This window comes from Mycobacterium sp. OAE908 (genome assembly GCF_017872775.1).
Classification (GTDB): domain Bacteria; phylum Actinomycetota; class Actinomycetes; order Mycobacteriales; family Mycobacteriaceae; genus Mycobacterium.
The window spans coordinates 2,214,645-2,270,810 of the sequence record NZ_JAGGJL010000001.1 but is presented as its reverse complement, the minus strand read 5'-3'; the positions used below and the strand labels follow the sequence as shown (position 1 = coordinate 2,270,810).

The following is a 56,166-nucleotide window of genomic DNA, read 5'->3' as shown; positions in this document are numbered from 1 at the left end:
AAACGCGCGGCGTCGATACGGGTCTTCATGTCGGCCAGCTTGAACGCAATCGCTTGGAAGTCACCGATTTTGCGGCCGAACTGCTCACGCTGCTGCGCGTAGTCCAGTGCGTACTCATATGCCGCCCGGGCGACACCGAGGGCCATTGCGCCGACGGCAGGCCGGGTGCGTTCAAAGGTCTTCATCGCCGCTTGGCCCGCGGCACTTTGACCTTCGCGGATGCGGGCGATTCGTTCGTCGAACTTCTCCTTGCCGCCGACGAGGAGACGGCCGGGCAGACGCACGTCCTCGAGGATCACCTCGGCCGTGTGCGAGGCGCGGATTCCGTGCTTCTTGAACTTCTGCCCTTGTTTGAAGCCGGGCGTGTTCGGCGGAATGATGAACGTGGCCTGCCCGCGGCTGCCCAGGTCGGGATGGACCGAAGCAACGACGATGTGCACGTTGGCGATTCCGCCGTTGGTGGCCCACGTCTTCACACCGTTGAGCACCCACTCGTCGTTGGCTTCGTCGTAGACGGCGCGGGTGAGGATGGCGCCGACGTCGGATCCGGCGGCGGGTTCTGAGGAACAGAACGACGCAAGCAGCGGATCCTCTGGCGTGCCGAACATCTGCGGCAGCCATTCACCCATTTGTTCTGGCGTGCCGTTGGCAGCAAGAGACGCCGCGGCCAGTCCGGTGCCGAGGATCGACAATGCAATGCCGGCGTCACCCCAGAACAACTCCTCGAACACCGTCAGCGTGCCGAGGCCTGTCGGTTCGGCGGCCTGAGTGGCGAACAACTCCATCGAGTAGAGGCCGACCTTGGCCGCCTCCTGGATGATCGGCCAAGGGGTTTCCTCACGCTCGTCCCACTCGGCCGCCGCCGGGCGCACGACCTCAGCCGCGAATTCGTGAACCCAGTCCCTGACCTGGATCACGTCCTCCGACAGTTCAAGAGAAAACGACACGGTTCACCCCGCCTTTCTATGATTCGGTGAACAAATGTACACCGATACTTACCGCTCGGTAAGGTATACCCGCTGTGGGTTGCCTCACTGCGACTCCGGGTAAGTCATCGAGGTGGCTGACGAAGGGTTCTCCCGCGAGTTACTCCAAGAGCTCCTGTCCACCTTCGGGCCGTGCGGCCAGGAAGACGCCGTCCGCGAGGTGTGCCGTCGCGAACTCGCGCCGCGGGTCGACGAGAACTGGGTTGACGAAGCAGGCAATCTGGTCGGCCTGGTCCGCGGCAGCGGCGGTGGACCGTCGACGCGAGTGCTGGCCCATATGGACGAGTTGTCGATGCTCGTCAAGCGCGTGGAATCCGACGGCACGCTGCACCTCACACAACTGGGGACGATGTATCCGGGCAACTTCGGCCTCGGTCCGGTCGCTGTGCTCGGCGACAACGAAACACTGTGCGGCGTCTTGACGCTCGGCTCGGAACACACGACCTCGGAAAGTCCGAGGATCTGGGAGACGAAGCCGGACCAGGGCGACAAAGCATTGGACTGGACACACGTCTACGTCTTCACGGGCCGCACACCCGACGAATTGTCCAGCGCGGGAATCCGGCCGGGAACCCGAGTCTGTGTGGACGGCAGCAAGCGCACACTCGTCGAATTCGGCGACTACCTCGGCTGCTACTTCATGGATGACCGTGCGCCCGTGGTCGCTCTGCTCGAGGCGGCCCGTCGATTGCAGGAAAGCGCGCGCAGGCCCGCCGGTGACGTCTACTTGGTGTTCACCACCAACGAGGAGATCGGCGGCATCGGCGGTTCGTATGCCAGTCGTACCCTGCCAGGTGACGTCACGCTGGCACTGGAGGTCGGCCCAGCGGAAGCGGAGTATGGCACCACCGTCGGCGGCGGACCGATTGTCGGCTACAGCGACGCACAGTGCGTCTACGACAAGAACATCGCAGACCAATTGATGAGTGTCGCAACGGAATTGGGCTTATCGCCGCAGCCGGCGGTGCTCGGCGCTTTCGAATCCGACGCGTCACACGCCAAGGCGAGCGGCCTGACACCGCGGGCTGGGCTGCTGTGTCTGCCGACGCTGAGCACGCATGGCTACGAAGTCATCCGCCGCGACGCGATCCCCGAAATGAGTGCGGTTCTCGTCGAGTTCCTGCTGCGCTAGACGTTGACGTTCAGAAATCGACCGGTTAAGTTCGTTTCACGTGGATCTCAACCTAGTTGATAATAGGCACAGTACCGACGGGAGTGACCGTATGAGGGCAATCCTGATGGTGCTCGGCGGACTCCTGCTCGGAATCATGGTGGTGATCGCCGGACTTGCCGTGGCCTGGCCCGCGCATGCTGATCCCGACACCGACTTCGCCAACGAACTCCACACGTACGGCATCTACGGGCAGAAGGACTACAACGCGTGGATCGGCAAGATCACCTGCAAGCGGCTCTATAACGGGCTCGACCAGGATGCCGACAAGTCAGCGAAATTCGTCTTCCTCCAACTGCCCAAGGGCAGCACCACCGAGCAGGCGTGGCAATTCCTGGGCGCCGCGATCAATACGTACTGCCCCGAACAGGCGCCGGTCCTGCAACGAGCAGCCGCAGAAGGGTGAACACCATGTACTTACGCGCAGGATTGGCGGCACTCGCGATGTGGGGAACCGTCCTCGCCACAGCGGGTTTCGCGTCGGCCGATGCCAGTGACGACTACCCGATCCCGAATCGGATCCTGAAGACCACCTGCACCGTCGACCAGTACATGGCCGCCGTCCGCGACGTCGAACCGGTCTACTACGAGCGCTACATGACCGACTACAAGAACCGGCCCGTCGACGTCCAAGACGCCGCCCGCGACCGCATCTACTGGTTCTTCTCCCTCGACTACGCCGCCCGCCGGCAGTACTCGGAGGACACCGCGACCAACGTCTACTACGAGCAGATGGCCACCCACTGGGGCAACTGGGCCAAGCTGTTCTTCAACAACAAGGGCGTCGCCGCACACGGCACCGACATCTGCATGAACTACCCGCCAACCGACCCATCAGTCTGGAACTGGTAACGATCCGGCGGCGCCCGCTTAGGGTCTGAGGCGTGGGTCGCCTCGATCGATTCTTCGAAATCTCCGCACGCAAGTCGACGGTCGCCGCGGAGGTGCGCGGCGGGGTGGTCACGTTCATTGCGATGGCATACATCATCGTGCTGAACCCGATCATCCTGTCGAGCACGCCCGACGTCACCGGCCACAAGCTGGAGTTCGCACAGGTCTCGGCGATGACGTCGCTCGCAGCGGGCGTGATGACGATCCTGTTCGGCGTTATCGCGCGACTGCCGTTCGCATTCGCCGCGGGACTGGGCATCAACTCGTTCCTGGCGACGACTGTGGTCGGCTCGCTGAGTTGGCCCGAGGCGATGGGCCTGGTGGTCATCGACGGCGTGATCATCGTGCTGCTTGCGGTGACCGGGCTGCGCAGAATGGTGTTCGACGCGGTGCCGATGCAGCTGAAGCTCGCGATCACCGCGGGCATCGGACTGTTCATCCTCTTCATCGGGCTGGTTGACGCCGGCTTCATCGGCTCGACCGGGAAGCCGTCACCGCCAGTCGGTCTGGGGCACGGCGGCATCGGTTCCATCACCACCGTTCCTGCCGTCGTGTTCGTGTTCACACTGCTGGTGACGGGTGTCCTCGTCGCGCGACGGGTACGTGGTGGCATCCTGATCGGGCTGGCGATCGGCACCGTCGTGGCGGTCGCCATCGAGGCAATCTGGCATCTGGGATCGTCGACCGAACATCCCGGCGGTTGGACACTTTCGGTGCCGACGCTGACGGGATCGCCGTTCGCGCTGCCCGACTTGTCCCTCGCAGGCGACGTCAGCCTCGGCAGCTTCGGGCGCATCGGTGTGCTCGCGGCCGTCATGCTGGTTTTCACGCTGGTGTTTGCGAACTTCTTCGATGCCATGGGGACGTTCACCGGACTGGCCCGCGAGGCCGGACTCGCCGACGCGCAGGGCACCTTCCCGCGGCTGCGAGCGGCGCTGATTGTCGAGGGTGCGGGCGCAGTCGTCGGCGGGGCGACCTCGTCGTCCTCGAACACCGTCTTCATCGAATCGGGCGCCGGTATCGAGGAAGGTGCGCGCACGGGGTTGGCGAATCTGGTGACGGGCGCGCTGTTTCTGGCTGCCATGTTCGTCTCGCCGCTGGCGTCGATCGTGCCGACGGAAGTGGCTGCGGCCGCCCTCGTCATCGTCGGCGTGATGATGATGTCGCAGTTGCGCTACATCGACATCACCGAGTTCTCAGTGGGATTGCCGGTGGTCCTCACGGTCGCGGTGATGCCGTTTTCGTACTCGATCGCCAACGGCATCGGTGTCGGCTTCATCGCGTGGGTCGTGCTGCGTTCGGCGGCCGGCAAGGTGCGTGAGATCAGCCCACTGCTGTGGATCGTGGCCGCGGGCTTCGTTCTCTACTTCGCGCGTAACTGGCTCGAGTCGCTCGTCGGCTTGTGATCAGCGGCCGCCGACTTCGGCGGGCAGTGGCGGCGGCAACGGCGTCGTCGAAGTCGTAGGTGGCGCGGCGGGCGGCGCAGGCGCTTCCGGGCGGTGCGCGTCCACCATCGGCTCCTCGCGAATCACCTTGCCGCCCATGCCAATAACGAGAGACTTCGCGGAGACGGTGTAGGTGATGCCGTTGTTGTTCGCTGTGAACCCATCGCCCGACTGTGAGGCCGAGAGGATCAACTTGGCACCGTCTCGCACCCGCACGCCGCGATACTCGAACTGACCATCAGGCGATTTGCAGATCGCAACGCGCGAAGTCTCGGTGCTCCCGAAGAGAACGACCGTCGCCGGAGAAGCGCACCGCGCGGCGGAGTCGACATAACCCCCAGGGTCAGTGCCGGGCGCGGCAGTCGCCGAAGGTGACCCGCACAGCAGCGCACACGCCGCCGCAGCGACGATCAGTCGAGTGTTGCGCGCCCGCGAAGAACCCATCGCCTCTCACGGCAGCATGCCGATCCGATGAACGCGAGCGTCGAGACCGAACCACAACACAATCGTTAGCTTCGGCGCTCCTTCTCGCGGTCGGCCAGTTCCTCCAACCGATCGGCCTGCGCAATGTTTTTTGCCGCGGTTTGGCGCTTGTCGTGAGCGTCCTTCAGTTTCGCATCGGCGGCTGCGGCGGCGTTTTGCTCAGCCGCTCGGGCAATCGCCACTTCCTCGCGTTTGGCCGCTTCGACAGCCCCTTCGCGCTGAGCGGCCGCTTCGTCGGCGCGCTTCGCTCCGGTGGTGATCCGGGTTTCAGCGTTCTTCACCGCATTGCGCTTGCGGTTCTGCGCATCGATGCGCGCGTTTTTGACGGCCGACTCTTTCTCTTCGCGGGCGTCTTCTCGTTCTTGAGCCGCCTTTTCGCGAGTAGCCCTTACATTCGAACCCGCTGCCCTGATGTTCTCGGATGCCGCCGCATCGAGTTGGGCCGCGCGGCGCAGCGCATCGCTGCGCTCGATCAACTCGGTGCCTCGCCGCTCGAATTCCGGGGCACGCAGTACGTTTCCGACGGTCACATCCAGCATCCCGAGCGAACGCTCAAAGAACAGTCGCGCCGGTGCGTCCGACTCCATCCGGCCGAACACCCCGTCGTCCACCAACTGAAGCGGCAACCGAGCCAGTCGGTACTGAAACTTCAAAATCGCCAACGGAAAATCCGTGATGCTCATCGGTCACTCACTCCTCATGTCGGCCTGCTGCCTCAGTCGGTCTGCTTCAGCTCGGGCTTTCGCGGATTCCCGCACCGCGGCCTGGTGGTCATCAAGTGCATCGGCCACCTCTTCATCTGCAGCGCGGACCGCTTCTCGCTCCTCTGCCTTGGCGTTCTCGACTTGGCGCGCGGCATCTCGTTCGGCATCGGCCTGTTGCTTGGCAAGGTCTACGTGCGCGGCCTGTTGCGTCGCCCGCTTCTGCGAAGCCTGCTCCGTGCGAATCTCCGCTTTCTCCGCTGCCGCCTCCGCGTTGATCGCGCCCTGTTCAGCGGCACTCTCGAGCTTGGCCTCGGCGGCCTCCTCCCGCGCCTTACTGGCCTCGGCGTCCGCGATCGCCTCCGCCTTGCTCGCCTCCCTGCGCTTCTGCGCCTCGGTCTGCTCGAGTTGTCCCTCGGCGGTCAAGGAATCGTTGCCGGTCACCGCACCGATGACTTCCTTCGCTTTACCTTTCACGGAGTCGATCAACCCTTGACGCGTCTGATCGGCTTTTCCGGAATCAGTCATCCCAGTCCCCTCGTTGTGTCGCTTGCCTCCCCTCATTCCACCGATCCGGCGCGTCGAAACATGATGCGGTCGACGCGACGTGCGCCTTCCCGACCCGGATAGTGTCGGGATATGAGCGGCGGAGAACAGCGCGCCGGGGTCGACCTGACGAACCTCGATCAGCCGCTGAGTCCGGATGCGGGGGCGACGAAGCGGGAACTGGTCGACTACCTGGATGCCGTGGCCGATCGGATGCTGCCTGGGTTGGCCGACCGGCCGCTCACTGTGATGCGGGTGCTTCGTGGGCAGTCGCCGTTCATGCAGAAGAACGCGCCGAAGTACACACCCGACTGGGTGAAGACCGTGCCGATCTGGGCCGAGGCCTCCAAACGAGAAGTGCGCTATCCGGTCTGCAACGACCGGCGCACGCTGCTGTGGCTTGCCAACCAGCGTGCCGTCGAATACCACCCGTCGTTGGGATTGGCTGACGACATCTACCGGCCCACCCACTTGGTGCTTGATCTGGATCCGCCCGTTGGCAACGACTTTCGCACGGTGGTGGCCGTCGCTCACCTGGTTCGCCAGGCACTCGCAGAAAGCGGCCTGGCCGGCGCGGTGAAGACCAGTGGCGCGAAAGGCCTGCACATCTTCGTGCCGATCGACGACCACGCACCGGTCGACGACGTGGCCGCGGCCACCCGCGCGCTGGCTGCCCGCGCCGAAGCGCTCGAGCCTTCCTTGGCCACAACGGCTTTCATCGTCGAGGACCGTGCGGGGAAGGTGTTCGTGGATTCGACTCGGTCCGGCGGAGCGACAATCGTCGCCGCCTATAGCCCTCGCCTGCGGGCGGGCACCCCCGTGTCTTTTCCGTTGAGCTGGGCAGACCTTGACCACGTCAACCCTGGAGATTTCACGGTCCATACCGCGGTTGACGCGCTGGCGGGCCGCGATCCATGGGCCGACACGATGCCCGCACCCCAGCGCCTACCCGCCGAACTCATCGAGCAGGGACGGACGATTCCCGTCGCCCGGGTGGCGGCCATGCACGAGGGAAAGCGCCGCGCCCGCGCCGCGAGGAGGCTTGATGGCAGTCAGTGAACCGACCACGGTGTCGTCCGTTCTGGACGGGCTTCCGGTCACCCGGTGGCATTGGCGCCTGGTGGTGATCGTCGGTCTCGGGTCGTTCTTCGATCTGTACGAGGTGTTCCTCGGCGGCGTGCTCGCGCCGGTGTTGGCCACCGAGTTCAAGCTGGGCACCACCGGCAAGGCGCTGGTGATCGCAGCGGGGTTCGCAGGCATGTTCGTGGGCGCCAACGTGCTTTCCATAGTGGCGGACCGGCTCGGTCGCCGCCGGGTGTTCATCCTCAATCTGCTTGTCTACTCGCTGTTTTCATTGGCGGCGGCGTTCTCGCCCAACGTGGAGACATTCCTGGTGCTGCGCTTCATCGCCGGTATCGGGCTGGGCGCCGAGCTTGTGCTCGTCGATACCTATCTGGCCGAGTTCGTCCCTGCCCGGGTCCGTGGCCGGATGACGGCGTGGGCGTACACGATCGGATTTCTCGGGGTGCCGCTGGCGGCGTTGCTTGGTGGAAAGCTCGTCGCGCATCATCAACTGCTCGGCATCGACGGTTGGCGATGGCTGCTGGTGTTCGGCGGCCTCGGTGCGGTGTTCGTGTTGGCGATCCGCACGATGCTGCCGGAGTCGCCGCGCTGGCTGGAAAGCCGCGGACGGGATGCGGAGGCACGCGAGGTCGTCGCGTCCGTGGTGGCCAAGGTCGCACCGGGCACACCCGTGCCCGCACAGCTGCTCGCCGGCGCCTCCCGTGCCGAGGACGACGCCCCCAACGTCGCGGAGGTGCTGCGGATCGCATTTCGTGATTACCGCAAGCGCACCGTGATGCTGGTGATCTTCCAAATCCTGCAGACAGTCGCGTATTACGGATTCGGCACATTGGCGCCGCTGGTACTCGTCAGCAAGGGTTTCGAGGTGACGCAGTCCCTCGGGTACGCGGCACTCACCTTCGCCGGCTACCCACTCGGATCGCTGCTTTCGATACCTCTGGTGGAACGATTCGAGCGCAAACACCTGATCATCGTCTCGGCACTCGGAATCGCCTTGTGCGGCATAGTGTTCGCCGCAGCGGAGCAGGTCGTGGTGATCGTCGTCGCGGGATTCCTGCTGACAGCCGTTTCGAACGTGTTCTCCAATGCGTTCCACATCTATCAAGCGGAGATCTTCCCGACCGCGATCCGCAGCACGGCCAGCGGCATCTGCTACTCGCTGTCCAGAGCGACTTCGACCGTGCTGCCGTTTGTGGCCGTACCCGCGCTCGCCGCGCTTGGGCCCGTGGCGGTGTTCTCCGGTTCGGCGGCGCTCGTCATCTTGCTGTGCCTCAACGTGGGTCTACTCGGCCCCCACAGCACGGGCCTGCAGCTCGAGCAGGTCGAAAAGATCGGCTGACGCCGGCTGCCGTCTTTGCGCTTGCAAGCGTGTACGCGTGCTAGCTGGGCTAAGCTGTCAACCGCGCCCGAACCAGCTTGAGGTTTGCTGTCCTCCAGGCAGGCTGCCACTGGGAACCAAGGCGGGAGGACTGTGGCCCCGAAGGATCGACTGCTGGAGCGCGACTCGGTGCTCGCAGAACTGGACCGCCACCAACAGAGCGCCGCACGCGGGCGTGGCAGGGTCGTGTTGCTGCGCGGGGAGGCCGGCGTCGGTAAGACCACGGTGATCGCCCGCTTCATCGCCCGGATCGGGCAGCGGGCACGCGTCTTGCGGGGCTGGTGCGACCCGCTGTCCGCGCCGCGACCGTTGGGCCCGCTGATCGACATGGTCGCGGAGAGTTCGGGCGAGTTGCGAGCCGCCATCGACGCCGGCGACACTGCCGCCATCTACACCGGGCTGGTCGGCATGTTCGGCAACCAAGCCGGTGTGTGCGTCATCGAGGATGCGCATTGGGCTGATGGCGCGACCCTGGATCTGATGCGCTACCTTTCGCGGCGAATCGAGTCGCTGCCACTGTTGTTGGTTGTGTCGTATCGAGACGACGAGATCGGTGATTCACACCCGTTGGCGGTGTTGCTCGGTGACCTCGCGACGTCCGCGGCGGTCAGCCGCATCGGACTTCACCCTCTGAGCACGGCGGCGGTGGCAGAGCTGGCCGCGGGCAGCGGGGTGAACGCCGATGCGTTGCACCGGCTTACCGGGGGAAACCCGTTCTATGTCACAGAGGTGTTGGCTGCCGACCAGGATGTACTGACGCGGGAAGCGTTGCCGGGCAGCGTATCTGAGGCGGTACGAGGCAGACTGGCCAGGCTGTCGACAGCTGGACGCGACACCGCGTATGCAACGGCGGTGTGCGGACCACGGGCGAATCTGGCATTGGTGCAGGAGGTGTGCCCAAGCGCGACAGATGGACTTGCCGAATGTCTGAACGCCGGAGTGCTGCTGGCCGACGTGGACACCGTCGGCTTCCGTCACGAACTTGCGCGGCGGGCTGCGCTGGACCAGATCGCTCCGTACCAAAGACGGCTGCTGCACAAGCAAGCCCTGGCGATACTCGCCGAGCCGCCGATCAGCCCGGATACCTTCGGTGCGTTGGCGTTTCACGCGGAGCAAGCGAGCGATCACGACGCCGTCATCCGCTATGCGCCCTTGGCCGCCGAACGTGCCTTCCGGCTCGCTGCGAACCGCGAAGCCGCCGAGCTGTTCGCGCTGGCGCTGCGGTACGCCGACAAAATCACCACCGACCAGAAGGTGCTATTGCTCGAGCAGCACGCGTTCGCGTGCTGGCTGAGCGCGATGGGCGAAGCGGCTGTGGCCTCCTGGCGCGAGGCGATCATGTTGCGGCACGCGTTGGGTGATCGCCTCGGCGAGGGCAGCGATCTGGCCTGGCTATCCCAGATGGTCTACGCGCTGGGCGGCACCCAGGAGGCACTCGAGTCCGCCATGGCCTCGGTGCGGGTGCTCGAAGAGGTCGGCCCGTGTCCACAGCTGGCCTTGTCGCTGGCCACCATGGCCGGCCTGACAGCCGTCGGTTTCGATCCCGCCTGTGCTGAATACGCGTCGCGTGCAATCGATTTGGGCACGCATTTCGGTGACCGCGGGGTAGTCCTGCGCGCACGCTTCTTTGCTGCCCTGGCCCCCGTACTAACCAGCGACAGCGGTTGGGATGAGCTAGAGGAGGCATGGCGCGACGCGATGGCAACGGAGGGGTTGTTCGATCAGGCGGGCCTGCACGGGTCACTCATGGCCTGGTATGCCGCCGTGAAGCACGACCTCGACCGCGCCGAGGAGTACATCGCCGAGTGTTCGGTCTTCTGCGTCAAGCATGACCTGGCGATGTGCCTGGCGATCACGGCAGGCGCAGCTGCGTTGGTGGCGTTGCACCGCGGCGATTGGGACGCATCGTTGGCCCGCGCCCAAGACGTGCTGACCACGCCCGTGCTCGCGACACAGCGGATACTGCCATTGATCTGCGTGGCGTTGATCAATGCCCGTCGAGGTGGGGAGCCTGTGGCCGCGCTCTTGGACGAGGCACTGGCGGCCGCCGACTCCGACGATCTGTCACGCCTCGGCGTGGTCTGGGCCGCTCGCGCCGAAGCCGCCTGGTTGGCCGGCGACGACGAGGCGGCCCGCGCAGAAGCGCAGGCCGGCCTGGCGGTGGCTACCGAGCACGCGGACCCGTGGCTGGTCGGACAGCTTCGACGCTGGTCGCATCTGGCCGGCGGTCTATCCGAGGACGCGCCGGGACGCGACACGATCACGCCCTACCGGCTCGAAGTCAGCGGCGACTGGCAAGCCGCGACCGCCGAATGGCTGCGCCTCGGCTGCCCGTACGACGCTGCGCTGGCCCAACTCGGCGGTGACGTCGCAGCCGTCGAAACTGCGCTGGAGACGTTCCGCCGACTGGGTGCCCGCGCCGCGGTGCGCCGAGGACGCCAGCGCCTCGCACAACTCCGCGGGCGCGACCCTGACACCCGTCGGAAGAAGACGGCCGCAGACCCCCACGGGCTCACCCAACGTGAACGTGATGTGCTCGAACTCGTCGCGGCCGGACACAGCAACGCCGAGATCGCGACCGCGCTGTTCATCAGTCCGAAGACCGCGGGCAGACACGTCGAATCGATTCTGGCCAAACTCGGCGTCCGCAACCGCACCCAGGCGGCCGCCTTCGCCGCTCAAAAGCCACCACCTTCGGATTGATCGGCGTCATCAGTCGACCAAATATGGGTAGATCGACGCATGTGCGTACCGGGGTCCACCGGGCACAGTCGACACATGAGCATCAACCAGAAACTGCGGCGGAGCACAGCTGCCGCATTCGCAGTCGGAACCCTCGGGATCGTCGCCGGTTTCGGTGCCGGACCGGCCTACGCCGACGCGGTCGACGACACCTTCGTCGCCAGTCTCGCCGACGCGGGCATCCCGCAGATCGATCCCGCCCGTGAGATCGCGGCGGGACACGCGGTGTGCCAAAACATCAGCGAGGGACCGACGCCCGATGAAATCGTCTCAGCCTTCGTCGCCAAGAACGTCTTCGCCACCAGAGCACAGGACGTGGCGATGATCAGGGCTTCGATCACCGCGTACTGCCCGCAGTACCTACCTCAGCTGCATTCGTAGGTCAGCGGATACTCAAGTCGATTGAGCGCGGCTGTAGATCGCCGAGTCGTCGATGTCGGCGCGCGAACGGTCAGGCAGGGCAAGACAACACAGCACCGTCACAACGGCGGCCACGACGATGTAGATGGAGATCGAGTACGGGGTTCCGGTCTCGTGGAGCAGCCAGGTCGCCAGCAAAGGCGCGGGCCCGCCTGCGAACACCGAAGCCAACTGATAGCCCAGTCCGGCGCCGCCGTAACGGAGATGCGTCGGGAAGCTCTCACCGATCAGCGCCGCCTGGGGTCCGTACATCATCGAGTGCACGATCATCGAGAACACGACGGCGAGGAAAATCGGCACCTGCCCGCCGTGCGTCAAGATGGCGAAGTAGGGGAACGCGAACAGCCCGGCAAGGATCGCGCCGGTCAAGTAGACCCGCTTTCTGCCAAGCGAATCCGACAAGTGCGAGAAGAACGGGATCGTCGCGAGTTCGACCGTGGCGCCAACCAGGACCGCGGTCAGCACGAAAGTCTTGCTGTAGTGGTGGCGCTGCACGACGTAGGTCAACACGAACGTGGTGAACAGGTAGAACGGCATCTGCTCGACGAACCGCAGGCCGGCCGACAGCAGTATTTCCCGCCAGTGTCGGCGGATCACTTCTTTGACCGGAGTGGTTGCGGTCTTGCCTTGCTCCAGCACCTTGCTGAACATCGGCGTCTCGAGGATCTTCAGCCGGATCACCAGACCCACTGCGACAAGGATCAAGCTGGCCAGGAACGGCACCCGCCAGCCCCAGGAGTCGAACGTCTCGTCGGACATCGTCGCCGACAGCAACGTCATGCCGCCGGTGCCGAGGACCAGCCCGACCGGGACGCCGACCTGAGCGAAACTGCCGAGCAGCCCGCGCCGTTGCTGATCTCCCCATTCCATCGTCAGCAGCACCGACCCGCTCCACTCACCGCCGACCGCGATGCCCTGGAGCACCCGCAACGTGACGAGTAGCAGGGGCGCAGCGACGCCGATGCTTGCGGTGCCGGGGAGGATGCCGATGACCGCAGACGCAAGACCCATCACCAGCAGCGTGATGATCAGCGTGGTCTTGCGGCCGATCCGGTCTCCCCAGTGCCCGAAGATCGCCGCCCCGATCGGGCGTGCGGCGAACCCGACGAAGTATGTCGCGAACGACTGCATGGCGCCCGCGTAGGTGCTGGACGCAGGGAAGAACAAGTGTGGAAAGACCAGCGCAGCGGCCGTGTTGTAGAGGAAGAAGTCATACCACTCGATCGTGGTGCCGATGGCGCTGGCCATCGCAGCGCGCCGTACCTGTACCCGCTTTGATTCTGGATCGGCTTGCGCCGTGGCGCCGACCCCATCCTGTCCGGTAGCCATGAGCCGCGCCTCCTGTGACCGACGTCAGCCCTTAGAATGCGCCTTCGCGAGCGGTTTTAAACCCGAAATGATCTTGCACAGTGGTGGCGTGGAGTAGAGCCTCCGGCAGGATTCGAACCCGCAAACCGACGAGGTAGAAGCTCGCTGCTCTATCCGTTGAGCTACGGAGGCACGATGTCGTACTGGATCGAGCCGGATGCAGGACTCGAACCCGCGTGGCCTGTTTACAAGACAGGTGCTCTGGCCTGTTGAGCTAATCCGGCAGCCATTAATCGCGGAACGCCGAGCGGGAAGCGCTTGTACCCCTGGAGAGAATCGAACTCCCACTTCCAGCTTCGTAAACTGGCGCCCTATCCGTTGGGCCACAGGGGTTTGTCGCGTTGACGCGCACCCTTGGCAGGATTCGAACCTGCAACCTCCGGTTTCGGAAACCGGCGCGCTATCCATTGTGCTACAAGGGCTTTGGGGCGATCGGAGGGAGTTGAACCCTCGACTGCGGAGTCACAGACCACTGTGTTGCCGTTACACCACGACCGCCATGGACAACTGCTGCGGAGGCGGAGGGATTCGAACCCCCAACCGCGGGTGACGCGGCGGCTCGTTAGCACCGAGCTGCATTACCGTTCTGCCACGCCTCCTGACGCGTTGTGTGAGTGGAGAATAGGGGAGTCGAACCCCTTGCCTCCTGCTTGCAAGGCAGGCGCTCTTCCTGTTGAGCTAATTCCCCTCTTGTTGTCCGGGGAGGAATTGAACCTCCGCCCTCCGCCATATCAGAGCGGCGCTCTGAACCAACTGAGCTACCGGACAGCGGCACCCCGTGCGGGACTCGAACCCGCTTCCCCGCCTTGAAAGGGCGGCAGACTAACCCATATCCGAACGGGGCTTGTGCTGCCTCGTCAGGACTCGAACCTGAACTGACCGGAACCAAAATCCGGTGGGCTACCGATTACCCTACGAGGCAATGTGTTTCGTCGCTGACCCGTCAGGACTCGAACCTAAACCGGCTGACTCAGAATCAGACGTGCTACCGCTTACACCACGGGTCATGCTCCCCGAGCAGGAGTCGAACCTACAGTCACGGATTAACAATCCGCTGGTTTACCGGTTAACCGACCGGGGAATCGCGTTGGGACACGAGCGGGCGGGCATCCAGACCCCTCCATTGGCCAAAGCCACTGGAGCCCGCCCGCTCGCGCCTGATCAAATGAGTTCCGCAACCGGTGCGGCGCGGAATCGATCGCGGTCCTTCGGCTCGAAGGGCTCGCGAATCATCGTCATTCCGGCTTCCTGCGGCGTCCGGTCACCTTTGCGGCCATTGCAGGGCCGGCAAGCGGCCGCGAGGTTGAACCAGGTGTCTCCGCCGCCGCGGCAGCGGGGCAAGACGTGGTCAACGGTGTCGGCCCGCCCACCGCAGTAGGCGCAAATGTGCCGGTCACGGCGCAGCACCGCGTCGCGGGTGACCCGGCTGACCGCCTTGTACGGAATGTGCACGTATTCGCGCAGCGCCACCGACAACGGCAGCTCGATCACCAGCGACGGGCTGTGCACGTGCACCGCAGGGTTGTGCACATCGATGACGTACACCGCACCGCGGAGGATGAGCCGGACCGCTTCCTGCCACGGAATCCGGGACAGCACGCGGTAGTCGGCGTTGTAGACCTCAACGGTCATGTCGGACATCAGGATTGCCATGGCCGCGTACCTCCTTTCCGTGTCTGTGCGGTATCGGCGACTGGTTGCGCGGGCAGGATTCGAACCTGCGACTTCCGGGTTATGAGCCCGACGGACTGACCGACTGTCCCACCGCGCATCGTGCTTCACTAGTACCCCCGGAGAGAGTCGAACTCTCGACAACCTGCTTGTAAGGCAGGTGCTCTTCCGTTGAGCTACAGGGGTGTTGGTCGGGATGACACGATTCGAACGTGCAACCTCCTGGACCCAAACCAGGCACGCTAACCAAGTTGCGCCACATCCCGCTTGGCACGGATGGAAGGACTCGAACCTCCACCTTGCGGCTTTGGAGGCCACCGCTCTACCAGTTGAGCTACATCCGTATCGAGCCGGTGGCGAGCCTCGAACTCGCTACCTTCAGTTTGGAAGACTGCCGTGCAACCTGTTACACCTCACCGGCTTGTGGTCTTGAAAATATCGTGCGCCGTGAGGGTTTCGATCCCCCGTCCCCAGATTAAGAATCTGGTGCTATCCCAACTCAGCTAACGGCGCGTGTGCAGTGGGTCGCCCGGGACTCGAACCCGGAATTCAAGGGTAAAAGCCAAGAGTGATACACCATTTCACTAACGACCCGTACGTCCGGCAGGAGTCGAACCTGCACGCCCTTAACCGGGCACCGGAGTCTGAATCCGGCACGTCTCCCAAATTCCGTCACGGACGCTTGACACCACGAAGTGCGCTCGGCAGGACTCGAACCTGCACGCCCGTATGGGCACCCGGGTTTGAGCCGGGGGCGTCTACCTGATTTCCGCCACGAGCGCGGATGCCACCACTGTGTAGTTCTCAAAGTTCTTACGGGACAGACTTGTTCGCATGTCTCGCCGCTGTGCACACGATCTCGCCGGGTGCGGTGCTTGAAGAATGGTGCGCCCTGAAACGGACGATGTCCAGTAGTTACTTCAGATGAAATGCGTTGTGTTGCAATGGATTTAGGCGCAGCGAGCTACAGGAATGTCAGGCGACGTTCCTGGCTGGGCAAACCGTGCTGCTGAGATATTTATGAGAGTTTTCTTCGGGCCCTTGCTTCCGGCCTGGGCGCACGCCCGCTGACGGGGCGGAAGGTCGGTTGGACAGCCGGAAGCATCTGGGTTGCCTGTGGCTGAGACGCTGCTCTGCCGTCCAGACGGGGGCCGTCACGCTGAGATTCTCCGAGCACGACAAAGCCACCGTGGATGCGGGCATCCCGGTGAGCAAGTCATAGTCGTGTCGGAAAACAGTCACAGAACAAGGGTAACAGCGCGTCCCGCCGCAGAACAGCAAATATTTTCGTGGGATTTCTCGCGTGCACCGCGAAATACGTGTCACACGAATGTGGTTGCGTAGCAATGTGAATACCTCGACAGGCGATATGTCACAGTTCGGGCCGAACGCTCCGGGATACGCCTGGGTGCATGCCGACGACGTGGCGTCGATGCGGCCGTTCCCGGGCATCACCGTCAAACTGCTGTGGGAAGGCGAGAACGGGGCCAAGGCTGTGATCACCGAGATCGAACCCGGCGCGGTGTGGGGAAAAGAGGACCACCACAGCCCGGGCCCGGAGGAGGTGTACGTGATTTCAGGAGTGCTCAACGACGGGGTGAACGATTATCCGGCCGGCACCTTCCTGCATGCACCAGCGGGTTCATGGCACGTGCCGCAGTCGAAGCAGGGGTGCTCTTTGTTCCTGTTCTACCCCGAGGGGTGAGAACCGCGGGCTACGAAGACTTCTTCGCGTCCGGCTTGATGGTCAGCGTGACGGGCTTACCGTCGCGGAGCACCTCGACGGGAGCGTCCCGGCCGATGGTGAGCTGACGAACCGCGACGGTGAGCTCGTCGAGACTGTTGACCTGGCGGCCGCCGAGCTTGACGATGACGTCCTTCTCCGCAAGTCCGGCTCGTTGGGCGGGGCTGTTGGGGTTCACCTTCGTCACCCGGGCTCCGCCTGTACCGCTGTCGTTCACCGACTCCGCCATGATGCCGAGCGACGCGTGGGCGATCTTGCCGTCGCGGATGAGCACCTCGATGACGGATTTCACCTCGTTCACCGGAATCGCGAACCCCAATCCGCTGGCACTGTCCGAGAGCGACTTGCTCGCGGTGTTGATGCCGATCACCTCGGAATTCATGTTGACCAGCGGACCGCCGGAGTTGCCGTGGTTGATCGAAGCGTCGGTCTGCACGGCGTCGATGACAGTCTTGGTATCGGAGCCCTCACCCGACAGCGGCACCGCCCGGTGCAACGCGCTGATGATGCCCTGGGTGTCGGTGCTGCGCAGGCCCAGCGGCGCACCGGCGGCCATCACTTGGTCTCCGACGCGAAGCTTGCTGGAGTCGCCGAGTCGCGCAACGGTCAGCTTGTCGACGTTGTCGACTTTGAGCACCGCCAGATCGGTTTCGGGATCACGCCCGACGAGGTTGGCAGGTGTCTCTTTACCGTCGTTGAAGATCACGGTCAGCTTGAACTTGCCCGGGCTGGCCGCGGCTTCGGAGATCACATGGTTGTTGGTGACGATGTAGCCGCGTCCGTCGACGACGACCCCTGAGCCCTGCGAACCCTCCGAATCGCTGATGGCCTGCACCGTCACCACCGAATCAGCCACGGCTGCAGCCACTTTCGCCATCTGCCCGTCCGGCAGGTGGCTGGTGTCGGTGGTGTTGAGGGTCACCTTGGGAGTGGTGAACGCCTCGATGACTTCTGCGGTCTTGCGCCCGACCCAACCCCCGACAAGGCCGATGGCTATCGCGATGACGGCGAGCACGACCAGAGCGGGACGCGACACTCGGCCCCCGAACAAGATGTCGCGCACGCCGAGCTTCTCGTGCGGGACGGCCGGTACGACGGGGGGCGGTGCTGCGGGGCCTGCGGTCTCTGCGGCGTCGACGTCAGGCGACTCCGTGGGGTAGCCGTTGTCCTCGGAGTCGGCGTCGGCTACCAGCGTGGGGCCGAACGCCTGGGCCAGCACCGGCTGAGGTGCCTGGTTGGTCGGCGTGTACTGGCCTTGGTCGCGATGGTCGTCGGAATCCAGGAACGAGCTGTCGACGCCGGCGGGTCTGCCGAAGGCACGCTGTGTCGACGCGTCGACGGTCGGGCGCGACACAGGGCTCGGCGATGTTTCCTCGCCGCTGTGCTGGCCGCGTTTGATCACACGAACACGCTACCGGAGGGGCTGCAAAGCTCTTTTCATCGCAGATCGGCGGCGGCAGGCAGCACCGCATCGGGTTGTCTGGCCAACCTGGGCGTGACACTGGCCGCCGCTGCAGTGCACAGCGCGGCCACAACGAAGCAGACGGTCGCGTACCACAGGCTGCCGATCGGATCACCGTTCGCAGTGATCCCGTCGACGGCATTGAAGTAGGCCGGTAACGCGGTCAGCCAAAGGACGGCCATGACGGCGAGATACCCGCAGCTGTATCGGACGATGACTGCATTCGCGTAGCGCTCACTGCTGATCGGATCGGCGCGAAGTCTTCGCCACTGCATGAAGAGAACGGGCACGGCGACCACGGTGATCGCGACCAGTTCGGCCGCGTACACAAACCCCTGCAGCGTGCCGTGTGAGAGCGAGCCGATCAGCGTTGCGGGCAACGGCAGGATCGCGGTACCTACGGATGCCAGTACGCCGATGACGATGGTGCGCCAGACCAGTTGCGGACCGGTAAAGCGCTTTCCGTGATCGGATTGGCGGCCGACGAACAGTTGGACGCACAGCGCGAGCGACATGGGCCATAGCGCGGCGAAAACGACGACGCTGCCCATCGGCACCGAGTCGAACATGGGCTGGTTCATCGGGTTGTTGACCGACCACTCCCACCACCGCAGTTGCGGGCCGAGATGGTCGAAGATCTCGTAGAAGGCATGGTGGACAAAGCCAACGCACAGTGCTCCGACGAATGCGCCGTAGCGGCGGAAAACGCCAAGGGTTCTGACGATCTCGAACGCGACGGTCGCCATCATCGGGTAGATCGCGACGATGTAGAGCGGCAGTCGGCCCCACAGGAAGTCGACGGTGAACACGTTGTGGGCGAACATCGTGTCGACGTGTTCGGCGATGCCGAACGCCGCCGGGAAGTACAGCGGGGGCTCGATGATGAGCAGATACGCGATCGCCCCGAACCACAGCACCAGATTGGTGCCATCGCCGTGGCGCCGAAGTCGCATGATGGCGTAGACCAGTGCCAGCACCGCGCCGACGATCACCGTTACCTCCAGCACCGGCAGGGTCCAGTTCTCCAGGGCGAAGGGGTTCCGGACCTCGACCAGCCCACCGGCCTGCTTGCAGGAGAAGCCCAGCGATTTCGCCAGGTGTTCGAACGTGGGCGCGCAGAGATCAGGCATCGACGGCCTTCCTTATAGTCGCCGTGTACCAGTTGGTCACGTCGTAGCCTTCGTCGTAACGGGCGAACCACTCCTTCGCCAGCGCGGGGATGTTCTCGTGCGCCGGATTGTGATTGGGAAGCTGGCTGCGCACGATACCCGTCAATGCGGTGGCTTTCTCGCGATTCGGTAGATGCTTGAAGGCGTCGATCACCGGACCATTGTCGGTCCGGTGGGCGAACGGGATTCGTTGCAGCAGTGCATGTTTGCGCCGATGTGTACCGAACATCGACAACGCGTCGACCTTGCGTTCGGCCAGCGGGATGTGCCTGTTGAACCCTTCGCAGGCCGTCCGCAGGGTGGCAAGGACATGCCTGAAGATCGCCGGTGCCATCCGCATCCGGTACACCTGGTCACCGACCACGTGGTTGTAGATCATCAGCGCGGAACTTCGGTGCTCGACCTCCTCGACGAAATGCCACAAGAACAGCGACGCCACCCGGTCATCGCCGGGCGCGAACAGGGTGTCGTCATGGTCGAGCATCAGCTTGAACACCGGAGTGAACGTGGCTTCCAGATCGGCGGTGTAGGCCAACCGCCAGGCCAGCGGCTTGGTCGCCGTCATCCGGTCGAAGGCCCCGTTCACCTCGTCAAGGGTTTCCTTGAGCGCGGGATAGCTCTTGATCAGGCCCCGGGCATGTCCGCGGTGGGCCATCGAGTGCTGACCTTCCTGACGCACGAACGCCTCGGCTTCCTCGGCGATCGCAGGGTCGGTGATCTGTGACTTCGCCTCGGCGATCATGCTGACGATCATCTTCTCGAACCCAATTGCCAAGAACGACACCGCATTTGCCATCGACGAGAACGCCGGATTCGCTTCATTCCACAGAAACGGAACGTGGTGATCGGCGAACGCAAAACGCAGCTTGCGCACGATCAGATCGGTCATCTCTCTGCACCTCATCGTTAACATACATGTAGACGTGTTTGTGTATGATTGTGTGGTCGCCTGCGCTTGTCAAGAACGACGGGGATACTGATGCGCAAGATGGCGCGCAGACGAGGGTGGGGTGGGAATCCACCCGCGAATGACGAAGAGGCTGTCCGGCGCATCATCGGCGCGGCCGTCGACCTGGTGGCACAAACCGGTTCGGCGGTCTCGTTGGCCGACGTCGCCAACACGCTCGGCATCATCAGGCAGACCGTGTACCGGTACTTCCCGACCGCTGACGCGCTCATGCGTGCGGTCGCGATCGCCTCAGTCGATGACTTCCTCGATCGGCTGGCCGAGCATGTGCGCGGCATCCACGATCCCGCGGACGCGATCACCGAGGGAGCGATCTACACGCTCGACGCGGTTGCGCGGTCGCCACAGCTGGGCATCGTGCTGTCGTCCTCTTACCCGCACAGCCACAGCGGGGACATGGCTTCTGAGGAAGCACAGGCGTTCGGAATGCGGATGATCGACCGATTCGACGTCGACTGGAAACGGCACGGCTACGACGAAGCCAGCCTGCGAGAGCTCGTGGAGTTCACGCTGCGAACCATGCTGTCGTTCTTCGTAGCCCCGAACGATCCGGCTCGTTCGCCCGACGAGCTCCGTGGTTTCCTTCGTCGTTGGCTCGGCGAGGCGGTGCTTGCCCAGAAACGTGGACCTACGAAATAAGTCGCTGCCGACGGGCAGAGCGCCGGTTTTCGTCGTCAAGTGTTGCGTTCGAGAACGGATTCAATGCAGGATGCACCAGTGAGCGCATCTGTCCAGGGCCAGTCCATGTACGCGGTCGTCGACCCGTCCACCGGAGAGGTCGTCAAGGAATACCCGACCGCCACCGACGAGCAGATGGAGCAGGCGCTGGCCGCGGCCAGTACCGCGTTTCGGGAGTGGTCGAAGAAGTCGACCCTCGACGAGCGCGCCGCGCTGATCCGTCGTGTCGCCGAGTTGCACACCGAACGCAAAGACGAGTTGGCCGCGATCATCCGGCGCGAGATGGGGAAGCCGTTGGACCAATCCGTCGGCGAGGTGGAGTTCAGCGCTGCGATCTATGAGTTCTACGCCGACAACGCCGCGAAGTTCCTCGCCGACGAGCCGATCGAACTGCTCGACGGTGAGGGCAGCGCGGTGGTCCGTCGCAGTGCGATCGGCGTGCTGCTGGGCATCATGCCGTGGAACTACCCGTACTACCAGGTTGCCCGGTTCGCCGGCCCAAACCTGGTGCTGGGCAACACGATTGTGCTCAAGCATGCGCCGCAGTGCCCGGAATCGGCGGCCGCGATCGCGCAGATCTTCGCCGACGCCGGCTATCCCGAGGGTGCCTACGTCAACGTCTACGCCACCAACGAGCAGATTGCCGAGGCGATCGCCGATCCTCGGGTGCAGGGGGTGTCGCTGACAGGTTCCGAGCGAGCAGGCGCGGCCGTCGCCGAGATCGCCGGGCGCAACCTGAAAAAGGTGGTGCTGGAACTCGGCGGTTCGGACCCGTTCATCCTGCTGTCCTCAGATGACCTGGACGCCACGGTCGAGGCCGCGGTGGCAGGCCGGTTCGAGAACACCGGGCAGGCGTGTAATGCCGCCAAGCGTTTCATCGTCGCCGGGGACATCTACGACGAGTTCCTCGAGAAGTTCACCAAGAGGGTGCTGGCCGCCGCCGATGGTCTGGCGCCGCTGTCGTCCGCGGCGGCCGCGCAGCGCCTCGGAGAGCAGGTCGACCGTGCCGTCGCCGATGGCGCCACCCTGGTTGCCGAGGGCGAGCGCAAAGGCGCCTTCTTCCCGCCCGGGGTGCTCACCAACGTGTCGCCCGACTCGGCGTCCTACAAAGAAGAATTGTTCGGGCCCGTGGCCACGGTGTACAAGGTGTCCTCGGAGGAGGAAGCGATCGCACTGGCCAACGACACCCCGTTCGGGCTGGGCTCGTATGTGTTCACCACCGATGCCGATCAAGCCAAGCGAGTGGCCGACAACATCGATGCCGGAATGGTTTTCGTCAACGCCGTCGGCGCCGAGGGAGTTGAGTTGCCGTTCGGCGGCATCAAGCGATCCGGGTTCGGACGCGAGCTGGGCCGCTATGGCATCGACGAGTTCGTCAACAAGAAGCTGATTCGTTTCGGCTGAGAGTTCTGTTTGCGCTGCCTTGACTATCCCCACCGCAGCGCGTAGTCCGGCGACAACTCGGCGCGAGAACAAGCAGACGCGCCAACCATGCCGGAATGGTTCGAGGACTTGATGGCTCAGATGCCTTGCTGGATAGGGTATCTGCGCTGTGAAGAGCGACTCGATCAGGAAGCGTCGCCGCTCTTACGCAGCGGGTTGGGCACCGGAGACTGCGGGATACCGCTGAGCTTGCGGAGCGTCGCGATACAGTTGTGAAGTTCTTCGAGGGCCACGCCGGCCGCTTTGGCGCGAAAGAACTCCTGCAGCTGACGCAATGTCTCCCGTTGTACGCGAGCGCCTTTCGCGGTCACCTCGATTCGGGTCATCCGCCGGTCGGTATCAGACCGTTTTCGACGCAGCAGGCCCGCGGCGACGAGCTCGTCGACATCGGAGGTGATCGTACTTCGCAACACGTTGAGATATTCGTGCAGCAAGCCGGGACGGTCGAGGCCGGCGTGAACGAGAAAGATGATGCCCAACGCGCGATCCGAGATCGCATACTTGCGCTCCACGGGCTGAGTGAGGGCCGAGATCATGCGTTGCACGTCCATCACGGCGCCAAGGAAGTCGACGATGTCGGCATCGTCGGCAGCGCCAATGGTGTCGGTCACGACGCCACGATACTCGGCCGCGTCCCCGGCCACCGACGTCAAACTGAATAGTTCATTATCTGAAGCATATGCGCTAACCTGATCCGAGGCGAGATTCGCCCACGCGTCGGATGGGGCGCGAGGACTGCGCGGAGTGTCGATGAAGCCAACGAGTCGTGTCGAGGAACCCACCGACGTCAGCGCCACGCAGTCACGTCGCACCGCATCCCGGACGGCTATCTGGTGGGCGATCGCCGTTGCGGCTGTGGTCTTCATTCTGGTGACTGCGGAGAAGCACGGGCCGGCCTCACCCGAGAACCGGAATCCAGCCGGCGTGGGCAAGCCGCCTCCGGTGGCGCCGCTGTTGGCCCCCTTCGACTGGGTGATGTGGGGACAGATATTGGGCGCCCTGCTCGCCGCCGGCTCGGTTGTCGCGTCCATTCTGGTCTGGAGACGGCGTCCAGGGCATCCCGTCGTACTGATGGTCCTCGCCTCCAGCACACTGATTTGGTGGGACCCGATCAACAACTGGGCGATCGGTTTGGTCTACAACCCGAATCTCTGGCACTTCCCCCGAAATTGGCTGTGGTTCAACATCTCTCCGATAATCGAGCCGATAACGTCATTCATCTACGCGCCCTACGTCCTTCTCCCCTATTTCCTGGCCATGCCGATCCTGCGGACCGTCCAACGGCGCAGTGACCCAAGGGCATTCGCCTGGCGCCACCCGCTGATCTCGATATCCGTGCTGACGTTCATCATTGGCGTCATTTGGGATGCCGCCCAGGAGATTGTGCTCACCCGCGCCCAGTTCCTCACTTACAGTCATGTCATCGAATTCGGCTCCATGGATCTGGGTAAGAACAGTCAGTTCCCGCTGATGATGGCCAGCGTGCTCATCACGATGGTGATGATCCCAGCGTCAGTTCTGCTCTATCGCGACGACACCGGAAGGTCGCAGGCAGAGAAGCTCGCCCAGCGACTGGGCCTATATACCCGTCGTCCTGTGTTGGCCACCTTCATCGTGATGGCGGTTGTCTTGAATATCGCGATGATCAGTTTCAGCTCAACGTTCTGGTTGGTGCGTGCGACCGGCGCGGCGTCCACCGTCGCGTGCCCCTGGCCGTACCCGCAGGCGAAGACCTGGGATCCGCGCGGCTACTACCAATCCCAGGGGGCCCCAGGACCATTCACTGCAGGCAACGCCAGTACGTGGCAAATTGCGCAGCTCGAAGGGCGCCCGACAGACATCGTCGTGGAGTCCGACCGCTGCAATTCCCAATGATGTTCTGAGCGGATCAACCGCCGATGATCAGTTCGGCGGCCCGCTCTCCGATCATCAGCGCCGCGGCATTCGTATTACCGCCCACGATGCTCGGCATGATCGACGCGTCGGCCACCCGAAGTCCCTCAACCCCCAGCACCCGCAGCGCGGGATCGACGACCGCGCGTTCGTCAGTACCCATCCGACACGTCCCGACTGGGTGATAGACGCCCGAAGCGTTTCGGCGTACGTATTCCACGATGTCGGATCCGCCGCGATCTGCGCCCGGCAGCATTTCACGACCCACCTCCCGTGCGACCGCGGGGTGCGCCGCCGCGTCTTTGACGAGCTCCATGCCGGCCACCAGCGTCGCGAGATCGGCGGGTTCGGCCAAGTAGTTCGGATCTATCAGCGGAGCATCAAACGGATCTGTCGAGGCCAGCCGAAGGGTGCCCCGACTCTCGGGATAAATCATCGTCGGCATGAGCGTCAACGACAGCGACAGATCGGGAGGCAGGTGCAGACCCGGCTCGTCCTGATTCTCGGGGTAACCCATGGGGAGGATGAATATCTGCAAGTCGGGAACGTCGGTGCCCGTGCGGATTCCGCTGTCCACGAACGCCACACCCTCAAACAGGGTGTGCGCCAAAAATGTCGATCGTGGACGAACGGTTTCGCGGACCGCTGCCCGGGCGAAACTCAGCGGTGAGGCGCTGCGCCCGCCGCGCGCTTCATAAGACATCGGCACAAACAAATGGTCGTGCAGATTGTCTCCGACCGGCAGGTCGGCCACCACCTTGATCCCATGCTCACGCAAGTGAGCCGCATGCCCGATACCAGAGAGCATCAGAAGTCGCGGCGTACCAAGCGATCCCGCGCTGATGATGACCTCGCGGCTCGCGCGCGCGGGACCGACCGGTCGCCTGCCGCGGCCTGCAACAATCTCCACACCGACGGCGCGGCCGTTCTCCACCATGATCTGGGTCGCGGTGACGCCGGTCAGTACTCGCAGATTCGGCGGTGCGTCCCACAGGTATCCGCGGTCGGTGCCGACCCTGCGGCCTGCGCGGGCGCTCTGCTGTATCGGCGCCACGCCAGCCTGCTCCGCGCCGTTGTAGTCGTGATTCATCCCCACCTCGGCGGTCGCAGCGAGCGCGGCCATGTAGCTTTCGGTGACACTCGCCAGACCGGTGGCCCGTTCTACGGCGATCGGGCCGTCTCCACCGCGCAGATCGCTGGGACCGTCCTCGAAACTCTCGAGTCGCCGGAAGGCAGGCAGCACCTCGGAAAAGTCCCAGCCCTTCGCTCCATCGGCGGCCCACGCGTCGTAGTTCTGCCGATTACCCCGTACAAACGCCATGCCGTTGATCACGCTGCCGCCGCCGAGTATCCGCCCATGAGACTGGGGAAGCTTGCGGCCGTTCATATTTCGCTGCGGCACGCTGTAAGCGGGCCAGGTGACCAACCGTTGCAGGGCCGTGACGGCGTGGATGGCGCCACTCATCCCGGGAATCGTGACCAACGGGCCACGACGCTGACGTCCCGACTCGATCAGGATCACGGCAGCGCCGGTATCGGCGAGCCGCCGCGCCACGACCGCACCAGCACTACCCGACCCCACGACGACGTAGTCCGCCCCCTCCGGTCCTACCGGATCCAACCGTGCGCGTTTCATTCCGAGACCTCCGTCGACGGGGGTAGCATTTACTTCATAATCTGAAGTACTGTAACTTGCGAGACGCCGGTTGAGGCACCCAGGTGGCCGAACACACGTCGCCCTTCGGCGGCGGTTACCTCACTGAATAAGACCAGACGGAGTCCGACGTGAACGACGAGATGGCGCCGCGCCACGCCAAGGCGGAGCGGCCCGATCACCGGCGCTCACTGGCCGGTCTATTGACGGTCGCGGCGATTGTCGGAGTTGTCGCCTTGTGTGTCAGCCTCTTTCGAGGCGACTTCGATCACGGGCTGCCAGTGACAGTTGTCTCACCCCGGGCAGGACTCGTGCTCAACTCGGACGCAAAGGTCAAGTTGCATGGCGTCCAGATCGGTCACGTCACCGCCGTCGACGCGCGCCCTGACGGACAAGCCGCTATCGAACTGACGCTCGACGAATCTCAGGTGCGCCTCGTCCCGGCGAACGTGCAAGTCGAAATCGCCTCACCTACAGCGTTCGGCGCGAAATCGGTCGAGCTAATGGACCCTGAAAATCCATCGCCACAGCGCATCTCGGCCGGACAAGTGATCCAGGCCCGCCACGTCATGGTCGAAATCAACACACTGTTCCAGCAACTCACCGCCCTGCTGGACAAAGTTGCGCCCGACAAACTCAACGAAACGCTGACAGCTCTCGGCTCCGCCCTCAGTGGACGCGGCCACGAGATCGGCACGACGATCGATCAATTGGACGCGTTCCTGGCTACAGTCGAACCAGCGCTGCCGGCCCTGAGCCGCGAGTTGGCCGCCGCTCCTACGGTGTTCAACACCTACGCCGACGCGGCCCCGGATCTGGTCACCACGGTCGACAACAGCGCACGGATCAGCCAGACGATAGTCGACGAGCAGCACAATCTGGATGCGTTCCTGCTCAGCGCCATTGGGCTGGCGCAGGCCGGCACCCCGCTTCTCAGCGAGAATCGACGGTCACTCGCTGATGTCTTACACCTCTTGGTGCCGACCACGGATCTGACCAACGAATACAACCCGGCGCTGAACTGCCAGATCACCGGCATGGCATACATCGCCAAGTGGCCACCCCTGCGCGTCCCCGGTGCCGAGGTCATCGCCGGTCTCACAGCGGGGCAGGAACGCTATCGCTATCCCGGTGACCTTCCGAAGGTGGGAGCCAAAGGCGGCCCACACTGTGAAGATCTGCCGGTGCCATTCCTGAGTCACCCGCGTTGGGTGGTCGCCGACACCGGAAGCAACCCGTGGAAGTACGGCAACCAAAATCTCGTGCTCAACAGCGACGGCCTCAAGCAATGGCTGTTCGGCCCGATCGACGGTCCCCCGCGCAACACCGCCCAGATCGGACAACCGGGGTGAGGCGCCTCGGCCTGACTGCGGTCAAATTCGGTGTCTTCGCCGCCGTCATGGTGGTGCTGACCGCCGGCATGTTCTTGATCTTCGATCAATATCAAACCGGCGCCAAGACAAGGTATTCGGCGATCTTCACCGATGCATCGAGCCTGCGTGCCGGCGCCTCCGTCCGGATGGCCGGCATCCGCATCGGAACGGTCCACAGGGTTTCCCTGCGCGACGACACGAGAGTCGAGGTGGACTTCGACGCAGACCGCGACCTCGTGCTGTCGGTTGGGACCCGCGCCGTGGTGCGCTATCTCAACTTGGTCGGTGACCGATACCTCGAGCTTGTCGACAGCCCTGGGGCAACTGGAGTGCTTCCCGCCGACGCCCAGATTCCCGTGGAGCGCACCGCAGGCGCACTGGATCTCGACCTGCTGTTGGGAGGGCTCAAACCGGTCATCCAAGGTCTCAATCCCGAGGACGTCAACGCATTGACCTCGTCGTTGATCGCGGTCTTCCAGGATCAGGGCGACACGATGGAATCCCTGATGTCCAAGAGCGCGTCGTTCACGAACACGTTGGCCGACAACAGCGCAACCGTCCAAGCCGTCATTGACAACCTCAGCACCACCCTCGCCACACTGTCGAAAGACAGTGATCAGTTCTCCACAACGATCGACCGCCTGCAACGGTTGGCCGAGGGGTTGTCGAAGGACCGCGATCCGATCGGAACGGCCATCGAGTCCCTCAACAGCGGGACCGCTTCACTGGCCGATCTACTCACTGCGGCACGACCTCCCCTCGCGGGCACGGTCGAGCAGCTGAGCCGCTTGGCGCCGCTGCTCGACCAAGACAAGGGACGCTTGGAAACCGCGCTACGAATGGCGCCCGACAACTACAACAAACTGATCCGGACCGGGGCCTACGGCAGCTTTGTGAACTACTACCTCTGTGGGATCGCCTTCCGGGTCAGCGATCTGCAAGGCCGTACCGCCGTCTTCCCGATGCTCAAACAAGAAGCCGGAAGGTGCGGTGAGCCCTGATGCTCAAATACCGTGGGCCGCGCCTCATCCGGGCAGGATTCGTCGGTCTGGTTCTCATTGCGCTCGTCATCGCGATCGGCCTGCAACCCGAACGGCTGTGGTCGCTCGCGACGCAAGTCACCTATCGAGCCCTGTTCGCCGAAGCCGGCGGACTTGCCGCCGGTAACAAGGTCAAATTGTCCGGGGTCGACATCGGGACAGTGACCGAAGTGAGCCTGCAAGGTCTGCAGCCGCTGGTCACCTTCAAAGTCGACGCGACAGTACGACTGGCGTCCGACACCTCGGCGCACATCCGCACCGGCAGCCTGCTCGGCGAGAGAGTGCTCGTGCTCGAATCAGCAGGCCGTGCAAAGTTGCGCCCCTTCGACGTCATCCCGGTCTCCCGGACATCCTCGCCGTACTCGCTGACCGACGCGGTCGGCGACCTGACCAAGAACACCGCATCGACCGACACAGCCACGCTGAACCAGTCGCTGAACACGTTGGCGGCCACCATCGACCAGATCGCCCCTCAATTGGGTCCGACCTTCGACGGCATCACACGGCTGTCGAAAACTTTGAACAGCCGCAACGAGACGCTCCAACAGCTTCTTTCGTCTGCCTCAGACATCACCCAAGTGCTCGCCGACCGCAGCCAGCAGCTCAACCAACTGATACTGAACGCCAACGACTTGGTCGAAGTCCTCGTCGCGCGCCGTCAGGCCATCATCGATCTGCTGGCCAATACAACGACTGTGGCCCAGCAACTCTCGGGCCTCATCCACGACAACGAGCAGAAGCTGGCGCCGACCCTCGACAAACTCAATTCGGTGACCGCGATGCTCGAACACAGCCGCGACAACATAGCCAGGATGCTTCCCGCACTGGCGAAGTTTCAGATAACGCTGGGAGAGACCGTTGCCAACGGTTTCTATTACAACGCCTACGTCCCCGACCTGCTGCCCGGCAATATTCTGCAACCGTTCCTCGACTACGCCTTCGGCTTCCGACGCGGAACCGGTAACGGTAAACCACCCGACAACGCTGGACCGCGCGCAGAATTCCCTTTCCCCCGCAACGGCATTCCGGCACCACCACGATGACCAGGCCACGGATTAGATTGATCGCCGCCGGCATGTTGCTCGCGCTGACCTCGGGCGCATCGACGTGGCTCATCCATGCGACCACGTTCGCACCCAAGTCCATCACGGCGTATTTCACCAACGCCACTTCGATCTATCCAGGTGACGAGGTCCGGGTTTCAGGAGTCAAAGTCGGCACCATCGCCGCCATCACACCCGAGGGCACTCAGTCGAAGGTGACGATGCACGTCGACCGCAGCGTGCCGGTTCCAGAGAACGCCGACGCCGTACTCGTAGCGCCGAACCTGGTGGCCGCGCGCTACATTCAGCTCGTTGCGCCGAGCAGCCCCAGCGCTGCGATCATCGCAGACGGTGCGCAGATACCGCTCAATCGCACTGCCGTGCCTGTCGAATGGGACGAAGTCAAACAGCAACTGATGCGCCTGGCGACCGACCTAGGCCCGCGCGACACGGAGTCGAACACCGCAGCAGCCCGCTTCATCGACAGCGCAGCCGGGGCTATGAACGGCAATGGCGACAAACTACGCCAGACACTCTCCGAGCTCTCGGCTGTGGGACGCATCCTCGCCGGCGGCAGCGGCGACATCGTCAGCACCCTGAGAAACCTGCAAGTCTTCGTCAGCGCCCTCAAGGACAGCAACGTTGCGATCGTCCAATTCCAAGATCGCTTCGCGACGTTGACCAGTGTGCTGAACGACAGCAGGTCAGAGTTGGACGCCGCGCTGACAAACCTCGCATCTGTTGTCGGCGAGGTTCAGACCTTCGTCTCAGGCACCCGCGACAAAACTAGCGAACAAGTACTGCGATTGGCCAATGTCACCCAGACCCTCGCAGATCACCGCAAAGACGTAGAACAGGTGCTCCACGTCGCCCCGCATGCCGTGGCCAACACCGTCAACATGTTCGACCCACAGATGGGGTCAGGCGCAGGCGCTTTCGTCCTGACCAACTTCTCCAACCCGATCCAGTTCATCTGCTCCTCGATTGGCGTCGTCGCCAACGTGACCGCAACCGAGACAGCCAAACTGTGCGCCCAGTATCTGGGGCCGGCGCTCGACGCCGTCAATTTCAACATGACACCTGTCCCCTTCAACCCATTCCTGGCGAAAACGCCACCGCCTGAGGACCTGATCTACACCGAGCCCAACCTGATGCCCGGAGCAAGTGGGCCGACCCCCGGCCCACCCGAAACACCTTCCGCGGTTTCGGCTTACGGGTCGGCGCCCGCTGACCCGCCCAGCCTGCCCGACATGCTGCTGCCGGCCGAACATCCACCAGCGACAGGGCCGCCACCGCCATGACCGCACGCAGAAGACTCCGCCAGCTCATACGAGTCGGCTGCGCTGTCATGCTGACCGCAACCGCCGGCTGCGCGTTTCAGGGAGTCAACTCTTTGCCGCTGCCCGGCGCTGTCGGACGCGGACCGGATGCACACATCTACCACATCGAGATCGCCAATGTGGGTACGCTTGAACCCAATTCACCGGTGATGATCGACGACGTGGTGGTGGGCAGCGTCGCCAAAATGGGAGTCAAAGCCGGCCACGCTGATGTTCAGGTGTCGGTGCGCCCCGACGTTTCGGTAGCCGCCAACGCGATAGCGACCATCGGTCAAACGAGTCTGCTCGGGTCCAGTCACCTGGCCTTGGATCCGCCGCTCGGAGAGCGCCCCACAGGGAGCCTGCCGGCCGGTACGACGCTGGCGCTGAAGCAATCCTCGACCTATCCCTCTACCGAACAGACACTGGCTTCGGTGTCGGCGTTGGTCAATTCCGGTGGTCTCGGCCAGATCGGCGACATCGTCCACAACATGAATTCGGCGTTGTCCGGACACGAACCTCAGCTCCGCGACCTCCTGCAACGGTTGAACCGACTTGTCGGCACCTTCGATGCGCAGCGCGACGACCTGATCGAGGCCATGCATGCGCTCGATCGCCTCACGGGAACCTTCGGCGCCCAACGTGAGGTGCTGACGCGGGCGCTGCACACCATCCCCGGCGCACTGGACGTTCTCATCCAACAGCAACCCACATTCACCAGCGCTTTGAGTGGACTTGGAGTTTTCGCCGACACCGCGACTCAGGTGGTCAACGCCACTCAAGCCGACCTTCTCACCAACCTGCACAACCTCGAACCCACGATTTGCAGCCTTGCCAACGTCGGGCCGGATCTTGACAGAGGGCTGGCGCTTGCGTCCAGCTACCCGCTCACGCAAGACTTCGTCGACCGCGCCGTACGCGGGGACTACATCAATTTGTTCGCCACCCTTGATCTGACGGTCAACCGTCTCAAGAGCGGGCTGTTCCTCGGAACCCGTTGGGGGCAAGAGGGATTGACGCTTGTGCCGGCCCCCGGCGATCCGGGCTACAACGCTTACTACACCGACAATCCGCTGGGTGTCGGTGCCAGCCCGCCACCGAATCCCACGGCCATGCCCGAAGGCGCGGGGCCTCCTCCGCCGCTTCCGCCAGGGACGCCCCGACCCGCTCCTGGGGCGACGGGGCCGATGGAGGGCTGCTGATGCTCACCCGGTTCGTGCGCACTCAGCTGATCATCTTCACGACACTGTCGGTGATCGGCATCGTGGTGATGGCCACTGTCTACCTGCAGGTGCCGACGCTGTTGGGCATCGGACGGATCACGGTGACCTTGAACCTGCCCAGTGCCGGCGGTTTGTACCGTTTCAGCAACGTCACCTATCGAGGCAGCCAGGTCGGCAAGGTCGTCGGGATCGTACCCACTGCCCAGGGCGCCACAGCGACCCTCTCACTGGACAGCACGCCACACATACCTGCAGACCTGCAAGCACAGGTCCGCAGCGTCTCGGCGATCGGCGAGCAGTATGTCGAGCTGCGTCCACGCACGGACTCCGGGCCCTACCTGGCGGACGGTTCGGTGATTCCTGTGCGAGACACCATCATTCCGCAACAGGTCGGCCCGATGCTCGATCAGCTCAGCGCGCTTCTCGGCAGCGTTCCGAAGGACTCGCTGGCTCAGCTTCTCGACCAGTCCTCGCGAGGCCTCGGCGGCGGCGGCTACGACCTCGGATCACTCATCGATTCCTCCTCGCGCGTCGTCGGTGATCTGAGTTCGTCCGCTGAGCAGACCCGTCAGCTTGTCGAAGACACTGAGCCGCTGCTGGATTCGCAAGTGCAGACATCAGATGCGATCCGCTTATGGACGCACAGCCTTGCCGGTGTCACGTCGCAGCTCACCACGAACGATCCCGACATTCGTGGACTGCTGCAGCGCGGTTCGGCCTCATTCGGTGAGGTGACTCGGCTTTTCGATCAACTCAAGCCGACATTGCCCGTTCTGCTGGCGAATCTCACCTCGGTCGGACAGGTTGGGGTGACTTATCATGCGTCCCTCGAACAGCTACTGGTGCTGCTGCCGCCGCTGACCGCGATGTTCATTGGTGCTGGCCCACACAACAATTACGTCGGCCAGGGCCTCGGCGACTTCCGGCTCACGCAGGGAGATCCGCCACCGTGCACCGTCGGGTACCTGCCTCCAAACCAGTGGAGGTCACCTGCCGACACCAGCCCCACCGAAACCCCCGACGGCTTGTATTGCAAACTGCCACAGGACTCGCCGATAGCTGTACGGGGCGCTCGCAACTACCCCTGTATGGGACATCCCGGCAAGCGCGCGCCGACGGTCGAAGAATGCGACAGCGACACACCGTTCGAGCCGTTGGCTCAACGAGAGCACGCGCTAGGCCCGTATCCGCTCGATCCCAACTTGATCAGCCAAGGTGTTCCACCGGATTCGCGGGTGGACGACAACGACCGCCTCCACGCACCGACGGAAGGCACACCGCTGCCGTCGCAAGAGACCGTCCCGCCGGATCCTCCTGTTGCTGCGCCGCAGGGTTATTCCGGGCGCAGCGGAGCCGATCGCGACGCACCGGTGGCGTTCGCTCGGTACGACCCCGGCACCGGCAAGTACATGGCGCCCGACGGTCGGGTGTACGAGCAGCGCGACCTCGTCGCTACAGCGCACCCGCATACCTGGGAGGACATCCTCCTTCCGGAATGAGAATCGCCGGCCATGATCTCGACGGACTCGAGGAGAAACCCATGTTTCTGCCCCGCGTAGCAGCGCTGACAGCTTTGGCAGCCGCCGCGACGTTCGGCCTCGCCACGGCCGGAGTCGGCCACGCTGCGTCGTGCGACCGGCCCATCAACGGCACCTACACCGCCACGTCTGACGGGCAATGGGCGAAGACCCGCGAGGTCTACCACGACGAGGTTTCGGTCGTAACGACGTGGACCGTGACGTCTGACTGCGACGACGTGATGCACTGTGAAGGCAAAGTCACCAGCCAGCAGGGCTGGACCGAAGATCTTCAGTGCCGTGCCGGTCAGTGGTACACCAGCCGTCGGGTCGACGATTGGCAGCCGTGTCCAGACGGCAGCACCACGCCGGGCGACCAGTCTTTCCGCTTCTGGCGCACCGCAGATGACCCCGAAACCTTCGTCGGCTTCGACCGCACCATCGGGCCCAGTGGTGGCTGCGGAGTCAACCTCTGGCTCACTGTCGAGATGCCGTTCCGGCTTACCATCGACACGTAGGGTGACCGGTCATGAGTGAGACGACAGAGACAACGGTGACGATCAGCCGCGTCACCGTAACAAGTGATTGTTCGTTCGATGACGTGGTAGCCGCCGTCTACGCGGGTCTTGGGCGAGTCGGCAATTTTGCTGCGACCGTGGCGGATTGGCGCAGCGCAACTGACCGCGAATCCTTTGATGCCGCGGTGCAACCACTCACCGGTTCCAGTGGTCTGATCGAGTTCCTCAGCCTCGACCACGGTGAGGTCGTGACCCTTCGCTATCCCGATCGTGGCTATCGACTGCTGCGGATCATCGCCGGTAACCCGGTCACCATGAGCACGATGACCGTGACGACGCCCGATGCCGGTTCATACGCGCCGGTGACCATTCTGATCGCAGAACGTGCGCACGGTGTCACGCTGTCTTACGACCGCGTCGCCAGCGCGATCGCGCCTTACGGTAGCGCCGAGGCATCCGCCGTAGCCGAGTCCCTCGACGATGCGGTACTGAGGCTTCTGCACGACGCAGCCGGCTAGCCGTCGCGCACCGAATCACCCGTTGGCTGAGGCGAATTCAAGCGCTAGTTGTCGTCGAACATCGAGGAGATGGCGGAGCCGAGGATCCCGCCCGAGTCCCCCAGCGATGAATCCTCTTGCCACCTGGCTGTTGCGCAGGCATGCCGTTAGCAGTCACTCGCAGGACCATGCCAACCAAATCGATCGATACCGTCGACACGCGCTGCGGACCGTGGAATCATTTGCTGGTGGACGAGGACGACCCCGAGAAGCGAATCTCCGAGCTGGAGCGCCGGCTGTCCGATTCGCAAGGCGTCGAGCCGCCGCCGATGCCCCAAACGCAGTCCAGTTGGCCGCAGGCCGCCCAGCCCCAACCCGGCTTTTCTTCGCAGCCGCAGGGCTATCCGGGTCTCGGCCAGGGGCCGCAGCCATTTCCGCCGCCACCGTCGGTGAGCCCCACCGGCGGCCAGTTCGGCAGTTGGCCCTCCTCATTTCCATCGCCTACACCCGGCTACCAAGACGCACCCCAGTTCGGACGCAGGCCGTGGCAACGGGGCCGCTATCTGGTCTGGATATTGGTGGTGCCGCTGCTGGTGCTCTGGCCAATCGTCAAAAACCCGGTCATGGGGTTCGTTCAGGGCACTGTCGATCACGAGAGCTCAGCGGGCCAGAGCACGACGCAGCCCCTCGCGAGGAGCGCGCTCGGCACGCCGGCGGCCTGCAAGCTGTTCACCATCGACATTGCCAAGCCGGTCCTCGGGCCCGACACACACGTCACGCAGAACACGTCCGGAATCTGCATGTACAAGAGTTCGCAGGGATTCGGCAGCGTTGAGATCAGCGACTGGCCGTCGACGAAACCGTCTGGGCCCGACCTGCGACCGGTGCAGGGTCTCGGTGATGAGGCCGTCTTTTCCGGCGACGAGCTGTACGTCAAAAAGGGCCCGGCCGGCCTGAAGATATCGCTGTCAGATGGGCCCTTCTCGCCTGGTACCTCGGATGACTTCGAGGCCAAGCGCGACGATGCCGAAAAAGCCATCGCTCAGCAGATGCTGGCGAAGCTCTGACCCTCGCCGCGGTGAGGCCCTAACGACCTGCCAGTGGGCAGCACTGCGGCGGTGACTTTCTCGACGAGCGGGCCATCCAGGACGGCGAAATATCGTGCGCACCAACATGTCCTGAGATCGGGTGACGTTCGGTGAACATACCGGTGCTAGGCAACGGAATCGATTGCCATGGGGGGTACTGGCAATACACGTCTCAGCAGGGCCTCCCTCATCGCAGGATTTGATGATTACGTGTGGAACCACGGTGCGTGCCATTCCACCTACAGCCCGGGTTTGCCCCGCACGCCGAGTCGCAGGCACTGATCGCTGACGAGGTCGTGACCCGCTGTGCTTCACCCGCCGCCGAGACCCCACGACCGGAGGAAGCAACATGAGCGATGACATCGACGCGCCGCGCTCGGACACCGAATCGTTGCGGATGAAGCGCCGCACGTTTGTCGGGGCTTCGGTTGCGCTTGGCGGTGCGGTCGCCGCGTTCGGCCTGCTCGAGGGATGTAGCGACGACGGCGCCGACGAGGCGAAGACCTCGACCGTGGTGCGATTGCGGATCAACGGCGAAGACCGGGAGGTCACTGTCGACAACCGCACTTCCGTTCTGGACATGCTGCGCGAGCAGGTGGGTCTTACTGGCACCAAGAAGGGCTGCGACCAAGGCGCCTGTGGTGCGTGCACCGTCATGGTCAACGGCCAACGCGTGGTGTCCTGTCTGACCCTGGCGGTGCAGGCGGACGGCGCAGAGATCACCACCATCGAGGGGCTGGAGCAGGGCGGCAGATTGCATCCGCTGCAACAGGCGTTCATCGACGAGGACGGATTTCAGTGCGGGTATTGCACCGCCGGACAAATCATCTCCGGGATCGGTTGCATCCGCGAGGGCCACACCGGGTCACCGGAGGAGATTCGCGAGTGGATGAGCGGCAATATCTGCCGTTGCGGTGCCTACACCAACATAGTCACGGCCATATCCCGTGTCGCCCAGCAAGGCGGTGCGTAGACGATGCACACATTTGAATTCAATAGGGCCGCTGATGAATCCGCAGCGCTGGAGGCCGGTGCCGCCGGTGCCCGCTACCTCGCAGGTGGTACCACCTTGGTGGATCTGATGCGCCAGAGCGTCGAACGGCCAGGGCGTGTGATTGACATCAACGGCCTGCCACATCGCGATATCGATATCAACCCGACACGACTGCGAATAGGCGCGCTGGTGCGCATGTCCGATCTTGCGGCCAATCACGATGTACGCCAACAGTTTCCCGTCGTCACGCAAGCCCTCGAGCTCAGCGCTTCGGCTCAGCTACGCAACATGGCCTCGATAGGCGGCAACCTGATGCAGCGGCCCCGTTGCTTGTATTTCCGCGACGTCTCGGCCTCCTGTAACCGTCGCACTCCGGGTACGGGATGCGGCGCGATCGATGGCCGCAACCGCACCCACGCCATCTTTGGTACCAGTGATCAGTGCGTGGCAACTCACCCTTCCGACCTCGCGGTCGCGCTCACCGCGCTTGACGCGACGGTGTACGTCAAGGACAGCGACGGCGAGCACCCGATCCGGATCGGCGATTTCTTTCGCCAGCCCGGCAATACGCCGGATCAGGAGCACAATCTGCGTCCCGGACAGCTCATCACCGCCGTGGAAGTCCCCGTGCGGCCCTACACCCGCCGCTCCAGCTACCTCAAGGTGCGCGACCGACAGTCCTACGAATTCGCCCTGTGCTCAGCGGCGGTCGCCCTCGAAGTGTCCGGCGGGGTCGTGCGCACAGCCCGCGTCGCCGTCGGCGGCGTGGGTACGGTGCCGTGGCGGCTGACCAATGTCGAGCATCGCTTGATCGGGCGTCCCGTCAGTGCTGAGCTGTGGACCGACGCGGCCTCGGTTGCCGCCGACGGGGCAAAACCCCTGTCGGAGAACGGGTTCAAACTACAATTGCTCGAGAACACCGTGGCGCGTCAGCTCGCGACCGTAGCGGGCCTGCCATGACGCGGCCACTTACTGCCGCCACGCCGTCGGCCGGCCAGCCCGTCACCCGCGTCGACGGTCGCCTCAAGGTCACCGGCACCGCCCGCTATGCCGCCGACAACCCGGTAGCCGATCTCGTTCACGCCGTACTGGTCTGCAGCACCGTCTCTCGCGGGACCATCGAGGGAATCGACACCAAGGCCGCGCTGGATCACCCCGGCGCGCTTCGGGTATTGACCGACTTCGCCGGCGTCACACTGCCCTTCGATATCCGGCGTGTTTCGTTCTTCGGCCAGCCCGTCGCGATCGCCATTGCCGACACCCTGGACGCCGCGATTCACGCGGCCAGTGTCGTGCAGGTGCGCTATCGCACCGAGTCACCGCTCACCGACTTGGACGGTGCCGGGGCCAAACAGGAACCCAGCACCATCGGCCCCGACTACTCCAGGGGCGACGCCGAGGCTGTATTGCGTACCGCTGCGGTCAAAGTGGACGCCACCTACTCGATTGCTCGCAACTATCACAATCCAATGGAAATCCCGGCGACGATCGCGCAGTGGGACGGCGACCGGTTGACGGTGTGGGACAAGGTGCAAGGCGTCAACCTCGCACAGGAGGCCTACAGCAAGGCGTTCGGCATCCCCGTGGACTCCGTCCGCGTCATCTCGCCGTTCGTCGGCGGCGCATTCGGCAGCGCCGGAGAAACCTGGCCCCACCAATTGCTCGCCGCGTTCGGCGCCCGCCAGATGCGCCGCGCGGTCAAGCTTTCCCTCACCCGGCCCCAGATGTATGCCGCGATCGGCTACCGGCCCGCCAGCCGGCAACGGCTGGCAATCGCCGCCGACCCGACCGGCCGCTTTACCGCCACCATCCATGAAAGCCGGGTGGAGATCTCGCGCTACCCCGGCTTCGAAGACCCGATCACCGAGGGCACGCGACTGCTGTATCGCTCCCCGGCGTTCCGCGCTTCGGCGCGCATCGTCCCGCTCGACATCAGCTCCCCCACCTACATGCGCGGACCCGGCGCGGTGACTGGCGCGTTCGCCTTGGAAAGTGCCATCGACGAACTCGCCCATCAAATCGGCATGGATCCCATCGAGATTCGGCTGCGCAACGAACCCGACCGCGACGACAGCACCGGCACTCCGTTTTCCACTCGACGGCTCACCGACTGTTTCCGCCGGGGCGCCGACACCTTCGGCTGGTCGCGGCGCAACCCCACACCCGGAGTCACCCGCGAGGGAGACCTCCTCATCGGCATGGGTACCGCCGGGGCAATCTACCACGTCGTGCGATCGGAATCGTCGGCCTCGGCGCGGATCAACGCCGACGGCACCGCGGAGGTGTTCGCCGCCGCAAGCGATATCGGCCCGGGCACCTACACATCGATGACTCAAATGGTCGCCGATGGTCTCGGCCTGCCGCTGAACAGAGTGCGTTTTTCCTTGGGCGACAGCCGCTTCCCGAAGGCCGCCACCCAGTACGGCTCGCAAACCATGCTCAGTGTCGGCAACAGCATGGCGCTGACCGCCGCCATGTTGCGGGACCGGTTCATTCGCACTGCCGTCGTCGATCCCGGTTCCCCTCTGAACGGGTTGCGACCCGAGGAAATCGCAATCACGGACGGGCGCATGCACGCGCGCACCGATCCGGGGCGCGGCGAAAGCTACCAAGACCTGTTGCGACGCCGCGGCTGGACCAACCTCGAAGCGACGAATACCTACACCCCTGACGATGCCAAGACCCGCTACTCGATGCATTCCTACGGAGCGGTGTTCGCCGAGGTCGCCGTCGACCCGCTACTGGGCACCGTACGAATCCGACGCATCTACGCGCTTTATGACGCCGGGCGCATCATCAATCCCAAACTGGCCCACAGCCAAGCCATCGGCGGCATGACCCAAGGTATCGGAATGGCGCTTCTCGAGCACAGCGAAATCGACCACCGCGACGGACGCCTCGTCAACGCCAACCTGTCCGATTATCTGGTGCCCGTCAACGCCGACGTGCCCGCACTCGACGCCGCATTTCTGCCCGCTGAAGACACCATCGCCGGCCCGATCGGGGTCAAAGGCCTCGGCGAGGTGGTCATGGTCGGCATCCCGGCCGCCATCGCCAACGCCGTCTTCAACGCCACCGGAAAACGCATCAGGGATCTACCGATCACCATCGAAAAACTGCTGTGATCAACGGGAGGTGCAAGATCACAGCAGACGAGTCCGGAGCGCCTCTCAGAGGCGGGCCTCCCCCTTGCCCGACGCAGGGGGGCCCTATCGCGGCCTCCCAGCAACACGTGGAAAAGGGTTTCATGGCTGAAAGGAGCGACGACGCTGAAATCAGCCGCACAGGAAGGAGATCGCACCAGTGCGTGGAGTAGTCATGTACACCGCCGGCGACGTGCGTGTGGAGGAACGCGAGGATCCGAAGCTCATCGAGCCGACCGACGCGATCGTCCGGCTCACCGCGACATGTATCTGTGGGTCGGACCTGTGGCCCTACCGGGGTGTTGAACCGGCTGACCACCAGGTGATGGGGCACGAGTACGTCGGCGTTGTCGAGGAGATCGGCGCGGATGTGAGAAACGTCAAGATCGGTGACTTCGTCGTCGGGTCGTTCGTCATCTCCGACAACACCTGCCAGATCTGCCGTTCGGGCTACCAATCCAAATGTGTGAACGGTGAATTCGTGGCGCAGACGATCGGCACCCAATCCGACAAGGCCCGCATTCCGTATGCGGACGGCACGCTTGTCCCGACGCCGGGGCAACCGGACGCGGAGTTGATCCCGTCACTGCTCGCGGCCTCCGACGTGCTCGGCACGGGCTGGTTCGGTGCTGTTGCCGCCGAGGCGGGTCCGGGTAAGACCGTCGCTGTCGTCGGTGACGGCGCCGTGGGACTCATGGGCATCCTGGCCGCCAAACAGCTTGGGGCCGAGCGAATTATCGCGATGTCGCGCCACCCCGAACGCCAGGAGCTCGCCCGCTTCTACGGCGCGACGGACATCGTGGAGGAGCGCGGCGACGAGGGCGTTGCGAAGATCAAGAAGCTGACAAACGGGCTGGGCGCGCACAGTGTGATCGAGGCCGTCGGCACTCAAGAGTCCACCATGCAGGCGATCGGCGCCACGCGTCCCGGGGGGCACCTGGGTTTCGTCGGCTTGAACTACGACGTCTCGATCCCCGGCATCGATCTGTTCTTCGCCGGCATCCATGTGCACGGCGGCCCGGCGCCGGTGCGTCGGTTCCTGCCCGACCTGATCCAGCTCATCTGGGACCGCAAAATCAACCCCGGCAAGGTCTTTGACCTCACCGTGCCCCTCGACGAGGCCCCGGAAGGTTACAAAGCGATGGACGAGCGTCGCGCCACCAAGGTGTTGTTGACCATCTAAGCCGCGTAGGCCGCCACACGCATACCGTAGGAAGTTATGAGCAGCAAAGACGAGGTGCGGGAATTTCTGATCTCGCGGCGCGCGAACGTCACGCCCGAGCAGGCCGGACTTCCCGGCGGTGGCAGTCAGCGGCGAGTGCCGGGGCTGCGGCGCGCGGAAGTCGCCGTGCTGGCCGGCGTCAGCGTCGACTATTACACCCGGCTTGAGCGCGGCAACATCCACGGAGCATCGGAGAGCGTGCTCGAGGCGATCGCCCGCGCACTGCAACTCGACGACGTCGAGCGTGCGCACCTTTTCGACCTGGCCCGCGGCGCCACCGCCCCTGGCGCCGCACGCGGCCGCAGACCCGTGGCAGCAACGGTGCGGGCCTCGGTACAGCAGGTGCTGGACAACATGTACCTCCCTGCGTTCGTCACCAACGCCCAGCAAGGTCTCATCGCCTCCAACCTCATGGGCAGGGCGATGTTCGCCCCGATTTTCGAAACCGGCAAACCGAATCTGGCCCGGTTCATCTTCCTCGATTCACGCGCGAAGGAGTTCTACGCCGACTGGCCGCTGGCCTGCCGGCTCACCGCGGCGATGCTTCGGTTCGAAGCCGGCCGCGACCCGCTCAACAAAGACATCACCGTGCTGATCGGGGAGCTCTCCACTCGAAGTCCGCAGTTCCGCACCAACTGGGCCGAACTAGACGTTCACGAGCACCGCACCGGCCGAAAGGTTTACAGACAACCCGACGTCGGTGAGCTTGAGCTCAGCTACGACGTCTTCGAACTGCCCGGTGAACCCGGACTGTCGATTGTTACGTTCAGCGCACAAGAAGGCACCCCGTCGGCCGACAAGCTCGCCTTGCTGGCGAGCCTGGCCGCAGCCCGAGAATTCGGCTCGGACCACCGAGTACCTCATGGCGACAGTCCCCCGCGCATGTCGAACAACTGACGCATGTCGCACTCGTTAGCGCGCTTTGCGCAGGGTCGATGCTGCCGCGCTGACGGCGTCGGTGATCCGCTCAACGATCGGGCTGTCGAGTTTCCAGCACTGCCAGTACAGCGGCACATCGAGGTGCGCATCGCTCACCCGCACGAAGGAACCTTCGCGCAGCCGGGGTTCGGCCAGGCTGTCGGGGAACATCCCCCAACCGAGACCGGTGTGCACTGCCGCACCGAAGCCCTCCGCAGTCGGGATGAAATGCTGTGGTCTGGCAACGTCACGGCGAAAGACCTTACGCACCAACATATCCTGCAAGGCGTCGTCGCGATTCCACGCCAACGACGGCGCCGCAGCCACCGCTTGCGCGGTGAAACCATCCGGTAGATACCGCTTCACGTATTCGCGGCTGGCCATCGGCACGTATCGCATCACCCCTAGTGGCTGCACCCGACAACCCGAGACTGGATGGCGCTCGGTGGTCACGGCCCCCATCACCACACCTTCACGCAGCAGCCGTGTCGAGTGGTCCTGATCTTCAATTCGGATATCGAGCACAACGCCGTCCAACTCGGTGAACACACCGGTGAACCATGTCGACATCGAATCGGCGTTGACCGCCAATGCGATTCGCGCCGCCACCCCCTCACCACCGCCCATCTCTGCCAGCGCCTCGGCCTCCAACAACGCGGTCTGCGCAGCCAACCGCAGCAACGGCGCACCGGCAGACGTTGCGGTACAAGGCTTTTCCCGCACCACCAGCACCTGGCCCACCCGCTGCTCGAGCGCCTTGATCCGCTGACTCACCGCCGACGGCGTCACATGCAACCGGTCCGCCGCCGCATCGAAGCTGCCGAGCTCAATCACCGCGGCAAATGCCGCAAGCTGCTGCCCATCCACCTGCACATTAGTTATTCTAATGTACTCAAAGAATCTTTAGCTGTACTGATTCAGCCAACTCTCCTACCGTCGATCCCATGAGCTCGCCCCTGATCGTCGGCTTCATCGCCTCCTTCACGCTGATCGCCGCCATCGGCGCGCAAAACGCCTTCGTACTGCGCCAAGGCATCCGCCGCGAGCACGTGCTGCCCGTCGTCGCGCTCTGCACCGTCTCCGACATCGTGCTGATCTCGGCCGGCATCGCCGGCGTCGGCGCGCTCATCAGCGCCCACCCGAGCGCCCTGAACATCGCCAAGTTCGGCGGGGCCGCCTTCCTCATCGGCTACGGACTGCTGGCCGCGCGCCGCGCATGGCGCCCGTCATCACTCAGTCCCTCGGAGGCCGCGCCTGCTCGACTGCTCGATGTGCTGCTCACCTGCGCCGCGATGACCTTCCTCAATCCACACGTCTACCTGGACACCGTGGTGCTCCTCGGGGCGCTGGCCAACGAGCACAGCGACGGACGCTGGCTGTTCGGTATTGGCGCGGTGACGGCCAGCGCAGTCTGGTTCGTCAGCCTCGGCCTGGGTGCCCGACAACTGGCCGGACTGTTCGCGAAACCGATGACATGGCGCATCCTCGACGGCCTGATCGCGGCGATGATGATCGGACTCGGAACGTCATTGGCCTTGTCCTAACACTTTGACATCGACACAATGGCCCAATGGGGGTCACCAATCAGATTCTGGGCTTGCGCGACCGCAAGAAGATCAAGACCCGCGACACGATTCGCCGCGAGGCCATGCGACTGATCGAGGAAAACGGTTACGCGAGCACCACCGTCGAGCAGATCGCAGAAGCCGCCGAGGTGTCACCCAGCACCTTCTTCCGCTATTTCCCGTCCAAGGAAATGGTGCTGATGGCCAACGATCTGGATCTCGTCACCGTTGACGCGCTCGAAAAACAACCCCCAGACATGCCGTCGTTGCAGGCATTTCGCCGCGCTCTCGAAATCACCATGGCGACGCTTTCGGAGGACGAGTGGCGTTTCGAACGGGCCAGGATACGGATGGTGTTGTCCATCCCCGAACTCAAGTCCGCCCAGTTCGACGAGTACCGCCGAACTGTCACGGCGCTCACCGAGGCGGACTGCCGCAGGACCGGCCGCGAACCCGACGACTTCGAAGTCCGCGTCTTCGTCGGCGCCCTGGCGGGCGGTTTGATGGCCGTCCTCGACCACGCGTCCGGAGTACCCGAGCGGATGTATCGGGCGCTGGACTTCATGGAAGCCGGTATGCCGTTGCGCTCGACCAACGGCGACTCCTGACCAACTCGACTCATTCGTCATTAATTGACACTTCTGTCACGGTAGGTTCAGCGGCAAAGCCGTGAAACCGGGGGTCGTCATGCACACAGCCATTCGTCCGTGGGTTACCAACGGAGTCGCGTTGGTCGGTGCCAGCGTCATCGCGGTGACGCCGATCGCACCACCACCCCAAGCGCTCGTGCCACAAGTGCACGTGCCGGCGGTGCACATGCCTGCGGTGCAACTCTCGGCCTCGATCGCCGATATCTTCACGTTTCCCGCGCTTCGACAGTTCGTCCTCAATCGAATCGACGACATTGCCACCCTCGGAATCGGATTCGCAGGCTCCGCAGCAGGATTGGGCCAATCGATAGCCCAGCTGCCATCGACATTGGTGACGATCACCCAACAGGTGCTCACCGGCGACCTGCTCGGCGCGCTCACCACCGTCGAAACCTATTTGGTCGGAAGCATTGTCGCGATAGGCGAGCCGACCCTGGCAGCGATCATCGAGCGGCGCCAGCGTTACCTGGCTGTGCGAGAAGCGTTGCAAGTCGCCGTCCCCCAGGCGTTCATCGACGTCGTTGGCGGGGTGGGACTCGGTTTGGATACCGTTGCTCGAGCCTTCATCGTCGCGGGCCAGGATCTGGTGGATGCGGTGCTGTCGTTCAGCCCCGGCGCCATCGTGAGCGCGCTGGTCAACGGAACCACTCTGGTCGTCGGTTCGTTCGTCGAAGGTGGCCAGCATGTCGTCGACGGCATTGTCTCCGCACAGCAGACCATCGCGACGGCGTTGGCCGCCGAGCCGGCTGCAACGGCAACCACGCTCAGCGCGAAAGTCGCGACCCCCGACGTGACCGCCGTCCCGGATCTGTCCCGCAAGACCGCGATGGTCGCGGTCAGCCCTTCGACCGACAGCGTCGACACCGCGAAAGATACATCGGATGTGACCACGGCTGACCCGACGGAATCAAAGTCAACGGAGAAGGAAACCCCCAAGGCCAACGACGACGCGGATCAGCCGAAGGCCAAGGACTCCGATTCGACCACGACGGACAAGCCCGACACGCAGTCAGCCACGCGCGAGTCCGACAAGAAGGACGCCGATTCGCCTAAGCACGACACCAAGCAGGCTGACAACGAATCAAAATCCCAAGGCGCCAAGGACAAGTAGCGCTGCGGGTCAACCCCTAGCCCATGGGTCCGTCGGGCAGCGGCGCGTTGCAGCGGTCCCGGAAGTCGGCCGCCGGCTGCCGCACTGCCGTTATCTCATCTCGCACCTGGGGGTTTGCGTCCATGTACGAGGTGAGCTCCGTTCGCATCTGATCCCTGGACATACCCTTGAGCCCGGTGAAGAACGCGTTCACATCGGGATGCGTGAACAGGTAGGACGACATCCCCGCGTTGACACCCGACATGACGCCGGCCAGGTCGGCGGCTGTGCAGTTCGGCGGATCGGCTGCCGCGGTCGCTGCGGTACCGATGAGCATCGAGCCGGCAATCATGCCTGCGCCGATCAAGCTGCGGAAAAACATGTGAGACTCCTTGAATTCGAGGGTGATTGAGGGATCTTGCTCAACGCGGACCGATACCGCCGCCGCCGCCTGGGCCGCCGCCCGGACGGCCTGGTCGGATCGGAGGCAGGATGACATCGACATCCCAGCCGTCGTCGCAGTACCACGGGTCGGCACAGTAGGAGGGGTAGTACGGCCCCGCCGATGGTGCACTGGGGCCACCGCCCCGGACCGTACCCTGCGCACACACGGTGGCATTGCCGGCGTTGGTGCAGTCGGCCGACGCGGGTGCGGCAGAGACAATGCCGAACGGGACCGCTGCAATGGACAATCCCACGATCAGGTAGCGCTGGCTTCTTCGCACGGCTACCCCCTCCCAGAAGTAGGTGACACGCTGCGGCAGAATCCCCCGACAGCGCGCCTAACTGTTACGTGCCGAGCCTAATTCGATCCGCTTGCGCGCGATGGATTATCGCCAATTTTCACGATCACAAAGTTAGCTTCGCTACCCGGACATTTCGCGTTGGTCCTCGCTGCCCCAAACGCCGACCAACACGCAGGTAGCGGTGCTACGTTCACGTCATCCGTCGGCTGAATTGGGGGCTCAAAATATGCCGGATCAAGATTGGACTAAACCAGCGGCAATGGCCATCCCCAAAGAAGGCTATTTCGAACTGGAACGCGGCCGATACGGGCCGATTTTTCCGCGCACACCGGCCTGCCACGGATTCTCGATCATCGCCAAGGTGAAGGAGGGCCGCGAGGAGGCCGTCCGGGCATACGGCAAGCAGATCGAGGAGGCGATCGCGGGCAGCCCCGATGTGCTGGCGCCCCTGCGCCTGCACTACCTGAGGTGGGTGCTGTTCGACGTCGGGTCGGGCCTGCACTTCCAATATCAGGGCATCTTCGACACCGACTTCGACAAGTACACCGAGGATGCGGTGCAGTTGTTCAGCCAGACCGGCATCACGACCGTGTTCACGAATCTCGAAGGCTTCCCTGAAGATTGGCGGGAAAACCCTGAGGCGTTCATCAAATTCGTTCGCGACCACCAAGTCCCGAGCTTCCTCGAATACGGCGAGTATCCGTACGTCACCGCTGACGAGATCAAGAAGGCGCTGCGCCTCAAAGCGGCCTTCTCGACGATGCTCGATCAGATGCAATGACCTCGAGTCCGCTTGACGCCGTCAAGCGATACATCGACGGCTTCAACGACGGCGACATCGAAACGATGACGTCTGCCTTCGACGCCGAAGGATCGATTCTCGACGGCATGGCGCCACACCTGTGGCTGGGGCCGACCGCCGCGCAAGATTGGTACAAAGACGTGTTGGTCGAGGGCGAACACCATGGCGCATCAGGGTATTTCGTGACCCTCGGCGAACCGCTGCACGAGAACGTCACCGCCGACGCTGCGTATCTGGCGGTCCCAGCGACCATGACGTTCACCGCTGGCGGCAAAAAAGTCACACAGACGGGAGCGACCTTCACCGTCGCGCTCCGCCGCCGCTCCAACGGTTGGCGCATTGCGGCCTGGGCGTGGACGAAGGGCAAGCAGTAAATGCTCGAGTTCGACGACATCCAACACATCCTGCTGACCCGCACCCCGGCGATCACGGGACGCTACGAATTCCTGTCCTTCGACACGCCGGCGGGCGGTCGCGCATGGCTGACCGAACTGCTCGACAAGGTCCAGTCGGCAACGGATGCTCAGGCGACGATGGAGGAGTCCGACCGCTGGGTTACGTTGGCGTTCACCTGGACTGGGCTGCGCGCGCTGGGCGTCCCTGACGAAGCGTTAGCGACCTTCCCGGACGAGTTCCGGGAAGGCATGGCGGCCCGTGCGAGCATCCTCGGCGACACGGGCGCGGCCGCGCCCGAACACTGGCTCGGTGGTCTGGCGGGCGAAGACCTGCACGCGATCGCCATCTTGTTCTCGCGCACCGACGAACAATGCAAACGTTCCATCGCCGAACACGACAAGCTGCTGGCGCGGACGGACGGCGTGCGCAGCCTGTCGTATCTCGACCTCAACGCGTCACCGCCGTTCAACTATGCACACGACCATTTCGGCTTCCGCGACCGGCTATCGCAACCGGTGATGAAAGGGTCGGGCGAGGAACCTACGCCCGGCTCCGGCGATGCCTTGGAACCCGGCGAGTTCATCCTCGGCTATCCCGACGAAAACGACCCGGTAGCCAATCTTCCTGAGCCCGAGGTGTTATCGCGCAACGGCAGCTACATGGCCTATCGGCGGCTGGAGGAACATGTCGGGGCATTCCGCGACTACTTGCGTGAGAACGCCGACACTCCGGAAGGCGAGGAGTTGCTCGCCGCGAAGTTCATGGGCCGGTGGCGCAGTGGGGCCCCGCTGGTGTTGGCTCCCGACAAGGACGATCCCGAACTTGGTGCCGACCCGATGCGTAACAACGACTACAACTACAAGGAGATGGACCCGTTCGGCTATGCGTGCCCGCTGGGATCGCATGCGCGCAGGCTCAATCCTCGCGACACCGCGCATTACATGAACCGCCGCCGGATGATTCGGCGCGGCGCCACCTACGGTCCCGCCCTTCCCGACGATGTACCCGATGACGGCGTTGAGCGCGGCATCGCCGCGTTCATCATCTGCGCCGACCTTGTCCGCCAGTTTGAGTTCGCTCAGAACGTCTGGATCAACGACAAAGCCTTCCACGAACTCGGCAACGAGCACGACCCGATCTGCGGCACTCAGGACGGCACACTGGACTTCACCGTGCCCAAGCGGCCGATCCGCAAGGTGCACAAAGGCATTCCCGCGTTCACCACGTTGCGCGGCGGTGCTTATTTCTTCCTGCCTGGAATGAACGCGCTGCGTTATCTCGCCGCCCTCGAAAGCTAGAAGGACCAACATGCGGGCACGCACCTACAACCAGAGCCACGTCGCACGCACCCACGACGGACGCAGACGCGTCAGCATCTACTGGACCTGGAGCTATCCGTGGGAATCGCAACGGGATCCGGCCGAGATCTACAACCGCTTCTCGACCATGACCGAGGTTCGCAACGTCGCATGGCCCTCCTACGAGACTCCCGAATACGATGCCGCGAACTTCCTGCAGGGCATCGCGGGAACGCTTGAGCTGTTTCACCGATCCACGCTGTCGTTCCAGGAGCTCGCCGAGGAGGCCACCGGACACCCGGTCGCGGTGTTCCAGCGCATCGACCAGGCCGGCTACAGGCTGCCGATCGACGAACGCATCCTCGCCGACACCGACACGCTGATGGTGTTCGGGTTAGACCATCTGCTCTCCGAACAGGAAGCCGCGCCCGAGGAGATCGCGGCGATCACCGAATGGCTCGAGCGCGAGGGCACCTGCCTGCTGCTGGCGCCGCATCATGACGTCGGCTTCACCGAAGACCATGAACAGCAACAGGTCGAATACGAACATCACGGCGATCGGCTTGTCCCACGCCAGCAGCGCTTCGGCCAGTACACCCGATCGCTGATGGCGGCGCTCGACGTGCCGGTGCACAACACGTGGGGCCTGCGCCCCGCGGTCGTCGAGGGCACCAAGGAGATCGCGCCGCTGACGGGGTTCCGCGACCTCGACACGCCGCGACTGCTCGACAACGTCACCACCTTCAACTTCCACCCCCACCTGCCGCACTACGAACTCACGGCGCCGGAGGGCAACAGGGTGCAGGTCCTCGGGCGTCAGCGGATCGATCCCAACCGTCCGCACCCGTTCACCGAGGCGGGCAACACCGAGTTCAACGCCCTGCTCTGGATGCCGCCTGCGGACCAACGCGCAGGTGACATCGTGCTCATCGACTCCACGCACTTCACCAAGCTGTTCGGCGGCACCGACAGCCTGCGCAACCTCTGGCACAACCTGGCCACCATGAAGTGAGGCCGGTGGGCAATCATGGTTCATGGCCAATAGAGCAGTCTTCATCACCGGAGCCGCCGCGGGGATCGGTTACGCGACCGCGCTGACCTTCGCGAAGAAGGGCTACACCGTCGGCGGCTACGACATCGACGAGGTGGGCCTCAAATCATTGGCCGACGACATCGAGCGGGTCGGCGGGACCGCGATAGTCGGCCACCTCGACGTCACCGACAGCGCCGAAATGGCGCAGCGGGTAAGCGAATTCGCCGAAGCCGCAGGCGGCAGCCTGGACGTCATGATCAACAACGCCGGCATCCTGTTGGCGGGCCGCTTCGAGGACATCGACGTCGCACGGCATCTACGCGAAATCGACATCAACACCAAAGGCGTCGTCAACGGGCTGCACGCCGCGTTCCCGTACCTGCGCGACACCGCCAACTCGGTGGTCGTCAACCTGTCGTCGGCTTCAGCAATCTACGGGCAGGCCGAGCTCGCCAACTACAGCGCCACCAAGTTCTTCGTCCGCGGCATCACCGAGGCGCTCGACATCGAATGGCAGCGCTACGGCATCCGGGTCATCGCGATGTGGCCGCTGTACGTGCAGACCGCGATGACCGACCACATCAAGACGGGCACCACCGAATCACTCGGTATCAGGCTGACCGCCCAGGACGTCGCCGACGCGATCGCCAAGGCCGTCGAACCATCACGGCTGCGACGCGCCATCCATCAGGTGCACTTTCCTGTCGGCTCACAGACCAAGGTGATGGTGGCGGGCTCCCGGTTCTCACCCTCCTGGTTGACGCGGCTGGTCAACAAACGGCTCTCGCAGTCGGCGAGTTAACCTTCCGGACAACCTGCTGCGACACGATGGCCGGATGGCGGACATCGACTACTCCCTGCTGGACGTGCCGCGCGATGGACCGCCGCCGGACCCGGAGGCATACCTGCACGCGGCGATCGCCTGGCACTTCGGCGCTGAGACGGGCTCACCATTTTGGCTTCGCATCGCGGGGACCCTCGATTTCGATCCGCTGATCGACGTTGCGACGTTCGCCGACCTTCGCCGGTTTCCCAACCTGGTCGACGAACTCCGCAACGTTGCCGTCGAAGACCTCATCCCCCGCGGTTACGGTGCACCGGCGCCGGTCCCTCGCATCTTCGAATCGGGCGGCACCACGGGTGCGCCGAAACGCACTGCGCAGCTGCCGGATTGGATCGAGCAGGTGACCCGTTGGCAGGTCGAGGACTTCACCGCGGGCGGGTTCGTCCCCGGTCGCGGGCTGCTGTGCCTGATGCCGAGCGGGCCCCATGGGGTCGGGCACTTCGACCGCGTGGTCGCCGAACGTCTTGGCTCGGCGTTTCACGCGATCGACCTCGATCCGCGCTGGGTCAAGAGGCTGGCCGCGCGCAACGCGACAGCGGAGATCGCCGCGTACGTCGAGCACGTGCTGGACCAGGCGCGGCATGTGTTGGAGACGCAGGACGTCGTGAACCTGCATGCGACACCGCCGTTGGTGGAGGCCATCGTCGGCGACGACGGCATGCTCGGCCTGGTGCACAGCAAGATCCGCTACCTGCTGCTCAGCGGAGCGCACGTGGACATGGACACCCTCGATCTGCTCCGCCAGATCTTTCCGCAAACCGCGATCGCCATAGCCTTCGGCAGCACGATGGTGCTGTCGCAGGCCGCCACGCGCGTCGACGGTGAGTCGATTGTGTTCGACCCACGCTCGCCGTACGTCTTCTTCTGGGTCGTCGACCCGGATAGCGGTGCCGAGGTGGCCTACGGAGAACGCGGCCAGGTGGTGATGAACCACGTCAGCAAGGGGATGTTCATCCCGAACAATCTGGAACGCGACACCGCGATCCGGATGCCGGGACCCGACGGGCAGGTCGGCGATTCGATCAGCGAGGTCGCACCCGTCGCGGTGTTCGGCGGCGAACCGGTGATCGAGGGCGTGTACTGACCGATGACCGGCGACCTGGTAGACCTTCCCGCGCTCGGGCCCGAAGGCGAGTACCGGACCCGGAATCGGGAGATCATCGCGGACTGTGCCGGTGTGCCGATCGCGGAATCAGCTGTTGTGCCAAGGCTATTCGTGACGCAGTCGATCGATGCCCAGCGCAGGTTGCCGCCGCTGCCTGCCGCAGAGCGGGAAGATGCACTGACGAAGGCCACGGACGCGTTCCTGTCGTCGACGATCGCCGGGCTTGACTTCGAGCGCTATGTCGAGCTGGCGTGCCGGGTGACCGGCCTGCCGATGACCGCAGTGCGGGCAGGGGTCAACACCGTCGCCGAATCCCTCACCGCCGCATGCGATGCCGTGCGACCGGCCCGGCCAACGGGCGCGGGATTGGATTGGCGCGAACTGGAACCGGGTGGCGGCGCTGTATGGGTGCGACGCGGCGAGGTGCTCGCCGTCCAGGCGCCCGGCAATGCGCCGGGCGTACATGGATTGTGGCCACAGGCACTGGCGCTGGGCTACCGGGTGGCGGTCCGCCCGTCGCGGCGCGAACCGTTCACCGCGCACCGTGTCATCCAGGCGTTGCGGCAGAGCGGGTTTCGCGACAGTGATGCGCTGTATCTGCCGACCGAGCACGCCGTCGCCGGTGACGTGGTTGCGGCGGCGGACCTGGCCATGGTCTACGGCGGCCAGGATGTCGTCGACAAATACGCAAATGTCCCAACGGTGCTGACCAACGGACCCGGCCGTACCAAGATCCTGATCACCGCCGAGTGCGACTGGCGCGAGCACCTCGATGTGATCGTCGACTCGATAGCCAATCTGGGCGGCATGGCGTGCGTCAACGCGACCGCGGTCCTTTATGAGGGCGACGCCGCATCACTGGCGCACGCCATCGCCGAGCGGTTGTCGGCTATCGAACCGCTGCCGAACACCGACGAACGAGCCGTGCTACCAACGACTTCCATCGAGTCGGCACAGGCCATCGCCGATCACCTCGCGGCCAGAGCCGCCGGAGCGGTTGCGGTGCTGGGCGCCGATCAGGTGGTAGCCGACCTCGGCCATGGGTTCGCTGCGCTGCGCCCGGCCGTGCACCTGCTCACCGAACCGGACCCAGCCAAGCTCAACGTCGAACTGCCGTTCCCGTGCGTGTGGGTCTCGCCGTGGTCACGCAGCGACGGGACGGCGCCGCTGCGCAACTCGCTGGTGCTCAATGCGATCACGACCGACGACGAGATGGTCGACGAGCTGCTGAGCGAGCCGACCATCACCAACGTCTACCGCGGCCGGCACGCCACCCACTACAGCGCGCCCCACATCCCGCACGAGGGATTCCTTGCGGACTTCCTGATGCGCAACAAGGGCTTCATCGACGGCTAGGGCAAATCGAGTGGCACACTGCTGACATGTTCCGATTGACGGTCGAGGACGTGTTCGTCATCAAGAATCGCGGCGTCGTCGCGACCGGGCGCGTGGAGAGCGGCACGCTGAGGGTCGGCGACACCGTGCGGGTCGACGGTGCGCTCGAGGCGCGGGTCGACGGCATTGAGGTCTTCCGAAAGTCGATCGACGAAGCGCAGGCCGGTGACAACATCGGCGTGCTGTTCAGGGGCCTGGAAAAGAACCAACTGAACCGCGGCTCCGTGCTCACCACGGCCGGCTTCATCGTCTGACGGTCAGCCACCGACCTCGACGCTCATCACGTCGGTCAGGCCGCTGATCTCGAGCACCGGCAGCAGAACCGTATTCGCATGCAGCCGAACGCGATCGGCGTACGCGAAGAGGGCGTTGATCGCTCCGCTGTCGAGATATTCCACTCGAACCAGGTCGACCCGCACCGGCTTGCCGTCGGCCAGGGCCACCGCTTCAGCGAGCGCACGCCCAAACCCGTCGACATTGCTCATGTCCAGCTCGCCCGATGCTTTCAGGACAACCTCGCCGTCACCTTCGCGAGTAGTCGACACCGTAACCGGGGTGGCCATCATCCGATCCTCACGTTCATTGCCACGGTTGTGCCTTCTGCACCGGACGATATCTGGACCTCGTGCATGAGGGCGCGCATCAACGCGATACCGCGACCCCGATGCGGATTGGCGGCCGGCTGCGGGGTCTTCCACGAGCCGGCGTCGACGATGGTCAACTGCAGACTGTCACCGAGCACCGTGGCCTGAAGGCGAACGAGCCCTTCGGGGTCGTGCCGGTGACCGTGCTCGATGGAGTTGGCCAGCGCTTCGCCGGTGGCGACAAGCACGTTGAGCGCCTGGTCCTGGTCCACCCCCGCGTGGGTCAGCCAACTGCGCAGCGCCGCGCGGGACGGTGCCAACTGCTCGGGTTCCGCCGGTATCGCGATGTTCAGCGGTGGCGGTTGCCGGTACAACAGCATGGCCACATCGTCCTGATAGCCATCGTCCGGCGTTATGCGAGTCATGATCAGGTCCGCGAGATCGTCGAGAACCGTCTCACGGTTGTGCGCCACGATGTCGCCCGCGCGGCCGATTCCGCGATCCAACGGCTCGCGGCGGCGCTCAACAAGGCCATCGGTGTAGAGCAGCAGCGTCGAACGGACCGGCAGCGTCCGGCGGATCTCGGTGCGCTGTCCGGAGAATCCCAAACCCAGGGGTATGCTGCGGCCGCCGTCGAGCAGCTCAACACTCCGGTCGCTACGGACCAGGATCGGTGGCGGATGTCCCGCACTCGAGTACACGACTTCGCCGGTGTCGGGAGACAGCACCGCGCAGAACGCCGTGGTGGTCCGCGCGCCCGGTAACTGTCCGGCGAAGTGGTCCAGCGCGGTGAGCGCGGCGCACGGGCTGGGATGCTCGAGCAGCAGTGCGCGGCAAGCACTCTTGAGCTGACCCATCACAGTCGCAGCGGCGAGGCCGTGCCCGACACAGTCACCGACCACCAGCCCGATGCGGCCGCCATCGAGTTCGACGACGTCATACCAATCGCCGCCGACCTGTAGCGGCCGCGTCGCCGGTTGGTACCGCGCAGTGAATCCGGTGGGCAACTCGTCGGGGCCGAGCATCGCGGTCTGCAGAGCCAGCGCGGTTTCGCGTTGCTGGTCGAGTTGATACACGCGCTGCAGGCCGTGGCCGAGACGACCGGCGAGCAGAGCGAGCAGCGAGCTGTCCTCTGTGGTGAACGGACGTCGTTCAGCCAACTCGAGATACAGCACCACGACTCCGTGCGGATGCTGCAGCGCAATCGCCGCGGTCCCGGACTCTGTCGTGTCACTGGCAAGCAAATTACCCGCGCGTACCCGGTTCAGCCGCTCCCGCACATCTTCGGGTAGCTCTGCCCACCGTGGCACTGCACCGGCGGAGTCAATTCGTGGCGCGTCGTTATCGGCGCCGGTCGACCCGGCCGTGAAAGTGACGGCGAGCACCCGGCGGGCCTGCCAGAGCGCACGCAACGCCTCGGTTGCGCCAGCAAGCGCGTCATCGAGTGTATTGGCTTGTGCCAGTTGCTCATTGAGTTCGGCAAGGGCGGTGTCGCGCTGCACGGCGTAATGCTCGGCGGTGACGTCGCGGAAGGTGCCGACCACGACACGACGCCCGGTCTCCGGATCGTCGGCGTGATTGAAACTGAAGGTGACCCACAGGCGATGCCCGTCCTGATGGGTCACCGGCACGGTGTCGCCACCGGTGCCCTCTGCGAGCATCGTGTCGAACGCAGCCCTGACTTGTCGGTATCCGTCGGGGTCGGTGTCGGCGTCAGGCCACCAAGGCTGAACCGGTTCGAACGGCAGTTGTTCGGGTCCGTAACCGAGAATGTCGGTGAATGCGTGGTTGATCTCGACGACCGCACCATGCTCGTCGCAGACGAAGAACGCCTCCTGCAGAGAATCGACAAGGGCTGTGCGCCAACGTGAATGGTGACCGCGGAGTCGGGACAGCTCGACATTGGCCCGCACGCGGGCGAGCAGTTCGGCAGCGGCGAACGGCTTCACCAGATAGTCGTCGGCTCCGGCCTGCAAGCCTTCGATCGACGCCTCCTGCCCCGCACGTGCCGACAGCAACAGAACCGGCACGGCGGCCAACCGGGGGTCCGCACGCAACGCCGCCACGAGCGAAAGACCATCGAGGCGCGGCATCATCACATCGCTGACGATCAGATCCGGCACGCTCGCGCGGACGCGCTCGAGGGCTTGCCGGCCGTCGGTGACGGCATCGACGAGGTAGCCCGCGCTACGCAGCAACCGAGACACATACTGGCGCATATCGGCGTTGTCGTCGGCGATCAACACCCGGGCGGGCGGTCCGGACACCGCGAACGTGGTGCTGACTTCCGTGTCGGCGGTCAACACGCCCTGCGCGAGCGTCGATGCGGCATCCGAATCTGCGGGCAGCCACCGAAGCGCCTCGGCCACATACGGTTCCGCCAAACCGGAGGGCGCCAATTCGCGTGCCAGTGTGACCACTTCATCGGCGGGCAAGTGAGCGCGGCCGAACGGCAGACGGACGGTGAAGGTCGTGCCCGACCCTTCCTCGCTTTCGGCGTCGATCGTGCCGCCGTGCAGCGAGACCAACTCCTTGACCAACGCCAGGCCGATTCCGCTGCCCTCATTGGAGCGAGCCCGCGTCGCCTCGACCCGGTGGAACCGTTCGAACAACCGTGGCATCTCCGCGGCTGCCACACCGATCCCGGTGTCGCGCACAGTGACAACCGCGTTGGAGCCCTCGCGACGAACGCTGATCGACACGCTCCCCTCGAACGTGAACTTCAGCGCGTTCGACAACAAGTTGAGCACCACCTTCTCCCACATGTCCCGATCGACGTACACCGGTTCACCCAGCGGCGGGCAGTCGACCTCGAACACCAGGCCGGCCCGCTCGATCGCGGACCGGAAGACGCTGGCGAGCTCGACG

General features: G+C 64.2%; 53 protein-coding genes and 21 tRNA genes (2 of these 74 running past the window's edge). 37 read left to right on the top strand and 37 right to left on the bottom strand.

Going from position 1 to position 56,166, the window contains the following annotated elements; all coding sequences use genetic code 11:
- On the bottom strand, positions 1-947 hold the 5' portion of the coding sequence (locus tag J3E61_RS11155) for an acyl-CoA dehydrogenase family protein (RefSeq protein ID WP_210083586.1). 265 nt of this gene lie to the left of the window's left edge; 947 of the gene's 1,212 nt are visible here — the first part of the coding sequence; its start codon is at positions 945-947; its stop codon lies off the left edge, out of view.
- A 112-nt stretch (positions 948-1,059) separates the two neighbouring features.
- Between J3E61_RS11155 and J3E61_RS11150 the strand changes: the two genes are divergently transcribed.
- The 4 genes from J3E61_RS11150 (at position 1,060) to J3E61_RS11135 (ending at position 4,454) form a co-directional block, all read left to right on the top strand.
- The gene (locus tag J3E61_RS11150; RefSeq protein WP_210083585.1) at positions 1,060-2,118 is read left to right on the top strand and encodes a M20/M25/M40 family metallo-hydrolase; all 1,059 of its coding nucleotides are present in this window, start codon (positions 1,060-1,062) and stop codon (positions 2,116-2,118) included.
- 106 nt (positions 2,119-2,224) lie between these two features.
- Entirely contained in the window at positions 2,225-2,563 is a 339-nt protein-coding gene (locus J3E61_RS11145; RefSeq protein ID WP_210085507.1) for a DUF732 domain-containing protein, read from the top strand.
- A 5-nt stretch (positions 2,564-2,568) separates the two neighbouring features.
- Entirely contained in the window at positions 2,569-3,009 is a 441-nt protein-coding gene (locus tag J3E61_RS11140; protein WP_210083584.1) for a DUF5078 domain-containing protein, read from the top strand.
- A gap of 32 nt (positions 3,010-3,041) precedes the next feature.
- Positions 3,042-4,454, top strand: coding sequence for an NCS2 family permease (locus tag J3E61_RS11135; protein ID WP_210083583.1), 1,413 nt, complete (start codon positions 3,042-3,044; stop codon positions 4,452-4,454).
- Here J3E61_RS11135 and J3E61_RS11130 read toward each other — a convergent pair whose 3' ends face one another.
- The 3 genes from J3E61_RS11130 to J3E61_RS11120 form a co-directional block, all read right to left on the bottom strand.
- On the bottom strand, positions 4,455-4,937 hold the full coding sequence (locus J3E61_RS11130; protein WP_210083582.1) for a hypothetical protein: 483 nt from the start codon (positions 4,935-4,937) through the stop codon (positions 4,455-4,457).
- 65 nt (positions 4,938-5,002) lie between these two features.
- The gene (locus J3E61_RS11125) at positions 5,003-5,659 is read right to left on the bottom strand and encodes an IF2 family translation initiation factor (RefSeq protein WP_210083581.1); all 657 of its coding nucleotides are present in this window, start codon (positions 5,657-5,659) and stop codon (positions 5,003-5,005) included.
- 3 nt (positions 5,660-5,662) lie between these two features.
- Positions 5,663-6,205, bottom strand: a complete 543-nt coding sequence (locus tag J3E61_RS11120) for a CsbD family protein (RefSeq protein WP_210083580.1) — start codon at positions 6,203-6,205, stop codon at positions 5,663-5,665.
- A 111-nt stretch (positions 6,206-6,316) separates the two neighbouring features.
- Here J3E61_RS11120 and ligD point away from each other — a divergent pair, with 111 nt between their 5' ends.
- The 4 genes from ligD to J3E61_RS11100 all read left to right on the top strand — a co-directional run bounded on the left by ligD (position 6,317) and on the right by J3E61_RS11100 (position 11,807).
- Positions 6,317-7,282 (top strand): non-homologous end-joining DNA ligase, encoded by a 966-nt coding sequence (ligD, locus tag J3E61_RS11115; protein ID WP_210083579.1) that lies wholly within the window; start codon positions 6,317-6,319, stop codon positions 7,280-7,282.
- On the top strand, positions 7,269-8,645 hold the full coding sequence (locus J3E61_RS11110) for an MFS transporter (RefSeq protein WP_210083578.1): 1,377 nt from the start codon (positions 7,269-7,271) through the stop codon (positions 8,643-8,645). The genes ligD and J3E61_RS11110 overlap by 14 nt, the downstream gene beginning before the upstream one ends.
- 132 nt (positions 8,646-8,777) lie before the next feature.
- Entirely contained in the window at positions 8,778-11,387 is a 2,610-nt protein-coding gene (locus J3E61_RS11105; protein ID WP_210083577.1) for an AAA family ATPase, read from the top strand.
- A gap of 75 nt (positions 11,388-11,462) precedes the next feature.
- Positions 11,463-11,807 (top strand): DUF732 domain-containing protein, encoded by a 345-nt coding sequence (locus tag J3E61_RS11100; protein WP_210083576.1) that lies wholly within the window; start codon positions 11,463-11,465, stop codon positions 11,805-11,807.
- 12 nt (positions 11,808-11,819) lie between these two features.
- On the opposite strand, the gene J3E61_RS11095 is transcribed toward J3E61_RS11100, so the two are convergent.
- From J3E61_RS11095 to J3E61_RS10985, 23 genes are all read right to left on the bottom strand, one after another.
- Positions 11,820-13,175, bottom strand: coding sequence for an MFS transporter (locus J3E61_RS11095; RefSeq protein ID WP_192725836.1), 1,356 nt, complete (start codon positions 13,173-13,175; stop codon positions 11,820-11,822).
- A gap of 97 nt (positions 13,176-13,272) precedes the next feature.
- Positions 13,273-13,346: transfer RNA gene (locus J3E61_RS11090), tRNA-Arg, on the bottom strand.
- Between the two features lie 19 nt (positions 13,347-13,365).
- Positions 13,366-13,438: transfer RNA gene (locus J3E61_RS11085), tRNA-Thr, on the bottom strand.
- A 37-nt stretch (positions 13,439-13,475) separates the two neighbouring features.
- Positions 13,476-13,547, bottom strand: a tRNA-Arg gene (locus J3E61_RS11080).
- A gap of 16 nt (positions 13,548-13,563) precedes the next feature.
- Positions 13,564-13,636: transfer RNA gene (locus J3E61_RS11075), tRNA-Arg, on the bottom strand.
- Between the two features lie 2 nt (positions 13,637-13,638).
- Positions 13,639-13,712: transfer RNA gene (locus J3E61_RS11070), tRNA-His, on the bottom strand.
- 15 nt (positions 13,713-13,727) lie between these two features.
- Positions 13,728-13,813, bottom strand: a tRNA-Ser gene (locus tag J3E61_RS11065).
- Between the two features lie 16 nt (positions 13,814-13,829).
- Positions 13,830-13,902: transfer RNA gene (locus J3E61_RS11060), tRNA-Ala, on the bottom strand.
- 5 nt (positions 13,903-13,907) lie between these two features.
- Positions 13,908-13,982: transfer RNA gene (locus J3E61_RS11055), tRNA-Ile, on the bottom strand.
- A gap of 4 nt (positions 13,983-13,986) precedes the next feature.
- Positions 13,987-14,058 (bottom strand) — tRNA-Glu (locus J3E61_RS11050).
- Positions 14,059-14,063: 5 nt separating this feature from the next.
- Positions 14,064-14,136 (bottom strand) — tRNA-Gln (locus tag J3E61_RS11045).
- Positions 14,137-14,149: 13 nt separating this feature from the next.
- Positions 14,150-14,221 (bottom strand) — tRNA-Gln (locus J3E61_RS11040).
- A gap of 2 nt (positions 14,222-14,223) precedes the next feature.
- Positions 14,224-14,295: transfer RNA gene (locus tag J3E61_RS11035), tRNA-Asn, on the bottom strand.
- 80 nt (positions 14,296-14,375) lie between these two features.
- Complete coding sequence (locus J3E61_RS11030; RefSeq protein WP_210083575.1) at positions 14,376-14,867, bottom strand: HNH endonuclease; 492 nt, start codon at positions 14,865-14,867, stop codon at positions 14,376-14,378.
- 41 nt (positions 14,868-14,908) lie between these two features.
- Positions 14,909-14,985: transfer RNA gene (locus tag J3E61_RS11025), tRNA-Met, on the bottom strand.
- A gap of 14 nt (positions 14,986-14,999) precedes the next feature.
- Positions 15,000-15,071: transfer RNA gene (locus J3E61_RS11020), tRNA-Val, on the bottom strand.
- 2 nt (positions 15,072-15,073) lie between these two features.
- Positions 15,074-15,151, bottom strand: a tRNA-Pro gene (locus tag J3E61_RS11015).
- A 2-nt stretch (positions 15,152-15,153) separates the two neighbouring features.
- Positions 15,154-15,229: transfer RNA gene (locus tag J3E61_RS11010), tRNA-Trp, on the bottom strand.
- Between the two features lie 4 nt (positions 15,230-15,233).
- Positions 15,234-15,306, bottom strand: a tRNA-Gly gene (locus J3E61_RS11005).
- A gap of 20 nt (positions 15,307-15,326) precedes the next feature.
- Positions 15,327-15,398: transfer RNA gene (locus J3E61_RS11000), tRNA-Lys, on the bottom strand.
- An 8-nt stretch (positions 15,399-15,406) separates the two neighbouring features.
- Positions 15,407-15,479, bottom strand: a tRNA-Lys gene (locus J3E61_RS10995).
- A gap of 1 nt (position 15,480) precedes the next feature.
- Positions 15,481-15,567, bottom strand: a tRNA-Leu gene (locus J3E61_RS10990).
- A 14-nt stretch (positions 15,568-15,581) separates the two neighbouring features.
- Positions 15,582-15,667, bottom strand: a tRNA-Leu gene (locus tag J3E61_RS10985).
- A 566-nt stretch (positions 15,668-16,233) separates the two neighbouring features.
- Here J3E61_RS10985 and J3E61_RS10980 point away from each other — a divergent pair.
- Complete coding sequence (locus J3E61_RS10980) at positions 16,234-16,590, top strand: cupin domain-containing protein (protein WP_210083574.1); 357 nt, start codon at positions 16,234-16,236, stop codon at positions 16,588-16,590.
- Positions 16,591-16,600: 10 nt separating this feature from the next.
- On the opposite strand, the gene J3E61_RS10975 is transcribed toward J3E61_RS10980, so the two are convergent.
- The 3 genes from J3E61_RS10975 to J3E61_RS10965 are packed head-to-tail and all read right to left on the bottom strand — an operon-like array spanning position 16,601 to position 20,149.
- Positions 16,601-18,031: a trypsin-like peptidase domain-containing protein gene (locus J3E61_RS10975; RefSeq protein WP_192725839.1), complete on the bottom strand. Its 1,431-nt coding sequence runs from the start codon at positions 18,029-18,031 to the stop codon at positions 16,601-16,603.
- A gap of 35 nt (positions 18,032-18,066) precedes the next feature.
- Complete coding sequence (locus J3E61_RS10970; RefSeq protein ID WP_210083573.1) at positions 18,067-19,221, bottom strand: hypothetical protein; 1,155 nt, start codon at positions 19,219-19,221, stop codon at positions 18,067-18,069.
- The gene (locus J3E61_RS10965; RefSeq protein ID WP_210083572.1) at positions 19,214-20,149 is read right to left on the bottom strand and encodes a metal-dependent hydrolase; all 936 of its coding nucleotides are present in this window, start codon (positions 20,147-20,149) and stop codon (positions 19,214-19,216) included. The genes J3E61_RS10970 and J3E61_RS10965 overlap by 8 nt, the downstream gene beginning before the upstream one ends.
- A gap of 99 nt (positions 20,150-20,248) precedes the next feature.
- Between J3E61_RS10965 and J3E61_RS10960 the strand changes: the two genes are divergently transcribed.
- A complete protein-coding gene (locus J3E61_RS10960; RefSeq protein WP_192725975.1) occupies positions 20,249-20,866 on the top strand; it encodes a TetR family transcriptional regulator in 618 nt (205 codons plus the stop codon).
- Positions 20,867-20,971: 105 nt separating this feature from the next.
- Entirely contained in the window at positions 20,972-22,309 is a 1,338-nt protein-coding gene (locus tag J3E61_RS10955; RefSeq protein WP_210085506.1) for an NAD-dependent succinate-semialdehyde dehydrogenase, read from the top strand.
- A 164-nt stretch (positions 22,310-22,473) separates the two neighbouring features.
- On the opposite strand, the gene J3E61_RS10950 is transcribed toward J3E61_RS10955, so the two are convergent.
- Entirely contained in the window at positions 22,474-22,959 is a 486-nt protein-coding gene (locus tag J3E61_RS10950; protein WP_210083571.1) for a winged helix DNA-binding protein, read from the bottom strand.
- A gap of 139 nt (positions 22,960-23,098) precedes the next feature.
- On the opposite strand from J3E61_RS10950, the gene J3E61_RS10945 reads away from it, so the two are divergent.
- A complete protein-coding gene (locus tag J3E61_RS10945; protein ID WP_210083570.1) occupies positions 23,099-24,223 on the top strand; it encodes a spirocyclase AveC family protein in 1,125 nt (374 codons plus the stop codon).
- A gap of 13 nt (positions 24,224-24,236) precedes the next feature.
- On the opposite strand, the gene J3E61_RS10940 is transcribed toward J3E61_RS10945, so the two are convergent.
- Positions 24,237-25,877, bottom strand: coding sequence for a GMC family oxidoreductase N-terminal domain-containing protein (locus J3E61_RS10940; protein WP_210083569.1), 1,641 nt, complete (start codon positions 25,875-25,877; stop codon positions 24,237-24,239).
- Between the two features lie 161 nt (positions 25,878-26,038).
- Between J3E61_RS10940 and J3E61_RS10935 the strand changes: the two genes are divergently transcribed.
- From J3E61_RS10935 to J3E61_RS10870, 14 genes are all read left to right on the top strand, one after another.
- Entirely contained in the window at positions 26,039-27,247 is a 1,209-nt protein-coding gene (locus J3E61_RS10935; RefSeq protein ID WP_210085505.1) for an MCE family protein, read from the top strand.
- A complete protein-coding gene (locus J3E61_RS10930) occupies positions 27,244-28,269 on the top strand; it encodes an MCE family protein (RefSeq protein ID WP_210083568.1) in 1,026 nt (341 codons plus the stop codon). Before J3E61_RS10935 ends, J3E61_RS10930 begins: the two co-directional genes overlap by 4 nt.
- Positions 28,269-29,351, top strand: coding sequence for an MCE family protein (locus J3E61_RS10925; protein WP_192725846.1), 1,083 nt, complete (start codon positions 28,269-28,271; stop codon positions 29,349-29,351). Before J3E61_RS10930 ends, J3E61_RS10925 begins: the two co-directional genes overlap by 1 nt.
- Positions 29,348-30,652: an MCE family protein gene (locus tag J3E61_RS10920; RefSeq protein ID WP_210083567.1), complete on the top strand. Its 1,305-nt coding sequence runs from the start codon at positions 29,348-29,350 to the stop codon at positions 30,650-30,652. The genes J3E61_RS10925 and J3E61_RS10920 overlap by 4 nt, the downstream gene beginning before the upstream one ends.
- Positions 30,649-31,872 (top strand): MCE family protein, encoded by a 1,224-nt coding sequence (locus J3E61_RS10915; protein ID WP_210083566.1) that lies wholly within the window; start codon positions 30,649-30,651, stop codon positions 31,870-31,872. Before J3E61_RS10920 ends, J3E61_RS10915 begins: the two co-directional genes overlap by 4 nt.
- Entirely contained in the window at positions 31,872-33,392 is a 1,521-nt protein-coding gene (locus J3E61_RS10910; protein WP_210083565.1) for an MCE family protein, read from the top strand. The genes J3E61_RS10915 and J3E61_RS10910 overlap by 1 nt, the downstream gene beginning before the upstream one ends.
- A 41-nt stretch (positions 33,393-33,433) precedes the next feature.
- Complete coding sequence (locus tag J3E61_RS10905; protein ID WP_210083564.1) at positions 33,434-33,928, top strand: hypothetical protein; 495 nt, start codon at positions 33,434-33,436, stop codon at positions 33,926-33,928.
- A gap of 11 nt (positions 33,929-33,939) precedes the next feature.
- Positions 33,940-34,446 (top strand): hypothetical protein, encoded by a 507-nt coding sequence (locus J3E61_RS10900; RefSeq protein ID WP_210083563.1) that lies wholly within the window; start codon positions 33,940-33,942, stop codon positions 34,444-34,446.
- A 167-nt stretch (positions 34,447-34,613) separates the two neighbouring features.
- Complete coding sequence (locus tag J3E61_RS10895; RefSeq protein WP_210083562.1) at positions 34,614-35,492, top strand: hypothetical protein; 879 nt, start codon at positions 34,614-34,616, stop codon at positions 35,490-35,492.
- Between the two features lie 418 nt (positions 35,493-35,910).
- Positions 35,911-36,486, top strand: a complete 576-nt coding sequence (locus J3E61_RS10890) for a 2Fe-2S iron-sulfur cluster binding domain-containing protein (RefSeq protein WP_192725978.1) — start codon at positions 35,911-35,913, stop codon at positions 36,484-36,486.
- A gap of 3 nt (positions 36,487-36,489) precedes the next feature.
- Positions 36,490-37,467, top strand: coding sequence for a xanthine dehydrogenase family protein subunit M (locus J3E61_RS10885; protein ID WP_210083561.1), 978 nt, complete (start codon positions 36,490-36,492; stop codon positions 37,465-37,467).
- The gene (locus J3E61_RS10880) at positions 37,464-39,632 is read left to right on the top strand and encodes a xanthine dehydrogenase family protein molybdopterin-binding subunit (protein ID WP_210083560.1); all 2,169 of its coding nucleotides are present in this window, start codon (positions 37,464-37,466) and stop codon (positions 39,630-39,632) included. Before J3E61_RS10885 ends, J3E61_RS10880 begins: the two co-directional genes overlap by 4 nt.
- A gap of 178 nt (positions 39,633-39,810) precedes the next feature.
- A complete protein-coding gene (locus J3E61_RS10875; RefSeq protein ID WP_210083559.1) occupies positions 39,811-40,833 on the top strand; it encodes a zinc-dependent alcohol dehydrogenase family protein in 1,023 nt (340 codons plus the stop codon).
- A 36-nt stretch (positions 40,834-40,869) separates the two neighbouring features.
- Positions 40,870-41,769: a helix-turn-helix domain-containing protein gene (locus J3E61_RS10870; protein ID WP_210083558.1), complete on the top strand. Its 900-nt coding sequence runs from the start codon at positions 40,870-40,872 to the stop codon at positions 41,767-41,769.
- Between the two features lie 15 nt (positions 41,770-41,784).
- Here the strand turns inward: J3E61_RS10870 and J3E61_RS10865 are convergent, their stop codons facing one another.
- The gene (locus tag J3E61_RS10865) at positions 41,785-42,663 is read right to left on the bottom strand and encodes a LysR family transcriptional regulator ArgP (protein WP_210083557.1); all 879 of its coding nucleotides are present in this window, start codon (positions 42,661-42,663) and stop codon (positions 41,785-41,787) included.
- Positions 42,664-42,734: 71 nt separating this feature from the next.
- Here J3E61_RS10865 and J3E61_RS10860 point away from each other — a divergent pair, with 71 nt between their 5' ends.
- The 3 genes from J3E61_RS10860 (at position 42,735) to J3E61_RS10850 (ending at position 45,116) form a co-directional block, all read left to right on the top strand.
- Positions 42,735-43,334, top strand: a complete 600-nt coding sequence (locus J3E61_RS10860) for an amino acid transporter (protein ID WP_210083556.1) — start codon at positions 42,735-42,737, stop codon at positions 43,332-43,334.
- A 26-nt stretch (positions 43,335-43,360) separates the two neighbouring features.
- Positions 43,361-43,963, top strand: coding sequence for a TetR family transcriptional regulator (locus J3E61_RS10855; protein WP_210083555.1), 603 nt, complete (start codon positions 43,361-43,363; stop codon positions 43,961-43,963).
- Positions 43,964-44,042: 79 nt separating this feature from the next.
- The gene (locus J3E61_RS10850; protein ID WP_210083554.1) at positions 44,043-45,116 is read left to right on the top strand and encodes a hypothetical protein; all 1,074 of its coding nucleotides are present in this window, start codon (positions 44,043-44,045) and stop codon (positions 45,114-45,116) included.
- A 16-nt stretch (positions 45,117-45,132) separates the two neighbouring features.
- On the opposite strand, the gene J3E61_RS10845 is transcribed toward J3E61_RS10850, so the two are convergent.
- Positions 45,133-45,477, bottom strand: a complete 345-nt coding sequence (locus tag J3E61_RS10845; RefSeq protein WP_210083553.1) for a heme-binding protein — start codon at positions 45,475-45,477, stop codon at positions 45,133-45,135.
- A gap of 40 nt (positions 45,478-45,517) precedes the next feature.
- On the bottom strand, positions 45,518-45,820 hold the full coding sequence (locus J3E61_RS10840) for a hypothetical protein (protein ID WP_192725862.1): 303 nt from the start codon (positions 45,818-45,820) through the stop codon (positions 45,518-45,520).
- A gap of 247 nt (positions 45,821-46,067) precedes the next feature.
- Between J3E61_RS10840 and J3E61_RS10835 the strand changes: the two genes are divergently transcribed.
- The 8 genes from J3E61_RS10835 to J3E61_RS10800 are packed head-to-tail and all read left to right on the top strand — an operon-like array spanning position 46,068 to position 52,968.
- Entirely contained in the window at positions 46,068-46,622 is a 555-nt protein-coding gene (locus tag J3E61_RS10835) for a hypothetical protein (RefSeq protein ID WP_192725863.1), read from the top strand.
- Complete coding sequence (locus tag J3E61_RS10830; RefSeq protein ID WP_210083552.1) at positions 46,619-47,017, top strand: nuclear transport factor 2 family protein; 399 nt, start codon at positions 46,619-46,621, stop codon at positions 47,015-47,017. The genes J3E61_RS10835 and J3E61_RS10830 overlap by 4 nt, the downstream gene beginning before the upstream one ends.
- The gene (locus J3E61_RS10825) at positions 47,018-48,337 is read left to right on the top strand and encodes a peroxidase (RefSeq protein WP_210083551.1); all 1,320 of its coding nucleotides are present in this window, start codon (positions 47,018-47,020) and stop codon (positions 48,335-48,337) included. It begins immediately after the preceding gene.
- A 10-nt stretch (positions 48,338-48,347) separates the two neighbouring features.
- The gene (locus J3E61_RS10820; RefSeq protein ID WP_210083550.1) at positions 48,348-49,349 is read left to right on the top strand and encodes a hypothetical protein; all 1,002 of its coding nucleotides are present in this window, start codon (positions 48,348-48,350) and stop codon (positions 49,347-49,349) included.
- A 22-nt stretch (positions 49,350-49,371) separates the two neighbouring features.
- On the top strand, positions 49,372-50,172 hold the full coding sequence (locus tag J3E61_RS10815; protein ID WP_210083549.1) for an SDR family oxidoreductase: 801 nt from the start codon (positions 49,372-49,374) through the stop codon (positions 50,170-50,172).
- A 34-nt stretch (positions 50,173-50,206) separates the two neighbouring features.
- Positions 50,207-51,298, top strand: a complete 1,092-nt coding sequence (locus tag J3E61_RS10810) for a phenazine antibiotic biosynthesis protein (protein WP_210083548.1) — start codon at positions 50,207-50,209, stop codon at positions 51,296-51,298.
- A 15-nt stretch (positions 51,299-51,313) separates the two neighbouring features.
- Positions 51,314-52,675, top strand: a complete 1,362-nt coding sequence (locus tag J3E61_RS10805) for an aldehyde dehydrogenase family protein (protein ID WP_210085504.1) — start codon at positions 51,314-51,316, stop codon at positions 52,673-52,675.
- A 26-nt stretch (positions 52,676-52,701) separates the two neighbouring features.
- Positions 52,702-52,968, top strand: a complete 267-nt coding sequence (locus J3E61_RS10800) for an elongation factor Tu (protein ID WP_192725869.1) — start codon at positions 52,702-52,704, stop codon at positions 52,966-52,968.
- Positions 52,969-52,971: 3 nt separating this feature from the next.
- Here the strand turns inward: J3E61_RS10800 and J3E61_RS10795 are convergent, their stop codons facing one another.
- Positions 52,972-53,277: an STAS domain-containing protein gene (locus tag J3E61_RS10795; protein ID WP_192725870.1), complete on the bottom strand. Its 306-nt coding sequence runs from the start codon at positions 53,275-53,277 to the stop codon at positions 52,972-52,974.
- Positions 53,277-56,166, bottom strand: the 3' portion of a protein-coding gene (locus J3E61_RS10790) for a SpoIIE family protein phosphatase (RefSeq protein WP_210083547.1). Its footprint extends 1,289 nt past the window's final position; the window shows 2,890 of its 4,179 coding nt (coding positions 1,290-4,179); its start codon lies beyond the right edge, outside the window; the stop codon is at positions 53,277-53,279. Before J3E61_RS10790 ends, J3E61_RS10795 begins: the two co-directional genes overlap by 1 nt.

Bases quoted from the DNA above. Each gene is read 5' to 3' on its own strand.
- J3E61_RS11145 (WP_210085507.1), top strand. From the start codon at position 2,225: ATGGTGCTCGGCGGACTCCTGCTCGGAATCATGGTGGTGATCGCCGGA.
- J3E61_RS11140 (WP_210083584.1), top strand. From the start codon at position 2,569: ATGTACTTACGCGCAGGATTGGCGGCACTCGCGATGTGGGGAACCGTC.
- J3E61_RS11130 (WP_210083582.1), bottom strand. From the start codon at position 4,937: ATGGGTTCTTCGCGGGCGCGCAACACTCGACTGATCGTCGCTGCGGCG.
- J3E61_RS11125 (WP_210083581.1), bottom strand. From the start codon at position 5,659: ATGAGCATCACGGATTTTCCGTTGGCGATTTTGAAGTTTCAGTACCGA.
- J3E61_RS11120 (WP_210083580.1), bottom strand. From the start codon at position 6,205: ATGACTGATTCCGGAAAAGCCGATCAGACGCGTCAAGGGTTGATCGAC.
- ligD (WP_210083579.1), top strand. From the start codon at position 6,317: ATGAGCGGCGGAGAACAGCGCGCCGGGGTCGACCTGACGAACCTCGAT.
- J3E61_RS11110 (WP_210083578.1), top strand. From the start codon at position 7,269: ATGGCAGTCAGTGAACCGACCACGGTGTCGTCCGTTCTGGACGGGCTT.
- J3E61_RS11100 (WP_210083576.1), top strand. From the start codon at position 11,463: ATGAGCATCAACCAGAAACTGCGGCGGAGCACAGCTGCCGCATTCGCA.
- J3E61_RS11095 (WP_192725836.1), bottom strand. From the start codon at position 13,175: ATGGCTACCGGACAGGATGGGGTCGGCGCCACGGCGCAAGCCGATCCA.
- J3E61_RS11030 (WP_210083575.1), bottom strand. From the start codon at position 14,867: ATGGCAATCCTGATGTCCGACATGACCGTTGAGGTCTACAACGCCGAC.
- J3E61_RS10970 (WP_210083573.1), bottom strand. From the start codon at position 19,221: ATGCCTGATCTCTGCGCGCCCACGTTCGAACACCTGGCGAAATCGCTG.
- J3E61_RS10965 (WP_210083572.1), bottom strand. From the start codon at position 20,149: ATGACCGATCTGATCGTGCGCAAGCTGCGTTTTGCGTTCGCCGATCAC.
- J3E61_RS10960 (WP_192725975.1), top strand. From the start codon at position 20,249: ATGGCGCGCAGACGAGGGTGGGGTGGGAATCCACCCGCGAATGACGAA.
- J3E61_RS10955 (WP_210085506.1), top strand. From the start codon at position 20,972: ATGTACGCGGTCGTCGACCCGTCCACCGGAGAGGTCGTCAAGGAATAC.
- J3E61_RS10945 (WP_210083570.1), top strand. From the start codon at position 23,099: ATGAAGCCAACGAGTCGTGTCGAGGAACCCACCGACGTCAGCGCCACG.
- J3E61_RS10940 (WP_210083569.1), bottom strand. From the start codon at position 25,877: ATGAAACGCGCACGGTTGGATCCGGTAGGACCGGAGGGGGCGGACTAC.
- J3E61_RS10935 (WP_210085505.1), top strand. From the start codon at position 26,039: ATGGCGCCGCGCCACGCCAAGGCGGAGCGGCCCGATCACCGGCGCTCA.
- J3E61_RS10925 (WP_192725846.1), top strand. From the start codon at position 28,269: ATGCTCAAATACCGTGGGCCGCGCCTCATCCGGGCAGGATTCGTCGGT.
- J3E61_RS10920 (WP_210083567.1), top strand. From the start codon at position 29,348: ATGACCAGGCCACGGATTAGATTGATCGCCGCCGGCATGTTGCTCGCG.
- J3E61_RS10915 (WP_210083566.1), top strand. From the start codon at position 30,649: ATGACCGCACGCAGAAGACTCCGCCAGCTCATACGAGTCGGCTGCGCT.
- J3E61_RS10910 (WP_210083565.1), top strand. From the start codon at position 31,872: ATGCTCACCCGGTTCGTGCGCACTCAGCTGATCATCTTCACGACACTG.
- J3E61_RS10905 (WP_210083564.1), top strand. From the start codon at position 33,434: ATGTTTCTGCCCCGCGTAGCAGCGCTGACAGCTTTGGCAGCCGCCGCG.
- J3E61_RS10900 (WP_210083563.1), top strand. From the start codon at position 33,940: ATGAGTGAGACGACAGAGACAACGGTGACGATCAGCCGCGTCACCGTA.
- J3E61_RS10895 (WP_210083562.1), top strand. From the start codon at position 34,614: ATGCCAACCAAATCGATCGATACCGTCGACACGCGCTGCGGACCGTGG.
- J3E61_RS10890 (WP_192725978.1), top strand. From the start codon at position 35,911: ATGAAGCGCCGCACGTTTGTCGGGGCTTCGGTTGCGCTTGGCGGTGCG.
- J3E61_RS10885 (WP_210083561.1), top strand. From the start codon at position 36,490: ATGCACACATTTGAATTCAATAGGGCCGCTGATGAATCCGCAGCGCTG.
- J3E61_RS10880 (WP_210083560.1), top strand. From the start codon at position 37,464: ATGACGCGGCCACTTACTGCCGCCACGCCGTCGGCCGGCCAGCCCGTC.
- J3E61_RS10870 (WP_210083558.1), top strand. From the start codon at position 40,870: ATGAGCAGCAAAGACGAGGTGCGGGAATTTCTGATCTCGCGGCGCGCG.
- J3E61_RS10860 (WP_210083556.1), top strand. From the start codon at position 42,735: ATGAGCTCGCCCCTGATCGTCGGCTTCATCGCCTCCTTCACGCTGATC.
- J3E61_RS10855 (WP_210083555.1), top strand. From the start codon at position 43,361: ATGGGGGTCACCAATCAGATTCTGGGCTTGCGCGACCGCAAGAAGATC.
- J3E61_RS10850 (WP_210083554.1), top strand. From the start codon at position 44,043: ATGCACACAGCCATTCGTCCGTGGGTTACCAACGGAGTCGCGTTGGTC.
- J3E61_RS10845 (WP_210083553.1), bottom strand. From the start codon at position 45,477: ATGTTTTTCCGCAGCTTGATCGGCGCAGGCATGATTGCCGGCTCGATG.
- J3E61_RS10835 (WP_192725863.1), top strand. From the start codon at position 46,068: ATGCCGGATCAAGATTGGACTAAACCAGCGGCAATGGCCATCCCCAAA.
- J3E61_RS10830 (WP_210083552.1), top strand. From the start codon at position 46,619: ATGACCTCGAGTCCGCTTGACGCCGTCAAGCGATACATCGACGGCTTC.
- J3E61_RS10825 (WP_210083551.1), top strand. From the start codon at position 47,018: ATGCTCGAGTTCGACGACATCCAACACATCCTGCTGACCCGCACCCCG.
- J3E61_RS10820 (WP_210083550.1), top strand. From the start codon at position 48,348: ATGCGGGCACGCACCTACAACCAGAGCCACGTCGCACGCACCCACGAC.
- J3E61_RS10815 (WP_210083549.1), top strand. From the start codon at position 49,372: ATGGCCAATAGAGCAGTCTTCATCACCGGAGCCGCCGCGGGGATCGGT.
- J3E61_RS10810 (WP_210083548.1), top strand. From the start codon at position 50,207: ATGGCGGACATCGACTACTCCCTGCTGGACGTGCCGCGCGATGGACCG.
- J3E61_RS10800 (WP_192725869.1), top strand. From the start codon at position 52,702: ATGTTCCGATTGACGGTCGAGGACGTGTTCGTCATCAAGAATCGCGGC.
- J3E61_RS10795 (WP_192725870.1), bottom strand. From the start codon at position 53,277: ATGGCCACCCCGGTTACGGTGTCGACTACTCGCGAAGGTGACGGCGAG.